Annotated in this window: 39 protein-coding genes, 2 pseudogenes and 1 riboswitch (2 of these 42 running past the window's edge); of the genes and pseudogenes, 25 read left to right on the plus strand and 16 right to left on the minus strand. The window is 46.9% G+C overall.

All coding sequences use genetic code 11. The features are described from left to right. The 3 genes and pseudogenes from CIK98_RS01865 to CIK98_RS01875 form a co-directional block, all read left to right on the plus strand. On the plus strand, window positions 1-108 hold the final stretch of the coding sequence (locus CIK98_RS01865) for an ATP-binding protein (RefSeq protein WP_094382584.1). It extends 1,023 nt beyond the left edge of the window; the window shows 108 of its 1,131 coding nt (coding positions 1,024-1,131); its start codon lies beyond the left edge, outside the window; its stop codon occupies window positions 106-108. A gap of 88 nt (window positions 109-196) precedes the next feature. Next, window positions 197-1,081 (plus strand): annotated as a pseudogene (locus CIK98_RS01870) (glycoside hydrolase family 127 protein); the annotation flags it as partial. Window positions 1,082-1,085: 4 nt separating this feature from the next. After that, a pseudogene (locus CIK98_RS01875) lies at window positions 1,086-1,593 on the plus strand (helix-turn-helix domain-containing protein); the annotation flags it as partial. Between the two features lie 147 nt (window positions 1,594-1,740). Here CIK98_RS01875 and CIK98_RS01880 read toward each other — a convergent pair. The 4 genes from CIK98_RS01880 to CIK98_RS01895 form a co-directional block, all read right to left on the minus strand. Next, window positions 1,741-2,865 carry a PAS domain-containing sensor histidine kinase gene (locus CIK98_RS01880; RefSeq protein WP_094382585.1) on the minus strand — a complete coding sequence of 375 codons (1,125 nt, stop codon included), beginning with the start codon at window positions 2,863-2,865 and terminating at the stop codon, window positions 1,741-1,743. Next, window positions 2,855-4,159 (minus strand): sigma-54 dependent transcriptional regulator, encoded by a 1,305-nt coding sequence (locus CIK98_RS01885; RefSeq protein ID WP_094382586.1) that lies wholly within the window; start codon window positions 4,157-4,159, stop codon window positions 2,855-2,857. The genes CIK98_RS01880 and CIK98_RS01885 overlap by 11 nt, the downstream gene beginning before the upstream one ends. Before the next feature lie 120 nt (window positions 4,160-4,279). Next, the gene (locus CIK98_RS01890; protein WP_094382587.1) at window positions 4,280-6,622 is read right to left on the minus strand and encodes an ABC transporter permease; all 2,343 of its coding nucleotides are present in this window, start codon (window positions 6,620-6,622) and stop codon (window positions 4,280-4,282) included. 23 nt (window positions 6,623-6,645) lie between these two features. After that, window positions 6,646-7,314, minus strand: coding sequence for an ABC transporter ATP-binding protein (locus tag CIK98_RS01895; RefSeq protein WP_094382588.1), 669 nt, complete (start codon window positions 7,312-7,314; stop codon window positions 6,646-6,648). Window positions 7,315-7,485: 171 nt separating this feature from the next. Between CIK98_RS01895 and CIK98_RS01900 the strand changes: the two genes are divergently transcribed. The 3 genes from CIK98_RS01900 (at window position 7,486) to CIK98_RS01910 (ending at window position 12,191) form a co-directional block, all read left to right on the plus strand. Then, complete coding sequence (locus tag CIK98_RS01900) at window positions 7,486-8,004, plus strand: response regulator (protein ID WP_094382589.1); 519 nt, start codon at window positions 7,486-7,488, stop codon at window positions 8,002-8,004. A 2-nt stretch (window positions 8,005-8,006) separates the two neighbouring features. Further along, on the plus strand, window positions 8,007-8,864 hold the full coding sequence (locus tag CIK98_RS01905; protein WP_094382590.1) for a PAS domain-containing sensor histidine kinase: 858 nt from the start codon (window positions 8,007-8,009) through the stop codon (window positions 8,862-8,864). 516 nt (window positions 8,865-9,380) lie between these two features. Beyond that, window positions 9,381-12,191, plus strand: coding sequence for a TonB-dependent receptor (locus tag CIK98_RS01910; protein ID WP_094382591.1), 2,811 nt, complete (start codon window positions 9,381-9,383; stop codon window positions 12,189-12,191). 55 nt (window positions 12,192-12,246) lie between these two features. On the opposite strand, the gene CIK98_RS01915 is transcribed toward CIK98_RS01910, so the two are convergent. The 7 genes from CIK98_RS01915 to dapF all read right to left on the minus strand — a co-directional run bounded on the left by CIK98_RS01915 (window position 12,247) and on the right by dapF (window position 20,589). Then, window positions 12,247-13,152, minus strand: coding sequence for a nucleoside recognition domain-containing protein (locus CIK98_RS01915; RefSeq protein WP_094382592.1), 906 nt, complete (start codon window positions 13,150-13,152; stop codon window positions 12,247-12,249). Beyond that, complete coding sequence (locus CIK98_RS01920) at window positions 13,149-13,904, minus strand: DNA alkylation repair protein (protein WP_094382593.1); 756 nt, start codon at window positions 13,902-13,904, stop codon at window positions 13,149-13,151. Before CIK98_RS01920 ends, CIK98_RS01915 begins: the two co-directional genes overlap by 4 nt. A 57-nt stretch (window positions 13,905-13,961) precedes the next feature. Continuing rightward, on the minus strand, window positions 13,962-15,179 hold the full coding sequence (locus CIK98_RS01925; protein ID WP_094382594.1) for a S9 family peptidase: 1,218 nt from the start codon (window positions 15,177-15,179) through the stop codon (window positions 13,962-13,964). A 292-nt stretch (window positions 15,180-15,471) separates the two neighbouring features. Then, a complete protein-coding gene (locus tag CIK98_RS01930) occupies window positions 15,472-17,661 on the minus strand; it encodes a glutamine synthetase III (protein ID WP_094382595.1) in 2,190 nt (729 codons plus the stop codon). 37 nt (window positions 17,662-17,698) lie between these two features. Further along, window positions 17,699-18,409 (minus strand): hypothetical protein, encoded by a 711-nt coding sequence (locus CIK98_RS01935; protein WP_094382596.1) that lies wholly within the window; start codon window positions 18,407-18,409, stop codon window positions 17,699-17,701. Between the two features lie 39 nt (window positions 18,410-18,448). After that, the gene (locus CIK98_RS01940; RefSeq protein WP_094382597.1) at window positions 18,449-19,678 is read right to left on the minus strand and encodes an LL-diaminopimelate aminotransferase; all 1,230 of its coding nucleotides are present in this window, start codon (window positions 19,676-19,678) and stop codon (window positions 18,449-18,451) included. 50 nt (window positions 19,679-19,728) lie between these two features. Further along, window positions 19,729-20,589: a diaminopimelate epimerase gene (gene dapF, locus CIK98_RS01945; RefSeq protein WP_094382598.1), complete on the minus strand. Its 861-nt coding sequence runs from the start codon at window positions 20,587-20,589 to the stop codon at window positions 19,729-19,731. 317 nt (window positions 20,590-20,906) lie between these two features. Here dapF and CIK98_RS01950 point away from each other — a divergent pair, with 317 nt between their 5' ends. The 4 genes from CIK98_RS01950 (at window position 20,907) to CIK98_RS01965 (ending at window position 25,957) form a co-directional block, all read left to right on the plus strand. Next, a complete protein-coding gene (locus tag CIK98_RS01950; RefSeq protein ID WP_094382599.1) occupies window positions 20,907-21,263 on the plus strand; it encodes a P-II family nitrogen regulator in 357 nt (118 codons plus the stop codon). A 172-nt stretch (window positions 21,264-21,435) separates the two neighbouring features. Next, window positions 21,436-22,719, plus strand: a complete 1,284-nt coding sequence (locus tag CIK98_RS01955; protein ID WP_094382600.1) for an ammonium transporter — start codon at window positions 21,436-21,438, stop codon at window positions 22,717-22,719. Between the two features lie 105 nt (window positions 22,720-22,824). After that, window positions 22,825-24,498 carry an asparagine synthase B gene (gene asnB, locus CIK98_RS01960; protein ID WP_094382601.1) on the plus strand — a complete coding sequence of 558 codons (1,674 nt, stop codon included), beginning with the start codon at window positions 22,825-22,827 and terminating at the stop codon, window positions 24,496-24,498. A gap of 76 nt (window positions 24,499-24,574) precedes the next feature. Next, window positions 24,575-25,957 (plus strand): ammonium transporter, encoded by a 1,383-nt coding sequence (locus CIK98_RS01965; RefSeq protein WP_094382602.1) that lies wholly within the window; start codon window positions 24,575-24,577, stop codon window positions 25,955-25,957. Window positions 25,958-26,481: 524 nt separating this feature from the next. Here the strand turns inward: CIK98_RS01965 and CIK98_RS01970 are convergent. After that, the gene (locus CIK98_RS01970; protein ID WP_094382603.1) at window positions 26,482-27,729 is read right to left on the minus strand and encodes an SGNH/GDSL hydrolase family protein; all 1,248 of its coding nucleotides are present in this window, start codon (window positions 27,727-27,729) and stop codon (window positions 26,482-26,484) included. 202 nt (window positions 27,730-27,931) lie between these two features. Between CIK98_RS01970 and CIK98_RS01975 the strand changes: the two genes are divergently transcribed. The 3 genes from CIK98_RS01975 (at window position 27,932) to CIK98_RS01985 (ending at window position 36,717) form a co-directional block, all read left to right on the plus strand. Further along, a complete protein-coding gene (locus CIK98_RS01975; RefSeq protein ID WP_094382604.1) occupies window positions 27,932-30,385 on the plus strand; it encodes a glycosyl hydrolase 115 family protein in 2,454 nt (817 codons plus the stop codon). Between the two features lie 327 nt (window positions 30,386-30,712). Continuing rightward, the gene (gene gltB / locus CIK98_RS01980) at window positions 30,713-35,182 is read left to right on the plus strand and encodes a glutamate synthase large subunit (RefSeq protein ID WP_253249609.1); all 4,470 of its coding nucleotides are present in this window, start codon (window positions 30,713-30,715) and stop codon (window positions 35,180-35,182) included. Between the two features lie 188 nt (window positions 35,183-35,370). After that, window positions 35,371-36,717 (plus strand): glutamate synthase subunit beta, encoded by a 1,347-nt coding sequence (locus CIK98_RS01985; protein ID WP_094382606.1) that lies wholly within the window; start codon window positions 35,371-35,373, stop codon window positions 36,715-36,717. 87 nt (window positions 36,718-36,804) lie between these two features. On the opposite strand, the gene CIK98_RS01990 is transcribed toward CIK98_RS01985, so the two are convergent. Then, entirely contained in the window at window positions 36,805-37,731 is a 927-nt protein-coding gene (locus CIK98_RS01990; RefSeq protein WP_172409778.1) for a glycosyltransferase, read from the minus strand. A gap of 87 nt (window positions 37,732-37,818) precedes the next feature. On the opposite strand from CIK98_RS01990, the gene CIK98_RS01995 reads away from it, so the two are divergent. The 3 genes from CIK98_RS01995 to CIK98_RS02005 all read left to right on the plus strand — a co-directional run bounded on the left by CIK98_RS01995 (window position 37,819) and on the right by CIK98_RS02005 (window position 40,830). Further along, on the plus strand, window positions 37,819-38,919 hold the full coding sequence (locus CIK98_RS01995; protein WP_253249610.1) for a glycosyltransferase: 1,101 nt from the start codon (window positions 37,819-37,821) through the stop codon (window positions 38,917-38,919). A gap of 18 nt (window positions 38,920-38,937) precedes the next feature. Continuing rightward, window positions 38,938-40,044 carry a glycosyltransferase family 4 protein gene (locus CIK98_RS02000; protein ID WP_094382608.1) on the plus strand — a complete coding sequence of 369 codons (1,107 nt, stop codon included), beginning with the start codon at window positions 38,938-38,940 and terminating at the stop codon, window positions 40,042-40,044. A 132-nt stretch (window positions 40,045-40,176) separates the two neighbouring features. After that, on the plus strand, window positions 40,177-40,830 hold the full coding sequence (locus tag CIK98_RS02005; protein WP_094382609.1) for a four helix bundle suffix domain-containing protein: 654 nt from the start codon (window positions 40,177-40,179) through the stop codon (window positions 40,828-40,830). A 6-nt stretch (window positions 40,831-40,836) separates the two neighbouring features. On the opposite strand, the gene CIK98_RS02010 is transcribed toward CIK98_RS02005, so the two are convergent. After that, window positions 40,837-42,279 carry a lipopolysaccharide biosynthesis protein gene (locus CIK98_RS02010; protein WP_094382610.1) on the minus strand — a complete coding sequence of 481 codons (1,443 nt, stop codon included), beginning with the start codon at window positions 42,277-42,279 and terminating at the stop codon, window positions 40,837-40,839. A 129-nt stretch (window positions 42,280-42,408) separates the two neighbouring features. Here CIK98_RS02010 and CIK98_RS02015 point away from each other — a divergent pair, with 129 nt between their 5' ends. The 3 genes from CIK98_RS02015 to CIK98_RS02025 are packed head-to-tail and all read left to right on the plus strand — an operon-like array spanning window position 42,409 to window position 45,112. Next, the gene (locus CIK98_RS02015; protein WP_094382611.1) at window positions 42,409-43,317 is read left to right on the plus strand and encodes a phosphorylcholine transferase LicD; all 909 of its coding nucleotides are present in this window, start codon (window positions 42,409-42,411) and stop codon (window positions 43,315-43,317) included. Then, window positions 43,314-44,030, plus strand: a complete 717-nt coding sequence (locus tag CIK98_RS02020) for a 2-C-methyl-D-erythritol 4-phosphate cytidylyltransferase (protein WP_094382612.1) — start codon at window positions 43,314-43,316, stop codon at window positions 44,028-44,030. Before CIK98_RS02015 ends, CIK98_RS02020 begins: the two co-directional genes overlap by 4 nt. Before the next feature lie 35 nt (window positions 44,031-44,065). Next, on the plus strand, window positions 44,066-45,112 hold the full coding sequence (locus CIK98_RS02025) for an NAD(P)-dependent oxidoreductase (protein ID WP_094382613.1): 1,047 nt from the start codon (window positions 44,066-44,068) through the stop codon (window positions 45,110-45,112). Here CIK98_RS02025 and metG read toward each other — a convergent pair. Together metG and CIK98_RS02035 are read right to left on the minus strand one after the other, a co-directional pair. After that, a complete protein-coding gene (gene metG, locus CIK98_RS02030) occupies window positions 45,071-47,137 on the minus strand; it encodes a methionine--tRNA ligase (RefSeq protein ID WP_094382614.1) in 2,067 nt (688 codons plus the stop codon). The two genes, CIK98_RS02025 and metG, sit on opposite strands and share 42 nt — an antisense overlap. 270 nt (window positions 47,138-47,407) lie before the next feature. Then, window positions 47,408-48,340, minus strand: a complete 933-nt coding sequence (locus CIK98_RS02035) for a hypothetical protein (RefSeq protein WP_094382615.1) — start codon at window positions 48,338-48,340, stop codon at window positions 47,408-47,410. Window positions 48,341-48,756: 416 nt separating this feature from the next. On the opposite strand from CIK98_RS02035, the gene CIK98_RS02040 reads away from it, so the two are divergent. The 6 genes from CIK98_RS02040 to cbiE all read left to right on the plus strand — a co-directional run. Next, the gene (locus tag CIK98_RS02040; RefSeq protein WP_094382616.1) at window positions 48,757-50,076 is read left to right on the plus strand and encodes a cobyrinate a,c-diamide synthase; all 1,320 of its coding nucleotides are present in this window, start codon (window positions 48,757-48,759) and stop codon (window positions 50,074-50,076) included. After that, window positions 50,067-50,257, plus strand: a riboswitch (cobalamin riboswitch). Its footprint overlaps the gene before it by 10 nt. 75 nt (window positions 50,258-50,332) lie before the next feature. Next, on the plus strand, window positions 50,333-52,468 hold the full coding sequence (locus CIK98_RS02045; protein WP_094382617.1) for a TonB-dependent siderophore receptor: 2,136 nt from the start codon (window positions 50,333-50,335) through the stop codon (window positions 52,466-52,468). After that, complete coding sequence (locus tag CIK98_RS02050; protein ID WP_094382618.1) at window positions 52,455-53,552, plus strand: sirohydrochlorin cobaltochelatase; 1,098 nt, start codon at window positions 52,455-52,457, stop codon at window positions 53,550-53,552. The genes CIK98_RS02045 and CIK98_RS02050 overlap by 14 nt, the downstream gene beginning before the upstream one ends. Window positions 53,553-53,568: 16 nt before the next feature. Then, entirely contained in the window at window positions 53,569-55,626 is a 2,058-nt protein-coding gene (locus tag CIK98_RS02055; protein ID WP_172409779.1) for a TonB-dependent siderophore receptor, read from the plus strand. Next, window positions 55,623-57,056 carry a precorrin-3B C(17)-methyltransferase gene (gene cobJ / locus CIK98_RS02060; RefSeq protein ID WP_094382620.1) on the plus strand — a complete coding sequence of 478 codons (1,434 nt, stop codon included), beginning with the start codon at window positions 55,623-55,625 and terminating at the stop codon, window positions 57,054-57,056. Before CIK98_RS02055 ends, cobJ begins: the two co-directional genes overlap by 4 nt. 29 nt (window positions 57,057-57,085) lie before the next feature. Next, a protein-coding gene (cbiE, locus tag CIK98_RS02065; RefSeq protein ID WP_094382621.1) for a precorrin-6y C5,15-methyltransferase (decarboxylating) subunit CbiE crosses the window boundary here: on the plus strand, window positions 57,086-57,671 show its 5' portion. It continues 605 nt past the right edge of the window; the window shows 586 of its 1,191 coding nt (coding positions 1-586); its start codon is at window positions 57,086-57,088; its stop codon lies off the right edge, out of view.

The following is a 57,671-nucleotide window of genomic DNA, read 5'->3' on the forward strand; positions in this document are numbered from 1 at the left end:
ACAGTACAGGCAGCAGTTAGAACTTTGCTCGATCGTGATTTCATTACTTTTGATGAGGGTGTTTATCAGCTTGGCGACCTTTTCTTAGCACAGTATCTCTTATTATAAATAAAAGGAGTATCTTTGCAAGCGAAATACAGTCATCGAAACAATAATTAAAAAACCGAATATGAAAAAAATCATTATCGCTACAATCATGGCGGCAGTAATGATGCCCGCCAATGCACAGAAGAAGGGTGGCCATGGCTATCCAATCACTCCTGTGGAGTTTACCAAAGTGAAAGTCACTGACTCATTCTGGGGGCAGAGACTAAAGGCAAGCCGCGAGGTAACTATACCACTCGCCTTCAGCAAATGTGAGGAAACTGGTAGATACACCAATTTTGAAAAGGCTGCCAAACCGAGTGAATCATATAAGGTGGAGGGATTGTCGTTTGATGACACCGATGTATATAAGACCATCGAGGGCGCAAGCTACTCACTGCAGACATATAGCGACAAGCGACTCGTGGAGTATATTGACAGTGTGCTCGACATCGTGGCAAAGGCACAGGAGCCCGACGGATACCTATATACATCGCGCACGATGAACCCGAAGCATCCTCATGAATGGGCTGGCGACAAGAGATGGTCGAAAGAGGAAGACCTCAGTCATGAACTATATAACCTCGGACACATGGTGGAGGGAGCTGTTGCCCACTATCAGGCCACGGGTTCAAGGAAATTCCTCGACATAGCATGCCGTTATGCCGATTGTGTGTGCCGTGAGGTAGGTCCGAACAGCGGCCAGGCTTGTGTTGTTCCGGGACATCAGATTGCCGAGATGGCACTGTGCAAACTATATGTGCTAACAGGTGAGAAGAAATACCTTGATGAAGCAAAGTTCTTGCTCGACTATCGCGGAAAGACGCAGTTTAAGAGCGAGTACAGTCAGAGTCACCTGCCAGTGCTTGAGCAGGATGAGGCTGTGGGACATGCCGTGCGTGCCGCATATATGTATGCAGGTATGGCTGATGTGGCTGCCCTTACTGGTGACAAGTCGTACATCGAGGCCATCGACCGTATATGGGAAAACATTGTGACTGTGCCGACGTGTGCGCAATGACGCTTCAACCAGCCATATTCCATTTGTTATGCTCACGGCAAAGACCGACACCGACTCCAAGGTGGAGGGAATGAATGTTGGAGCCGATGCATATATCGAAAAACCATTCTCGATGAGTTATCTTGAGGCCTGTTGCCTAAATATCATGCACGTGAGGAGATTGCTGCGCGAGAAATACTCCACAACCCCATCAGAACCAATCACCGAGATTGCATCCTTTTGCTAATCCAGACCTCAACGTTAACTTCCTCGCCGACAAGTTGTGCATCAGTCGCTCGCGACTTTTCGCCAAGATAAAGACACTTGCCGACGTGTCTCCCAACGAGATGATTCAAATAGTGCGCCTGAAGAAGGCGGCCCAAATGCTCTCAGAGGGGAATATGAAGGTGAGCGAGGTGTGCTATACCGTAGGATTCAGTAATCCGTCGTATTTCTTTAAGTGCTTCTACAAGCAGTTTGGGGTAAGTCCTTCGGAGATAAGAAAATAAAGTAAAACTTCAATAAGAAAGTAAGAGTATTCTCGCTGAACTTCTGTGTTAGCAGGTTCCAAACGCCATTTTTTTTGATGAGGGAGTATATCAGCTCGGTGACCTTTTCTTAGCACAGTATCTTGTGATGAACTCCAAGGTCTAGAATCAGAACTTCATTCGGAACAGAGTGGCGGTGGTGTCGGATGTAATCAGTTCGATACTGCCGCCATTTTGTTTCATTATCTGGCGCGAGATGCTCAGGCCGATGCCGCTGCCGGTGGGTTTGGTGGTGAAGAAGGGGACGAAGATCTGTTGTGCCTCGTCCGAGGAAATAGGTTGGCCGTTGTTACGGATGTCGATGAGGATAGAGTCGTCGGGAGTGGTGTAGGCTGATATGTATATTGAGGTTGCACCTGCCTCTATGGCATTTTTAAGCAGATTGGTGACGACATGGGCTATGAGGCTTTCATCGGCATAGAGGAGAAGGTCGGAAACGGGGATGTCGAGGTTGATGTTCGAGTCTTTAGAATACTCAGAACTTATGGTTGCCATCCTTTCAAGGAATGGTTTTACGTAGAAGAGTTTTGGTTGAGGTTTGGGAATGAGCGTCATACGGCGGTAGTTATCCACAAAATTGAGGAGTTGCCTGCCGGTGGAATTGATTACCGACAGACCTTCCTTTATATCGGCATCATCAGCCTTATTACCAAGTGTCTCGCTGAGCGAAGTTATTGGTGCCACATTATTCATTATCTCATGTGTCAACACACGGATGAGCTTTGTCCATGACTCAAGTTCGCGCGACGACAACTCATTGCGAATGTCACTGAAAGCGATGATACGCACTTTCTTGCCATTTAGCATTGCTGTGGTCTCGCGTACGGAGAAATCCTCAGATGCGAGTTTCCCCTTCACCTGACTCTCAAATGTCAGCACTTCCATATCGAGCAGTCGTAGTGCAGCCTCATTATGCTGAAGCACACTGCCCCGTTCGTCCACTACCATTATACCGGTCGATACCGCATTGATAATCTGTTCGTAGTATCTTTCCCGCTCCATAAGGTCGTGTCGCGCCTTCTCGATGATGCGCCGAATGCGGTTGAGCGACTCGTTGACAAGTCTGTCGTGGCCCTGCTCTGGGAAGTTGAAAGAGAAGTCGAGGTTGTCGATGGCATTAAAGAGGAACGTCACCTTGCCGATGGCGCGGCGGTATCGTCGGTGGAGCACAAGGCATACGATGCCGAATACGGCTGCCGTGCTGAGTATGGCGATGATGACGTTAGAGTCCATATTTCTTGATTTTATTGTAAAGAGTCTGGCGGGTGATTTCCAGTCGCTGAGCCACCTGGCTGAGGTTGCCTTCGCACTCGTGTATGGTTCTGGCGATGAGATCGCGTTCCATTGAGGCGAGGGACGCAGAGGGTGTAGAGGAGTGAGAAGAGGGTAAAGAGGAGTGAGGAATGCCTATTTCCCCTATTATCACGGCTCTCTCCATAGTATGCTCCAGTTCGCGAATGTTTCCAGGCCATGGATATTCGAGCAGTTGTTGACGGGTTTTATCGTCGATTGCTATTGGAGTCTTGTTGTAGAAATCGGAGAACTTCTTGATGAATTGTTGGGCGAGAGGTATTATCTCATCCTTACGTTCACGCAGTGGTGGCAGGTGTAGGCAGATGGTGTTCATGCGATAGAGCAGGTCCTCGCGGAATGTACCTTCCCTCACCATATCCTGCAGGTTGCGGTTGGTGGCTGAGATAAGGCGGATGTTGATGGGTATCTCCTTGGTGCCGCCGAGACGAGTGATTGTCCTGCGCTGAAGGGCAGTGAGCAGTTTGGCCTGGAGAGGGTAGGAGAGGTTGCCTATCTCGTCCAAGAAGAGAGTGCTTCCCTCTGCGAGTTCCATCTTTCCCGGTTTGTCGCTCTTGGCATCGGTGAATGCCCCTCGCACATATCCGAACAATTCGCTCTCAAACAGTGTTTCCGTGATGGCACCCATATCCACAGTCACCATTTGCTTTGCGTTACGTTTCGACAATCTGTGAATCTCGCGAGCCAGCACCTCCTTGCCAGTTCCGTTTTCGCCAGTGATAAGAATGTTGGCATCTGTTGGAGCCACTTTGCGAACAAGCTCCTGAAGAGCGTCCCCGCCACCTGGTGGTATGAGTGGTTGCGTATCATTATCGTGATGGCTCAACCTCCCATCGGAGGGCAGAAGGACCCTTAATTTCTCAATCAGCACCTCGTTCTCAAAAGGCTTGACGATGAAGTCGGCTGCTCCTTCCTTTATGCCTCTTACTGCGAGGTCGATGTCTGCGTAGGCAGTGAAGAGTACAACTGCTACATCTGGTTCAGTGTGCTTTATCTCCTTAAGCCAGAAGAGTCCCTCGTTGCCATTGTTGATGCCCCGTCCGAAGTTCATGTCGAGTAGCACCACGTCGGGTCTCTTCCTCCGCATCAGTGTAGGAATGGCGTTGGGGTTGGTGGATGTCTGTACATCCTCGCATACATTCTTCAATAGCATCCTCAGCGATACGAGCATTGCCTCGTTGTCGTCGATGATAAGTATATTGCCTTTTTTCTTCATTGTCTATTTTGGAGATAACGATGCAAAAGTACAAAAAAAAGACAAGGCAGACAAGAATGTAATCAGTAAACTTGTCTGCCTTATTTATTTTTAACAAACAGCTATGAATGCCAATTTATGTCATTCCGTCTTTATGCTCTCCACGGGATTGCTCGTCGCAACCTTCAGTGTGCGACTGATGATGGAGAGGAAGGCAATGACGAGGGTGAAGAGGGCGGCTGCCGCAAGCACCCACCACGGCATCGGAATCTGATAGACGAAGTCGCTGAGATAGTGACGCATTGCCTTGATGCTCAATGGAGTGGCTATGACTATTGCCACTGCCGACATAATCAGGAAGCGACGCGAGAGAGTCCATACGGCATTCGCCACTGTGGCTCCCATCACCTTGCGCAAGGCAATCTGCTTGCGCTGCTGCTCACCGTAATATACCGACATGGCAAACATGCCGAGGGCGGAGATGAGCACAGAGACGAGCATGAAGGCAAGGACGAGCGTCATCGTGTTGCGTTGTGACTTCAGTGAGTCGCTGAGTATGTTGTCTATATAGTCACATGGCATGTCAAGAGGAAGTCCAGTGAACTCCTTTGTCACCTCTGTAAAAACTTTCTTTACAGATGCAAGAGCCTTGTCCTTGTCGCCTTGCGTCTTTATCAGCATGCTGTTGTAATAGTAGTCTCGCGGGATGACCATTACGGCGTTGTAGGTTAATTCCCTTTTTTGTGGCAGGGCGTTGCCAGTGCGAAAGTCGGCAATCACTCCACAACACTCATATTCAGGTTTCGAGTCGGTGACACCAAAATAGGGCTTCTTCGCCGACACACCCCAAAAGCGTTTTCCGCTCTCCGTGACCCATATTTTCCCTTCTGTGGGTTCGCAATATCTCTCTAATACCTTGATACCGAGGAGGTTCATCGCAGTGGAGTCAAGTCGGCATATCCTCACCCACGACGTGGTTTCGCCTTGGTCGTTATGAACGCCGTTTGCGCCAGTGCTTGTAGGTAAACTACCGCAGGGAATGGCTTCCGCCACCTCTGGCAGTGCTTTCAGTTTATTTGCCAAAACCTGTTGGCGGTCAAGCCCCAAGCCTATTGCTTTGGTCATAGCCTCGATGATGCCATCCTTGTTGTAGCCATAGGGCAGGGTGTAAAGATGGTGCATCTGAAGGGTCATCGTCAGTCCTACGGCGATGAGCGTAGTGCTGACAACGCCCTGTGCCGTGATGAACATCTTGCTGAACCACATCTTGTTCTTTATCGTCAAGCTGCCCTTCACCACGTCGATGGGGGTATAGCGTGAGACGACTGTTGCGGGGACTATGCCGCAGACGAACGATATGGCGATGAGGGCTGCCGCAGTGGAAAGTAGCACCACGGGAGAAACATTGAAGGCGATTTTCGTGGAGAGAATGTCGTTGAACAATGGTATCAGGCATAGAGCCAGCAGCAAGCCGAAGAGGAAACTGGCAGACGTGAATAGTGTTGACTCTTTGAAATATCTCAACATTACACCCCAAATGCTCTCGCCCAGAAGACGTCGAGTGGCCATCTCCTTGGCACGTTTCCCAGATTGTGCCACGGTGAGGTTGATGTAGTTGAAGATAGCGCAGACGAGGAGTACGAGGGCTACAGCAAGCAGTATGTCAACCAGCTTCTTGTCGCCGTTGCGCATGTACCAGTTGTTTATGTCAGAGAAATAAAGCTTGTCCATGCGTGTCAACGTCGAGCCCCAAAGAAAGCTTTTTCCGTCGTTTTCCCTCTGATAATGGAATCTCTCCCAGTATTTCACGTACTTATCGAGCAGTTTTTCTGCCACTTTGTCAGGATTGGCACCCTTGGCAAGGCGCACGAAAGGAGTGGTCTCGCCGAAGCTGTCCATTCGCTGGTCTCTCGCCTCCTTGTGTTTCATTGATACCATCACCTCAAAGGGTTGGAAAATGTCGGACTTGCCAAAATCGGGCATCACTCCCGTGATCTTAAATGTCATGGTGTCGCACTTGATGGTCTTGCCTATGGGATTGTCGTTGCCGAAAGCCTTTGTGGCGAACGACTCGCTGATGATGGCCTCGTTGAGGTTGGCGACAGCGCGTCCCTTGTCGCCTCCTCTAACCTCATAGCCGAAAAACTCGAAGAAGTTGGGGTCGATGGCATATGCTTGGGTCGGGAAAAAGTTGTCGCCGACAGTAAAACCAGGAAAGCGGTCGGCAGTAGCCACTCTTGTCCACTCCTCAATTTCGGGTATGGACGGGAAAAACTCCTGTGCCGTGCCCCATGTCATGCCGAGGTAGTCGCCCCAGCCTACGGCATAAATCTCTTTTGTATTCTCGTTGCCCTTGCCCACACTGTATTCCATCGTGGCATAGGCTCCGAGGATTATCACAAAGCCGAGGGCAACCGACAGCCCGAATGCCTCGATTGCCGTATATAGCTTGTTGCGGGATAAAAACTTAAAATATGATTTCATTCTTAATTTTTAATTTTTAATTCTTAATTCCCCTCAACCACTTGTCCATCAAATAAATTAATGATTCTTCCGGCAAACGTCGCATCATGCAGCGAGTGGGTCACCATCACCACAGTCGTCCCCTCTTGATTCAGTTCGGAGAGAAGTTGCATCACCTCCTGACCGTTCTTAGAGTCGAGGTTACCCGTCGGTTCGTCGGCGAGGATGATTCTCGGTCTTCCCACCACGGCTCGGGCTATTGCCACACGTTGCTGCTGACCACCCGAAAGCTGGTGTGGATAATGCTTCATGCGATGGCTCAGTTTTACCTTGCGCAGTATGTCGAGCACTCGTTGCTTACGCTCTTTCTTTTCCACACCGAGATATTTCAGTTGTAGTTCGATGTTCTCCTCCACTGTGAGTTCATCGATGAGGTTGAACGACTGAAACACAAAACCGATGTGCCCCTTGCGGTATGCCGTGCGCTCGCGCTCTTTAAGATGTCCCACCTCCTCCTCGCCGAGCCAGTATTTTCCCTCGGTGGGACTGTCGAGCAGTCCTAGGATATTCAGCAATGTTGATTTGCCGCAACCCGATGGGCCCATGATGGCAACAAACTCGCCGTCGTTCACTTCGATACTCACCCCATTGAGTGCTACCGTCTCCACTTCCTCCGTGCGGAAGATTCTTGTGATGTTTTCTGTCTTGATCATATTATATTGTTTTCGTACCGCAAAATTACGGCATTGAAGCCAAAGAACCAAGACTTTTCTTATATGCAGACAACGATTGTATGAAAATCATACAGACTTCTGTGTGATAATCATACATTTCCATCAAAATATTTCGTCAAAACATGGGAAATGATTAATTTTGCACCAGATATGAAATACGGAACAATATTAATAGTGGATGACAACGCGTCAATACTTACGGCATTGAAGATTTGTCTCGCCGATGTGTTTGACCATATAATAACAGTGCCAAATCCCGATGGAGTGCTTGCCTTGCTCCAGCAGGAGAGGGTGGATGTGATATTGCTCGATATGAACTTCACCATCGGTATGAACAGCGGACAGGAAGGATTAATGTGGTTTCGCTCCATACATCGCCTGCATGCGGATATTCCCGTGGTGCTCGTCACTGCCTTTGCCGATGTGCAACTTGCAGTGAAAGGACTCAAGGCAGGTGCGGCTGACTTCATCACCAAACCGTGGGACAACGACGAACTCATCCGAACACTCAAGGATGCCATCGACAATAACAATCATATTGACACTCTCGAAACCGTTGAGACCCAGCATGTGCGCAAGGTATTGGACAAATGTCACGGAAATATATCGCGTGCCGCCGAACTCCTCGGCATCACCCGCCAAACACTCTATTCAAAAATAAAAAAATGATTATGATAGTCATAATAGCATTGTTGATAGCCGTGGTAATAACTCTGTTAATATACCTCTTTTATCACCATCAATGCCGCCTGCGTGATATGGCATTCCTCATGCGTGAGGCGGTTCTCAATGGCGACTTTACCTTCCGTGTGCCAAGCAAGCGGATGTTCTTCGGCGAAAAAGCCCTACTTGATGCCCTCAACGACATGGAGAATAACATCGGACGCCTGACTGCACAAAACGAGGTGGAGTCGTGGGAGAAACTCACCCGTGTGCTCACCCACGAAATCAACAATGCCACCACTCCAATACTCAGTATCTGCCAGTCGTATCTTGCCTCGCCATCAATCAATTCCTCGCCCTACCGTGAGGGCATCGAGGCAATTCGCGACACCACATCCGCCCTCAACGTCTTTGTGGATAGTTATCGCAAGATGACGCAGATACAAAAGCCCGCCCCAGTGGAGCTCAATCTCCTTGATTTCATCTCAGGCCTCACTTGTATGTATCCCTCCATACAATGGCATATCGACATCCCCGAATCTCTTACAATAACCATCGACCCCAACCTCCTTCGTCAGGCAATAATAAACATAGTGAAGAATGCCACCGATGCTGACGCCAAGAACATCTCTGCCAGATGGCTTAACCGCCGTCTCTACATCAGCAATGATGGTGCCCCGATCCTCCCTGATCATCACCGAGACCTCTTCGTTCCCTTCTACACAACAAAGCGCCATGGCTCTGGCATCGGTCTTCCTCTCTCCCGCCAGGTTCTGATGATGCAAGGTCGCGAACTTACCCTTGCTCCCGTTCCCCAAGCCGGATATCATGTCACCTTCGTCATCTCAGCGATGGACAATCATTAATTGTTTCTTAGTGCTGTCCTTAACTTCTTTATGCAGAACAGGTGGATTATTTGCTCTTCCCTGTTATCTTAAGTCCATCCTTTTTTATCTTTCCCGCACCGGCAACCGATAATACTGTTTTCTGGCATGCGGCATCAACATTGGCAATGTTGAGTCAAACTTCACATCTTCAGATTTTATGTCAGTGTTAGCGATAAATTCGCCACTACCCACGCAGCTCGCCTTGACCAACTCAGGTGATATCTTCAGGAATATAACATTTATCTGGTAGCAAAGATACGTATTATTTACGAATTAATCAATGTAGTTTATAACAAAATTATTAAATTAGTATAAATTGAAGATTATATTAATTCTAATGAAATAGCGTCCTTGTAATAAAAATGTCCGTTTTTATCAGTGTGAAAACATATTTGTAACATAAACTTATTAATGCCTTAAAACCCGTGTAATGCCATTGCAATGTAATAGCAGTACCTTTGCACCCGGAAAATAACACAAATTTTTAAAAGAAAAATGAAAACGGTAAAAAGAGTATTCGCCACAACAATAGTGGCAATTGCTACTGCCTCTGCCGCATGGGCAATGGAGGCAACTGAAGAGACCAGTTTTGGTATTGTAAGCGGACAGGTGACTGATGCAGAAAACCACTCCCTGCCTGGTGCTACTGTCCAGATTGAAAGCTTGCATACAGGCGTTACAGCAGACATTAACGGATTTTACAAGTTGCCAAATCTCAAGCCTGGCACTTACACTCTGAAAGTTTCATACGTGGGATACAATCCTATATATAAAAAGGTGACAATCACAAACAACAAAAAGTTGATTGTTGAGGATATCGTGATGAATGAAGGCGTGGAAATAGCCGAGGTGAATGTGAAGGGTGCATTCTCAGGACAGAGACGCGCACTGCAGATGCAGAAGGGTTCTATGGGTGTGACCAACGTGGTGAGTGCCGACCAGGTGGGCAAGTTCCCCGACTCAAACATTGGTGACGCGCTGAAGCGTATCAATGGTATCAATGTGCAGTATGACCAGGGTGAGGCCCGCTTCGGACAGGTGCGCGGAACAAGTGCCGACCTTACCTCTGTTACAGTAAACGGCAATCGTTTGCCTTCTGCAGAGGGTGATACACGTAATGTGCAGCTCGACCTTATTCCTGCAGATATGGTGCAGACTATTGAGGTATCAAAGGTTGTGACATCAGATATGGATGGTGATGCCATTGGCGGTGCAATCAACCTCGTTACAAAGAACACTCCGTTCCGACGTGTACTCAATTTTACAGGTTCAACGGGATATACATGGATTTCTGGTAAACCGCAGTGGAACATTGGTGGAACATGGGGAGACCGCTTCTTCGACAACAAGCTTGGTATCATGGCAAGTGCCTCATATCAGTATGCTCCCGGCGGTTCTGACAATACTGAGTTCGAATATGTAGAGAAGAAGGGCGAAGTGCAGCTCAAAGAAGCTCAGGTGCGTCAGTATTATGTAACCCGTGAGCGCCAGAGCTATTCACTCGCACTCGACTACCAGTTCAACCCATTGCACAAAATATCTTTCAAGGGTATATACAACCGTCGTAACGACTGGGAGAACCGCTATCGTATCAGCTATAAGAAACTCAACTCTGATGCAGGCGACCAGAGCGTGGTTATTCAGACAAAGGCCGGTTCTGACGACAATAAGAGTGCACGTCTTGAGAGACAGCAGACAATGGACTTCACTCTCGACGGTGAGCACAACTTCGGTAATCTCAAGGTGGACTGGGCTTCGAGCTACTCTCGTGCTACAGAGGACCGTCCCAATGAGCGCTATATCGGATTGAAACTCAAGGGCAGTGATGAACTCAACTTCGGCGATTCATTCAAGGATGTCGGTTTGAAGCAGCCTTATTCAACTCTTTCTATCCCTGCATTCAATGCTGCAAAATGGAAGATTGACGAGTTCACCAATTCAGATCAGGCTATCAAGGAGAATGAGTTCAAGGAGCGTATCAACTTCACTCTCCCCATCTCTAAGGGTCTTTATGGCAACACACTTAAGTTTGGTTACAAATACACTGTCAAGAAGAAGGAGCGCAACACTGAATACTACGACTATTCAGACGCTGCCGACAAATACATCCCCAATTGGCAGGATAATTTCGTGAGCGAAGTGCGCGACGGATTTATGCCAGGTAGCCAGTATCCTATCGGAACACAGTTTGTAAGCAAGGATTATATGGGCAAAATCGTATTCGACAAGGCTGATGGTGCTGAACTTTACGAAGAAGAGGCAGGAAACTACAAGGCCACTGAGCAGATACATGCAGGCTATATCCGCTTTGACCAGAAACTGGGCAAGCGCCTTGATGCCACACTCGGATTGAGAATAGAGAATACCCGTCTCAAGACAAGCGGTGTGAACTATATTATGGATGAGGAGGAGAACGAGTCACTCAAACCAACTGGCGAATATAAGAACGACTACACAAACCTCCTGCCAAGCCTCTTGCTGAAATACAAGACAAGCGAGGACGGAAGCATTAGAGCTTCTATCACAAAGACTCTCTCACGTCCCAAGTACTCAGCTCTCGTGGCTAACAAGAGTTTCAACCTCGCCGACCAGGAGGCAACTATCGGTGACCCGAACATCAAGCCCACCACATCTTGGAACCTCGACCTCTCTATCGACCACTACTTCAAGAGCATCGGTATGGTAAGCCTCGGTCTCTTCTATAAGGATGTAAAGAACGTGAATATCGAGACTCTCGGATATTACACAGGTGCAGAACTAGGACTGACCGGTAATGATGACACCTTCGAGGTGACACAGAACATGAATGCCTACGATGCTCGTGTATATGGTGTTGAGGCAGCTTACCAGCGTGACTTCGGTTTCATCACTCCTGCTCTCCGTTGCCTCGGTTTCTACGGCAACTACACCTACACTCACTCTACCACTCGCAACTACAACTCGCGTCTTGGTATTGAGGATGGTGACGATGTGAAGATGGCAGGATCTCCTGAGCATACAGCCAACGCATCTCTCTACTTTGAGAAGAACGGTATCAACATCCGTCTGTCTTACAACTTCGCTTCATCATTCATCGACCAGATGAATACAGGAAGCCGTGAGCTCGACCGCTACTACGACAAGGTGAACTACCTTGACCTCAACGCTTCATACACATGGGGCAAGAATACCAAGTTCACAATCTTTGCCGAGGCAAACAACCTGCTCAACCAGCCCTTGCGCTACTATCAAGGCAACAAGGACCGCACCATGCAGGTTGAATACTACGGTGTGAAGGTGAATGCCGGATTCAAGATCAATCTCTAAGTTATAAGTACATAACATTAGAAACTATACATCTGCGATATAGCGTAAATGAGCGCTATATCGCAGTTTTTGCAATTCTCCTTCCCCACACCAAAAGGAGAGCGAAACAGAGGCGTGTGGTAATAAGAAGTAGGGCGGAGATGCCGGTGGCAGCAAATACGATAGTGTCTTCGAGCATGGAGTGGTTCATGATGAGATGATAGTTGACATCGTTTGCCTCTTCACGTGTCACAAGGCCTTTCTCCTCCAGTTCGACCATCACAGCCGAGCCGTAGCTTATGCCCAATACGTTGCCTACGAGCCACATATATGAGGCATGTCGCGGCAAACCAAAGAGTTTCATCAGCGGTGATAGAAGCCTGGATAATGGGTCGAGCAGACGATAGGCCTCAAGCATCCGTTGTACGACCATCAGCGTGTAGATGATAAGAACCACCATGAGCGACATCTTTATCTGGGATACTCCCCATATTGTCATCACTTCCGCGAAACTGCTGTCATCCTCGGCACCAAGATAGATATACTTTCCCTGCATATCTGGCAAGATGATATTGAGACAGAAGGCACAGATGAGAGCCATGACGATACGTATGGCGCCCATCTTCCAAAACGAAGACCCCGTCTTCTTGTTCACGGCACATTCCATAGGCAAGGCATGACACAGGGCAATCATGAGAGCAAGTATAGAGGCCTGTTTCATTGTCAGTGGTATAGACATCATAGCGGCAATACCGGCGTATGTGCCAGCCGTGGCTCCCGAAATAAAAACCACAGCCGATTCACCCGGCAGACCGAAGTGAACGAACAGCGGGTTAATCCATGTCGCTATCCATGCAAGTATTCCGAAATGTTGCATCAGTGTGACTGCTAATGATATGGGAATCATCAGTTTGAGCAGCCATTTGGTGCTTTTCCATGAGGCAGGCAGAGCCAGACTGAAACATTCAATAATCCTATTCATTGCATATAATAAAGTCTTTTGTCCTTGTCCATTTTCTCTATGGCATATCTGAGTGTGGTGCGGTGCATCTCGTGAGCATGCTTATCAAGGTAGGCTTCAAGAGTTGGCATGTCTCGCTTGCCCACCTCGCGCAGCATCCATCCCACAGCCTTGTGGATGAGGTCGTGGGGATGGGAGAGGAGAAGGGTTGCAAGCCTTAGGGTGTCGTCGTATTGGTCGGCACGGATGAGCATCCAGCATGTCACCATGGCGATGCGCTGTTCCCATAGGTTGGTGCTTGCCGCAAGGCGATAGAGCACTTGTCGGTCGGGCATGTTGCCGTTGGTTTGTGGATAAAGCAGCCATTTGCCGAGAATCTTCGGGCACGACATATCCACAAGATCCCAGTTGTTGGCTCTTCGGGCATGACGCAGATAGAATCGAGCTATCTCCTCGCGTCGTTCGGCATTTGCCGTAGGCACTTGTCGCGCCTTTGGCAGGGCAGCCTTCATCTCCTCCACAAGAAGCAGAAAACCGCATAGTCTAACCTCGTGCCATTCGGATTTCAGCAGAATGTCAATCTCGGAGAGCGGAACCCTCAATTTCGCTTCCTTTACAACGATACGTGTGTCGGGCACCTTAATACCGATAAACCTGTCGCCTTCGCCGTATTCACCCTTTCCGGTCTTAAAGAAGCGCATGAGGTTTTCCCTCTGCCATTCATCGCCCATGGAGAGGAGTGTGGATATAATGTCATTAGCCGTTACAATCATAAATAATATATTACTGTTGAAAGTCAAATTGCAAAAGTAAGGAAAAATCTTACTGTGTTACCTAAGGTATTTATCGAAGAAGTCGAGGACATACAGTTGCGACTTTTTACCGCAATTGTGAGGCATCTCCCACAACTCAGTGACGAGACGGTCTCTGCAGCCCTGACTATCCCATGTGTCGTGCATTATCTGGAAAGCCTTCTTCACTCCTGCCACGGGGAAAAGCTTGTCTTGTGAGCCGTTGATGAAGAGCATGGGCTTTGGACAAGCTATACTTGCCACGTGAGGATAATCAAGCCAGCGGCGCAAGCCAGGAAAACAATTTGCGAACCCGCCGTTCTCTGTCCGGGCATATTTGAACGACATCTGCTCGTCAGTGGTCACCATCCAACATACAGCCGCCCCAGCCTTTATGCGATCACTGAGTGCGGAGAGCATCCATGCGCGATAGGCACCCATCGACCAACCTGTGCACCCAATCCTTCGACTGTCGACCTCAGGTATCGATGCAAGGTAGTCGGTTGCGGTAATGTCGTCGTATGTCATCCACGCACAGAGGTCGATGCCATACATCATCATGTTGCCGGCAATCATGTCGTATTTATCACGTCGTGGTCCTTCCTTTTGTCCACGTTCTCCCCACATGGGAGCATCTGTTGATAGCACTATATATCCGTGACGGGCGAGAAAGTCGCCGAAGAACTGTCCTTCGTATCCTCCTGCTGACCAGTTCACCGCATCTTTTATAACGACAGAGTCCTCACAGGCCAATGGGCGAATAGTTTTTTCTTTGCCAATGAAGAGATGTGCGCCATGGTCGTGAAGTAGATTGATGGCAGGAAAAGGTCCTTTGCCATCGGGAATGAGTATGTATGCCGGCACGGTGTAGTACCTTGACAGCTGGATTTCTATCTTTTTTGCCTTATATCCTTCACGTTGTTCCTCAAATAGTACTTTTGCCTTATAGCCGTCAACAGGTGGTGGAGGCGGCATGAGCATACAGTCAAACACCTTCTTGCGTGCCAAACGTTTCCATTTCTTGAAATTCTTCACTTTACTGTTTCCCCAAGCCATAGGATAGGTGAGGTCGGCTATGAGTGAGTCTGCATATACAGGCAAATTGCGCATGAACTCATATTTCTCTCGTTTCTGTACTGTTGCTTTTGTAGGGTTAGGTTGTTCTGCCAGCAGGGAGTTTATGTAGGTTAAGGGCTGCGCATATGCAAAACCTATTGTGAGCAAGTATCCCAAGAGTGTAGCAAATATTTTTTTCATATTCGATTTTGTTAGTTGTTGTCGTCAATTTTGGCTGCAAATATACAAACAAAAAATCACACATCCAAGTCTTTCAGCCAAAATATTGTTGCAGTGGCTTCTACAGATTGTACTGTAGTCATTTTCACAATCTAATCCATGTGTATAAATAAACGGAGGACAGCTTCACAGCCATCCCCCGTCGCAAACTTCAAACAACCAAAAAAAGAAATAGATTGTCTGCGTGTGTGTTATGTCTTGTCAACTTGTTAACTTGCAGATTCGTCAGCTCGTTAACTTGTCAACAATAATATTATCTTATGAATAAGAGTTCACGATACTTTGGAAGTGTCCAAAGGTCATCCTCAACGATGAGCTCGAGCTTGTCTATCTGATAGCGTATATCCTCCATCTTTGGAGCTACGGTGTCGTGATATGCAATAGCCTTATCGTGCTCACTCTCGATCTTGTTAGCAACTTTACGTGCATTTACCAGCTCCTCAACACCCCGTTCGATGGTCTGTGTGCGGTCTGCTATCTCCTCGATGAGTTTTATGTTTCGCTCAGAGAGTTTTTCTGCTTTTTCAGCCGAGAAGATGTTACGCATATTCAGTACGTTCTTCACAAGCATCGACTGGTAGTGGGTGGCTATTGGAATGATATGGTTCATAGAGAGATCGCCCATTACACGAGCCTCAATCTGAATCTTCTTGGTATATGTCTCCCATTTCACTTCGTTTCGGGCTTCAAGTTCCTTCTTTGACATGATGCCAAGGCTTTCAAACATCTTTACGCTTGACTCGTCCAGATAACGCTCGAAGATGATTGGGCAACTCTTCTCCACGTCGAGTCCACGTTTAGTAGCTTCTTCTACCCACTCGTCGCTATAACCATTGCCGTCGAAGCGGATAGGCTTGCAAGTCTTGATGTCTTCACGCAGGATGTCTACAATGGCCTTGTGCTTGTCTTTGCCAGCTGCAATCTCAGCGTCAACACGCTTCTTGAAGTCTACAAGAGCCTCTGCTACTGCTGCATTCAGTGCTGTCATAGCCGAAGCACAGTTAGCCTCAGAACCTACGGCGCGGAACTCGAAACGGTTACCTGTAAAGGCGAAGGGAGAGGTACGGTTGCGGTCGGTATTGTCGATGAGAAGGTCTGGAATTTCTGGAATGTCCATTGTCATACCCTGCTTGCCTGCAATGGCGAAGAGGTCATCGGTGTCGCTGGTCTCAATTTTGTCGAGCAGTTCGGTGAGCTGCTTGCCCAAGAATGAAGAGATGATGGCAGGAGGTGCCTCGTTGGCACCAAGACGATGAGCGTTGGTGGCACTCATGATGGACGCCTTGAGCAAACCATTGTGCTTGTAAACTCCCATAAGGGTCTCAACGATGAAGGTTACGAAACGGAGGTTGTCCTCAGGACTCTTGCCTGGTGCGTGGAGAAGTATTCCTGTATCTGTGGAAAGACTCCAGTTGTTGTGCTTACCAGAACCATTGATGCCGGCAAAAGGCTTTTCGTGGAGCAGTGCTCGGAATCCGTGCTTGCGAGCCACCTTCTTCATCAGCAGCATGAGCAACATGTTGTGGTCAACGGCAAGGTTTGTCTCCTCGAAGATTGGTGCCACCTCAAACTGGTTAGGTGCCACCTCGTTGTGACGAGTCTTGCAAGGAATGCCAAGTTCCAAGGCATGTATTTCAAGGTCTTTCATGAATGCCTGTACACGATCAGGAATTGCACCGAAATAGTGGTCTTCCATCTGCTGGTTCTTTGCGGAGTCGTGACCCATCAGTGTGCGGCCAGTGAGCAGCAAGTCTGGACGTGTAGAATAGAGACCTTCGTCAACGAGGAAGTATTCCTGTTCCCATCCAAGGTTGCTCTGAACCTTCTTAACATCGCTGTAGAAGTATTTGCATACATCGGTAGCGGCCACGTTGACAGCGTGTAGTGTTCGGAGCAGAGGAGCCTTGTAGTCAAGGGCCTCTCCTGTGTAAGAGATGAAGATTGTTGGGATGCACAGGGTGTCGTCCATGATGAATACTGGCGATGTGGGATCCCATGCAGAGTATCCGCGAGCCTCAAATGTATTGCGTATACCGCCAGAAGGGAATGATGATGCGTCTGGCTCCTGCTGAACGAGCAGCTTGCCGGAGAATTCCTCTACCATACCACCCTTGAAATCGTGCTCAATGAAAGAGTCGTGCTTTTCAGCAGTACCCTCGGTAAGAGGCTGGAACCAGTGTGTATAGTGTGTAACACCATTCTCCACTGCCCACTGCTTCATACCGGCTGCCACAGCGTCAGCAATGCTTCTGTCAAGGCGTGAGCCATTATCTATTACGTCGATAAGCTTTTCGTATACGTTCTTAGGCAAATATTTGTACATCTTCTCACGATTGAAGACATATTTGCCAAAATACTCATAGGGGCGTTCTGATGGAGCCTCTACAGCGAGTGCCTTCTTCTTGAAAGCCTCTTCTACAACCTGAAATCTTAAGTTTGCCATTGTTTAAAAGTTTTTATTGTTGATACTATTTCTTGTCTTAAGGAATTAAAGTGAAACCACATACAAAGTATGCTTTCTGGTCGTGTGGATTGCCAGTGACCTGTGCGAACACCGGAAGTGAGAATGAGTCGGTGATCTTTACGTCCTTTGTTGCCTTCAGCGTGACATTGGTGATTGCAAACTTGTCGCAAGCTCCATATAATCCAGCGTCTTCAAAGGGTACGGCTCCTACTGCGGCATTCCAGTCGAGACCGCCAAGTTTGAATGGTGCACTGAGCTCTACGTATGAAGAGTAGGCTCTGTCGCCATTGCCCTTATAGTCAGAACCGGCGAAATTGGTGAACCATTGTATGGCGAGAGGTCCGAAGTCGTAGCCGATGTTTGCCTCGAAAATGTGTGCTGTGGAGTGTGCACCATACTTAAAGTATTTTGTGTCGCCACCATCAAACCAGTAGTCGGTCACTCCAATGTTTAGTCCGCCTGTAGAATATGCGAGTGTAAGGTCAAACTCTTTTGACCCGCCGAAATTTGATATTTCAGTACTTCCCCACGCCGTAAGTGAGAGTCCTTTGTAACCTATGCCCAATGTAGGCTGGAAACTTGCTTCACCACATTTTGTTCCACGCCAGATATACTGGTTTACCACGTCTGCGCAGATTGTTGTCTCAACTTCTTCCTGTGCTGTCATCGCTGTTGCTCCTGCCATCATCATGAAGGCAGCCAAGCTCAATCTTTTCAAGTTCTTCATAATTTTCCTTTCTTTATAATGTGTTGTGTTGTATTGTATTTATGCTAGCCACTTTTTAAGCCTTTCCATGGCCTCCAAGCAGTCCTCGCGTTCTCCGAAAGCTGTAAGCCTGACGTAGCCTTCTCCAGAAGGTCCGAATCCTACTCCTGGTGTGCATACGACGTGTGCCTCATATAGCATTTGTTCAAAGAACTTCCAGCTTCCCATTCCATCGGGAGTCTTTATCCAAAGATAAGGAGCGTTCTTTCCGCCGTAGACATCAAGCCCCAGTTCGGTAAGAGTGCGGTGCATGATCTTCGCGTTGGTCATATAGTAGTCGATGGTCGCCTTTACCTGTGCCTTCCCTTCTGGTGTGTAAATAGCTTCGGCGGCCTTCTGGCTTATGTAGCTTGTACCATTGAACTTGGTGCACTGTCGTCTGTTCCACAAGTGGTTTAACTCTATGCGCTCGCCTTTGAGATTGGCAGCAGTGAGTTCTTTCGGTACAACGGTGTATCCGCATCTTATGCCAGTGAATCCTGCTGTTTTCGAATAGCTGTGAAACTCCACTGCCACCTTTCTTGCACCCTTTATCTCATATATTGAATGTGGTATGTCCGGATCCTGGATGTATGCCTCGTAGGCTGCATCGTAGAATATGAGGGTGTCGTTTTTGATAGCGTAATTCACCCATTTTCTCAACTCCTCCTTTGTGATAACTGTACCCGTAGGGTTGTTGGGATAGCAGAGATATATAATGTCAACTCGCTTGTCGGGCAACTGTGGGGTAAAATTATTCTCCGCTGAGCATGGCATATATACGACGTTGCTCCATTTGCCGTCTTCCAACACTCCTGCCCTTCCTATCATCACATTAGAGTCTATATAAACAGGATATATCGGATCTGTGACTCCGATGCTATTGTCCCATCTTACGAGCTCCTGTATGTTTCCAGTGTCGCTTTTTGCTCCGTCGTTGATGAATATCTCGTTTGGGTCGAGATGGATTCCTCGTGGCAAGAAGTCGTTTTTCACTATTGCCTCCCTAAGGAAAGCATAGCCCTGTTCTGGACCATAACCGCGAAAAGTGTCTTTGTTCGCCATTTCGTCCACGGCTTTGTGCATAGCCTCTATTACTGCAGGACAGAGAGGTTGTGTCACATCGCCTATACCAAGGCTTATGACGTTTGCCTTAGGGTGTGAAACCTTGAAGGCATTCACTTTTTTTGCAATGTCAGCGAACAAGTAATTGTTCGGCAGCTTGAGGAAATGTTCGTTTACTAATGCCATAATATTTTAAATTTCTTTTTATGTTGATTGTTGAAGTTTTGCCTTGTTTATTATTGCGGAAGAGCCACTTCTCCCTCGAAAGCGAAAGCAGCAGGACCGCTGAGATATACGTGGTTGTCGGCTTCGTTCCATTCGATGTGGAGTGTGCCTCCATCCATTACGATTTCGCTTTTTCTTGTCGCCCTGCCGGTGATGGCGGCCGCCACAGCCGTGGCACATGCACCAGTACCACAAGCCATTGTTATTCCGCTTCCACGTTCCCAAACCCTGGTACGTATTTTACCATTGTCGAGTATCTGTGCGAATTCTATGTTGCAACGTTCAGGAAACAGCGAGTCGAACTCCAATGCTTTTCCGTATCGAGCTACGTCGATTTCATCAACGTTATCGACGAAAATGACGAAATGCGGATTGCCCATTGATACAAATGTACCCCGAAATTCGCGGTCTATTACGTCAACCAGTCCGTCTTTCATCGAACCGTCCTCACTTGCCATCTGTTTTTTGTCGTTCAATACAGGTTCGAGCATGTCGACAGTTACGCTTTCCACCTTTTCGCCTTTGTCATCGAGTGTAAGCTTCAGGATTTTGATGCCCGAGAGAGTGAGAAGTTTTATCTCAGTCTTGTCTGTGATGCCTTTCTCAAAGAGATACTTACCTATGCAACGGGAAGCATTGCCACACATCATGGCTTCAGACCCGTCTGCATTGAATATTCTCATCGAAAAATCGGCCTCTGGTATCTTAGCCTTGTCAATCAACACCAAACCGTCACTGCCAATGCCTGTGTGCGGTGCACTCCATGCAATGGATGCCTTTGTAGGGTCGGGTATGTTATATAATAATGTATTTACATATATATAATCATTACCAGCGCCATGCATCTTGGTGAACTTGATGTTTGTTGTCATATTGATATCTATTTTGATGTTTTGTTATACTTTTGTTCTAATTCCGCTGCAAAGTTACAACAAAATGTAATATTGTACAAGTGTTTTAGGGGTTATTTATCCTACAAATCTTCATTAAATATCAATTTGTAATTAAATTGTATATTTATTATTTCAAATTATAAGCAATAGGATATTTTATTTGATAAAATGCTAAGAAATATGTAATTTGAATATCGTTTTGTTGGGAAATGCTTGTGTGTACTGACAAAAAGTAGTAATTTTGCACCCGAAAGATAACAAAATGTCATTATTTAATTAAAAAGAGGAGAGATAACATGAAAAAGATTGAAGCTATCATCCGTAAGACGAAATTCGAGGATGTAAAGGAAGCATTGCTTGCCGCCGACATCGAGTGGTTCTCTTATTATGATGTAAGAGGTGAAGGCAAGATGCGCCAGGCCAGGATTTACCGTGGCGTAATGTACGACACGAGCTGTATCGAGAGAGTTTTAATTAATGTAGTGGTACGCGACAAGAATGTGGAGAAGACTTTGTCCGCCATACAGCAGGCAGCCCAAACTGGTGAAGTGGGTGACGGAAGAATATTCGTAATTCCTATTGAGGATGCCATTCGCATAAGAACAGCCGAACGAGGCGACATCGCACTTTATAATGCGGAACAGGAAAAATAAGTGAGAATAAATATTTAGCCAGCACAAGTCTCAATATATTATTGGATCGACCAACACATTATTATATATATAAGAATACACACAACACAGACACACAACACTCGTAAGTTAGACATTGTGCAAGGCAAGAGGGATAATTACAACACAAATAAACATATTAAAGGATAAAATTATGACGAACATATTTTTAGCAACAGATCCTGTGGCAGATTTGTCACTTTCTGTAGATACCGTATGGATGTTGCTTGCAGCAATGTTGGTATTCTTCATGCAGCCAGGCTTTGCTCTTTGTGAGGCTGGCTTTACACGTGGTAAGAACACGGCGAACATTCTGTTTAAGAACTTCGTTGACTTCTGTTTCGGTTCTATTCTGTTCTGGCTGATTGGTTTCGGCTTTATGTTTGGAAGCAACGGTGAGGGCTTTATTGGTATGCCTCATTTTGGCGACATCTCGTTTTATGAGAGTGACCTTCCGGTAGAGGGATTCCTGATTTTCCAGACTGTTTTCTGTGCAACCGCTGCCACTATCGTGTCGGGAGCTATGGCTGAACGCACTAAGTTTTCGATGTATTGCATTTATTCGGTTTTCATCTCATTGTTGATATATCCGATTTCTGGTCACTGGACATGGGGTGGCGGATGGTTGATGAATGGCGACGAGACCTCGTTTATGATGACTACCTTTGGTGCCACATTCCATGATTTTGCCGGTTCGGCAATTGTACACTCAGTTGGTGGTGTCTTGGCTTTCGTGGGTGCCATTGCCCTTGGCCCACGTTTGGGTAAGTATGGCAAGGATGGAAAGAGTCGCGCCATTCCCGGTCACAACCTTATGGCTGCCGCTCTTGGCGTGTTCATACTTTGGTTCGGATGGTTCGGCTTCAACCCTGGTTCTCAGCTCGCCGCTTCCGGAGAAGTCAATCGTATTGCCATCTCGCATGTGTTCTTGACCACCAACCTTGCCGCTGCTGCAGGTGCTATCGGTACAATGTTCACGTCTTGGATAAAGTATGGCAAACCATCATTCTCGCTCACCCTCAACGGTGTGCTTGCAGGTCTGGTAGCCATAACAGCAGGTTGTGACCTGGTAAGTCCTCTCGGTGCAAGCATCATCGGTCTTGTGGCTGGTATAGTATTGGTATTCTCTATTGAATTTATCGATACCAAACTGCATATTGACGACCCTGTCGGCGCAAGTTCTGTACACGGTGTCTGCGGTATTCTTGGTACACTGATGACTGGCTTGCTTGCCCTTGACGGCGGAGCTCTCTATGGCGGTGGCTGGGGCTTTTTCGGAGCACAGTGTCTTGGTGTTCTCGCCATCGACGCTTGGGCAGCCGTTGCCGGTGTGGTATTGTTCTTCAGCATCAAGAAGATTGCAGGTCTGAGAGTTGACAAGAGAATAGAGGAAGAGGGTCTCGACATCTATGAGCATGGCGAGAGCTGCTTCAACTAAGTTGAATATTGAAAGTTGAAAATTGAAAGTTGAATATTCAACCTTCAATTTTCAACTTTCAACATACAAAGCAAACGACAAATAACAAAAAAAAGAATAACAACTATGTGTGGAATTGTAGCAATTTTTAACATCCAGGAGCAAACTCCTGAACTGAGACAGAAGGCATTGCGTATGAGTCAAAAAATCCGTCACCGTGGTCCGGACTGGAGCGGAATCTACAACGGCGGGTCAGCCATACTCAGCCACGAGCGCCTCTCTATAGTCGATCCTGAATCAGGCAAGCAGCCACTATTCAGCCCCGACATGAAACAAATATTGGCTGTTAATGGTGAGATATACAATCACCAAGATATTCGCCGGCAGTATGCTGAAAAATATCAGTTTCAGACTGGTAGTGACTGTGAGGTGATTCTCGCCCTGTACCGTGAAAAAGGTATAGACTTTTTGGAAGATTTAAGTGGTATTTTCGCCTTCGCACTTTATGATGCAGAGAAAGATGAATTTCTTATTGCACGTGACCCGATAGGCGTTATACCTCTATATATAGGATACGACAACGACGGAAAGGTCTATGTCGCAAGCGAAATGAAAGCTCTCGAAGGTAACTGCGACCGATATGAGGTGTTCTTGCCGGGACACTATTATTCAAGTCGCGAAGGAAAGATGACTCGCTATTATAAACGTGACTGGATGGAGTATGATGCAGTCAAGGACAATGGTGCGAGTGTTCAGGATATACACGATGCACTTGAGGCTGCTGTGAAGCGCCAGCTGATGAGCGATGTGCCATACGGAGTGCTTTTGTCCGGTGGGCTCGACTCATCAGTAATAAGTGCTATTGCAGAGAAGTTCTCAGAGCATCGTATTGAGGACGATTCCGCTACTAAGGCTTGGTGGCCTCGACTCCACTCTTTTGCCGTAGGTCTGAAAGGTGCACCTGACCTCGCAAAGGCAAAGATGGTGGCAGACCATATTGGAACTGTTCACCATGAAATCAACTATACAATTCAGGAAGGTCTTGATGCCATTCGTGACGTAATATATTTCATTGAGACCTATGACGTGACTACCGTGCGTGCTTCTACGCCAATGTATCTCTTGGCACGCGTCATAAAGTCGATGGGTATTAAGATGGTACTCTCGGGAGAGGGTGCTGACGAGGTATTCGGAGGCTACCTCTATTTCCACAAGGCGCCAAATGCAAAGGCATTCCACGAGGAGACCGTGAGAAAACTATCAAAACTCTATCTCTACGACTGCCTTCGTGCAAACAAGAGCCTTTCAGCTTGGGGTGTTGAAGGCCGTGTGCCATTCCTCGACAAAGAGTTCCTCGACGTTGCGATGCGCACCAATCCCGAGGCAAAGATGTGTCCGGGCAAGACGATAGAGAAGAAGATCGTGCGCGAAGCTTTTGCCGACATGTTGCCAGAGGCAGTGGCTTGGCGACAGAAGGAGCAGTTCAGCGATGGCGTTGGATACTCGTGGATTGACACACTGAAGCAGATCACAGCCGACCAAGTGAGCGACGAACAGATGGCACACGCAGCTGAACGATTCCCCATCAATCCTCCACGCAACAAGGAGGAATACTACTATCGTTCCATTTTCGCCGAGCATTTCCCAAGCGACTCTGCCGCAAAGACCGTACCGAGTGTTCCTTCAGTGGCTTGTTCCACCGCGGAAGCATTGGCGTGGGACGAATCTTTCAAGAACCTCAACGACCCAAGTGGACGTGCAGTAGCAGGAGTTCACGACGATGCTTACGTGAAAGAGTAGTGAAACTCCTTTATTCCAAGAAAGTTGATTGAATTTGAAACTTAAATAATAAATTTAAAAGATTGTGCTTTTTCCTATGAAAAAACGCTGGATAATACTCATGACCGCTATGGTAATCATAGCCATCGCAGGTCTGTTCGCACCAGAACCAACGTTTGAGTGCGACTTTTCAAAGATAGATGCCGCTGATGTGGCATGGTTGATAACGGCTACCATCTTCGTGCTGATGATGACACCAGGTCTCTCCTTTTTCTATGGAGGTATGGTTGGAGCTAAGAATGTCATCTCGACAATGCTCCAAAGTTTCATTGCCATGGGTATAATCTCCGTCTTGTGGGTGGTTTTTGGTTTCTCACTCTGCTTTGGCGACGATATTGGTGGTATTATAGGCGACCCGACTACATTCCTTATGTTCAACAATGTAGGAGGTGATGTCTATACCACTCCTACAGGCAAGATTCTCGGTGGAGCGACAATTCCTTTAGCACTCTATGCCTTGTTCCAGATGAAGTTTGCCATTATCACACCATCGCTTATCACGGGTTCTTTTGCTGAGCGTGTGCGTTTCTCGGGCTATATGTTCTTTATGATTTTCTTCTTTGTGTTCATATATTGCCCTCTTGCACACATGACTTGGCATCCCGACGGATTGTTCCTACAGTGGGGTGTTGTCGATTTCGCCGGAGGTATCGTGGTTCACGCATCTTCGGGTGTGGCAGCTCTTGCAGGAGCCATTTTCCTTGGTCGCCGCAAGACTTCTACACGCAACAGTGAGCCAGCGAACATCCCGTTTGTGCTTCTCGGTGCCGCAATGCTTTGGCTTGGCTGGTTCGGTTTCAACGCAGGAAGTTCCCTGCATGCCGACGGAATAGCAGTAAAGGCATTCCTGAACACCAACACAGCATCGGCAACAGCAATGATGGCATGGATATTCTTCGACTGTCTGCGTGGTCGCAAGCCTTCTGCAATGGGAGCTGCCGTAGGTTGTGTGGTAGGTCTTGTAGCCATAACACCATCTGCTGGTTACGTGACAGTTGGCGAGAGTATCTTCATCTCCTTTGTCATCACGCTCATTTGCAACACAGCGGTATATTGGCGCAGTCACTCAAGGATAGACGATGCCCTCGACGTTTTCCCGACCCACGGAACAGGTGGTATCTTCGGTACTGTCCTCACGGGTATCTTCATTCAGGAAGGTCTTGTAGCTGGCACACCGGAGGGTTTCGTAGTATTCCTCTATCATTTGGTTGCCGTGGCAATAGTAATTGTCTATACATTTACAGTCAGCTACTTCGGCTACTGGCTCATCGACAAGTTTATACCAATGCGAGTTTCTGAGTACAGCGAGCGTGTCGGTCTCGACTATAGCCAGCACGACGAGCACTATGGTCTTGCCCACGTCGGCGAACGCGAGATTGCCGAATATGAGCAGTACATCGAAAAGAAACATGGTAAGTAAATAACTCAACTTCCTTAACTTCTTAGAGTTGAGCAATCATAACTCTTGGATCTTCACTCTTAATTGTTCTTGCTGATTATAGCCCTCACACCAGTCAACGTAGCCTTATGTTACACCGACTGTCACCTTACGAAAGTTGTCTGTCATAACTGTGGCAGCCGACTGTCATAACTGTGACAGAGTGGCTGAAGCCATTTGGCTTTGTGGCTTATGAAGTTTCTGTTCGCTCGTATATAAGCCTGCTTCGCTATAACCCTACACCCTACTTTATTGGGCAATTTCGCACTGACAATCAATGGGTTAGGGAATGTAGGGTGCATCTCAGCCCTACATCATCCCTACATTCACCCTACATCAAGCCGAAAAAGCGCCGAAAAAGCAATAATGTAGGGCGAATGTAGGGTGAATGTAGGGCTGGGAGGTACCCTACATCGTATAACTGCTTGAAAACAAGTTGGTTATTCCCCAATAATGTAGGGTGTAAGGTTATAGCGAAGCAGGCTTCTATTGGAAGCTTCACTTTTCTATTTACTACGACCTTTAACAAACTCCTTTCCTGCAAACTCTCCCATTGCCCTGTAGCCTTCCGGGTTAGGATGCAGCCAGTCTCCACAGTGATATTCTTCTTTCATTTTTGTCGGGTCGGAAGGGTTACGGATGATTCTGTCGAAATCAATCACGCCATCAAACTCACCACTCTCACGAATCCATTTGTTTATTGTCTGGCGTGCTGCTTCGCGGAAAAAGCCTCCGTCGTCATAAAAACTGCCGAGGAACGGAGTGATGGTGCAACCGTAAATCTTCATTCCACGATCATGCGCCTTGCGTATGAACTCCTTGTAACATTCGATGATTTTTGCCGCCCTTGCCTCTGCATCGCCATTGATGCCGCCAAGGTCATTAACTCCCTCAAACACTATCACCGTCTTCACGCCGGCTTGTTCAAGGCAGTCGCGGTCGTAGCGTTTTACTGCAGGGTCGCTAAGACCTCCGTAAAACACACTGTTACCGCCAATGCCGAGGTTGAGAACTGCAAGATTCTTTGTAGACTCATTAGATTGTAGAGACTCTGCGAAGAAATCAGTCCAACGGTTTTGTAGGTTTGTCGTTGTACCGCGTCCGTCGGTTATGGAGTTGCCGATACAGGCGATGGCACTGCTGTTTTCTGCCTTTACGTCTATGGTGGCAATGTTGTACCAGTGATCCTCACGCTCTATGTCTGTAAACTTTGTCTTCGGTTGAGCTTCACCTTTTATAATATAAGATGTGGTGCGCGAACCGCGGTGACTAGTTGCGTTTACGGGAGTCTCTCCATAGCTTATTGTGATGGCCAAGCGTTGGAGAGGCTTAAGGTCATATGCCAATGGGTCGCTTACGGCTGTTTCACCAGCAGCAATGGTTAGTTGCTTTTTGCCGCCAAACTTTAGATATCGTGCTGTCTTCGGCAAGATGTCGATACCTATATCTTCCACCTTTGGAGAACAACTCTCGTCGATGTCGGCAATAAATATTGACTTTATTTCCACCGGTTCTTTACTGTATTCGTTCGAAAGGTGTAGCCGTAGAGTCTTTCCTCCTATCGAAACATGTACAATCTGTCTTATAGACTTTCCTGTTAGCGTTCCGCTTTTTGGCATGTCGCCTTTTCCTGTGTACTCGGTGGCGGTTGCCCATGTTGCAATCCACTCACCATTGTCTTTCTCCGTTTTTGCTTGTAGGTTTGTAGCCGCCATTAGCAACACTAACCCCATTACCATTTGTTTTATTGACATATTCTTAAATATTTATTATTGTCTGAATTTCTAAATATTATCAATCATAGTGCAAAGATAAATATTTTTTTGTAGTAGTAATGTGTGCAAATGTATCTAAAAGATTTGAATTCGTTTCATTCATACATTTTTTATATGATTATTCATGTTTTTGTTGAATTAAAATGGTAATTTTGCATCACTAATCAAATAAATATAAAAAATGGTGACTTTAAAAAAACGCATTCTTACAGCACTTCTTGGACTTTTGGCAGTGATATTTACCAATGCCGCAGACAACTTCGTAAGCTTCTCTGGAGGCGACCTGTTACTTAATAAAGACAATACTATTGGCGTCTTCGTTGATGCCAACGATTGCCGTGGCGTAATGCGTGCGGCAAAGACATTACTGCACGACATAGAGATGTCTACAACTAATACCAAGGCCATGCTGGCGGGTGAAAACAAAGCAAATGTAGTTGTTGGAACCTTGGGACATTCCAAGGCCATCGATGATATGGTCAAGGCTGGAAAGATAGACGCAAGACTGCTTAAGGGAAAGACAGAAAAATACATCATTACTGTAGTGGACAACAAATTAGTCATTGCAGGTAGCGACCGACGTGGTGCTATTTATGGTATATATGAGTTCTCGCGCCAGTTGGGCGTGTCTCCATGGTATTGGTGGGCCGACGTGCCTACTGCAAAACACGACAAGATATTTGTTAGCAAAGGAACATATACTGACGGAGAGCCTGCTGTACGCTACCGTGGCCTGTTCTTGAACGATGAGGCCCCATGTCTCACCACTTGGGTGAAAAACACATATGGAACCAATTATGGCGATCATCGCTTCTATGAAAGAGTATTTGAACTTATACTGCGTCTAAAGGGAAATATGCTTTGGCCAGCTATGTGGTCATGGGCTTTCTATGCAGATGACCCTATGAACGGGAAAACCGCTGACGATATGGGTGTTATAATAGGTACGTCACATCACGAGCCCATGGCGCGCAATCATCAGGAATATGCACGGAAGAGAACCGAATGGGGACCATGGAATTATAATACCAACAAAGAAAACTTGCAACGCTTCTTCCGTGAAGGAATTGAACGTGCAAAAGGTACTGATGACCTTATAACAATAGGTATGCGTGGAGACGGCGACGAGGCCATGAGCGAAGATGCTGATACTCGACTGTTGGAACAGGTAGTGAAAGACCAACGCAAAATAATTGCAGATGTCACTGGAAAAAAAGCGAGTGAAACACCGCAAGTGTGGGCTCTATATAAAGAGGTGCTCGACTACTACGACAAGGGAATGCGAGTGCCAGATGATGTGATAATGCTGTTATGTGATGACAACTGGGGAAATGTGCGCCGTGTGCCAACTGAAAAGGAACTGAAGCATAAGGGCGGATGGGGACTTTATTATCATGTGGACTATGTAGGTGCTCCACGAAACACCAAGTTCCTAAATGTCACTCCAACACAAAACATGTGGGAACAGCTTACGCTTGCCTATGAACACGGCATCGACCGCCTTTGGATACTCAACGTCGGCGACCTTAAGCCAATGGAATATCCAATACAGATGTTCCTTGACATGGCTTGGAATCCGCGTGAATACACTGTAAATAACATTACCGACCATACTCTCAAGTTTTGCCGCGAGTCGTTCGGCCTTGCCAATGCCGAAGAGGCTGCCTGCATCCTCAACACATGCTGCAAGTATGCCGGACGCTGTACGGCAGAGATGCTTGATGCCAACACATACGACCTTGAAAGCGGAGAGTGGCAACAAGTCTGCAACCAGTATAATGCCTTGGAAACACGGGCCTTGGAGCAGTTTGCAACATTGCCGTCCGACGTGCGCGATGCCTATCGCCAGATTATCCTCTTCCCAATACAAGCCATGTCCAACCTTCATCGTATGTATTACGCACAGGCCATGAACCGCAAAACCCATCAAGAGAAGAGTCAGATGCAGGATTATTGGGCAGAAGAATGTGAAAAGGCTTTCCGACGCGACTCTGTCCTCTGTGCTCAATATAACTTGGAGATGTCTGGTGGAAAATGGAACGGAATGATGATACAGAAGCATATAGGATACAAGATATGGAATGACGACTTCCCAAAGGATATTTGTCCGCAATTGTATCGTACCACTGCCAACGACAGTTTTGACGTAATAAACATTCAAGCTCCAGACTACACCGCCAAGCAGGATGCCGCTGAGGCGCAGTGGACTCTCATTCCTGATATGGGCAAGGGCAAAGGAGCCATGACGCTTATGCCTTATAAAAAACCAGTGACAGGAGCATCTATCTCATATACTTTTAAAGGTAAGGCGGGAAAGGCCATTGTTCACATAGTGACAAAGTCCACCCTCGACTATCTCAATAAGGGAGGATTGACTTACGGTGTGTCGGTTGACGGTGCATCACCAATAGTCGTCAACTTCAACGACAACCTCAATGAAAAACCAGAAAATATATACGACATCTACTATCCGACAATTGCCCGTAGAGTAGTGGACAAAACCATTGTTGTTGACGTACAACCCACAGCCGATGGAAATCATACGATTACTCTCACACCCAACGATCCAGCAATAGTCTTTGAGAAAATTATTATCGACTATCGCCCCAACGGCGGCAGAGTCTCACATCTTTGATTATACAATCTTAATTACCATACTAAATTCTAAATGGAAGCCGTTGCAGGTCGACTGCAGCGGCTTTACTATATTGTGACTTCTTGAAAAGAATGTCAATAGATACAAGATTCATAAAAATTATGCCTATGTTGCATTTTGACTTAATTATCCTTGTTTATGTTGCAGATTGGAAGAATATTAGATAATTTTGTTTTAGATTGACAATAACTTAAAAAATGTTGATTGAAAGGTGTCGTATCATTGTGTCATTTTGAAAGAAAAGTAGTAATTTTGCACGCAGAATGTAAGAAAAGAACGATTTTTATAAACTTAATGCAACTAAATATGGCAAATGGATTGTATAATGCCGAATACGAACACGATGCGTGTGGAGTCGGCATGGTGGTAAATATCCACGGTAACAAAAGCCACGAGCTGGTTGACAATGCACTGAAGGTACTTGAGAATATGCGCCACCGAGGCGCGGAGGGTGCCGATGGACGTACCGGCGATGGCGCGGGTATCATGCTTCAGATACCTCATGAGTTTATTCTGCTTCAGGGTATTCCTGTGCCTGAAAAGGGAAAATATGGTACAGGTCTTGTATTTCTTCCTAAAGATGAAAAGGCACAGAGTGAGATTTTGTCTGTAATGATTGAGGAGATTGAGCGCGAAGGATTGTCGCTCATGCACTTGCGTAATGTGCCTACAAACCCAGAATGTCTTGGTGAGTCGGCTCATGCCACAGAACCTGCTATCAAACAGTTGTTTGTAACTGGAGTGACCGACGACAAGGTGCCGTTTTTTGAACGTACATTATATATAATAAGGAAGAAGATAGAGAAGCGAATAAAGCATAAGGATTTCTATATCTGCTCTCTTTCGTCGAAGAATATTGTCTATAAGGGAATGCTTACCTCACTGCAGGTAAGACAGTATTATCCCGACCTGACAAATAACTACTTCACAAGTGGTCTGGCTTTGGTACATAGCCGTTTCTCTACCAACACGTTCCCAACATGGAGTCTAGCACAGCCTTTCCGCCTTCTTGCACACAATGGTGAGATAAACACTATTCGCGGTAACCGCGGTTGGATGCAAGCACGAGAAAGCGTACTTAATTCACAGGCCTTGGGTGACATCAGGCAGATTTCGCCTATAGTACAGCCTGGAATGTCTGACTCGGCTTCACTGGATAACGTTTTCGAATTCTTCGTAATGAGCGGTCTGTCGCTGCCACACGCCATGAGCGTTATGGTGCCGGAGAGCTTTAACGACAAAAATCCAATATCGGAAGACCTAAAGGCGTTCTTCGAATATCATTCCATTCTCATGGAACCATGGGACGGACCTGCTGCTCTTCTCTTCAGCGACGGACGCTTTGCAGGAGGTATGCTCGACCGCAACGGACTGCGTCCAGCACGATACACCATAACCAAAAACGATATGATGGTGGTGGCAAGTGAAGTGGGAGTAATGGATTTCGACCCGACAGAGATAGCAGAGAAGGGACGTCTGCAGCCAGGAAAGATACTGCTCATCGACACTCAGGAAGGAAAAATATATTATGATGGAGAGATCAAGGAACAACTCGCAGCCGCTCATCCTTATCGCCAGTGGCTGTCTACCAACCGAATACAGCTCGAGAAATTGAAGAGCGGACGTAAGGTTGACAATAGCGTGAAAGACCTCTTGCGCCATGAGATAATCTTTGGATATGGAGAAGAGGATGTGGACGGTACAATTGCTCCTATGGCCACAAAGGGACAAGAGCCTACTGCCGCCATGGGTAACGATACACCGCTTGCTGTGCTCTCCGACAAACCACAGATATTCTTCAATTACTTCCGCCAGCAGTTTGCACAGGTAACCAATCCTGCCATCGACTCCATACGCGAGGAACTTGTCATGTCGCTCACAGAATACATCGGACGTGTGGGCTCAGGCATCCTCTCGCCCGACGAGTCTAACTGTAAAATGGTGCGCCTGCCGCATCCTATTCTCAACAATACTCAGCTCGACATACTCTGTAACATACGCTACAAGGGCTTCAACACGGTCAAGTTGCCCATTCTCTTCGAATGTAGCAAGGGAGAGGAAGGACTGCGCGAGGCTCTCGACCAGCTCTGCAAAGATGCAGAACATAGTGTAGACGAAGGATATAACTATATTATACTTTCCGACCGAGACGTGGACGAGACACATGCCGCCATACCATCACTACTCGCTGTATCGGCTGTACACCACTACCTTATCTCTGTAGGAAAGCGAGTGCAGACGGCGCTAATTGTTGAGAGTGGTGAGATACGCGAGACAATGCATGCAGCTCTGCTCCTTGGCTATGGAGCATCAGCTCTCTGTCCGTATATGACGTTTGCCATACTCGACGACCTTGTAAAGCATGGCAAGATACAGGAAGATTATGCTACGGCAGAGGCAAACTATATAAAGGCAGTGAAGAAAGGACTCTTCAAAATCATGGCAAAGATGGGAATCTCCACTATACGATCTTATCGTGGTGCGAAGATATTCGAGAGCATCGGTCTATCTGAGAGTCTGCTCAAAAACTATTTTGGTACTAATGTGTCTACCATCGGCGGTATCGGTCTCGCAACAATCGCAAAGGACGCAATAGCACTGCACGACGCTGCGTTTTCAAAGACGGCCAACAATGATTTCCTGCCTAATCTCGGACAGTTCCACTACCGAAAGGACGGAATAAAGCATGCCTGGAACCCTGAGACCATCGCAACCCTCCAGCTTGCCACACGCACTGGCAACTATGAGAAGTTCAAGCAATACTCGAAACTTGTTGACGAGAAAGACGCTCCAATATTCATCCGCGACTTCCTTGACTTCAAACGCAATCCTATACCTCTCGACATGGTGGAACCTGTTGAGAACATCGTGAAGCATTTCGTTGTGGGAGCCATGAGCTTCGGAGCTCTTTCTATCGAGGCACATGAAGCTATCTGTTTGGCAATGAACAAGATAGGCGGACGCTCTAACACGGGAGAAGGTGGTGAGGACAATGCTCGTTTCCATGCTACTGTAGACGGAGTGTCGCTCTCTTCAAAGACAAAACAGATAGCCTCGGGACGTTTCGGTGTCACCACGGAGTATCTTGTCAATGCTGAGGAAATTCAGATAAAGGTGGCACAGGGTGCTAAACCTGGTGAAGGCGGTCAGCTTCCAGGCTTCAAGGTGAACGAGATCATTGCAAAGACACGTCATTCCATACCAGGCATCTCGCTCATCTCGCCTCCACCACACCACGACATCTACTCAATAGAAGACCTTGCACAGCTCATCTTCGACTTGAAGAATGTAAACCCGAAGGCTGCCGTAAGCGTAAAACTCGTGGCAGAAAGCGGAGTGGGTACAATCGCGGCTGGTGTAGCTAAGGCAAAAGCCGACCTCATAGTCATATCGGGTGCGGAAGGCGGTACGGGTGCCAGCCCGGCGTCGAGCATGCGATTTGCGGGTATTTCGCCTGAAATAGGTCTGTCGGAAACACAGCAAACTCTTGTGAAAAACGGACTCCGCGGACTTGTTCGTGTGCAGGTGGACGGACAGCTGAAGACTGGTCGAGACATAGTGCTCATGGCTTTGCTCGGTGCAGAGGAGTATGGTTTCGGTACTGCCGCCCTTATCGTGCTCGGATGTGTGATGATGCGTAAATGTAACCTCAACACCTGTCCGCTTGGCGTCACTTCGCAAGATCCGGAACTGCGCAAGCATTTCATTGGCAAGTCTGACTATCTCGTCAATTACTTCACATTCCTTGCTCAGGAAGTGCGTGAATATTTGGCTGAGATGGGATTCCGTAAACTCGACGAAATAGTAGGTCATACAGAACTTATTATAAAGAAGCAGCCTATTAATGAAAAGACTGCCACTCTCGATTTCACCCGATTGCTTAACAAGGAAGAGAATGCATGCTCGCTTTACCATACCGTGAGTCAGAAACATGAACTTGATAACATCCTCGACCAGCAGCTTATACGTTCTGCACAGCGTGCCATAGCAGACAAGGAAGAGGTAAACCTCGACTATGCGATAAAGAACACCGACCGTGCTTGCGGTACGATGCTGAGCGGTATGATAGCTGAGAAATATGGAGAAGAAGGTTTGCCGGAGAATACCATCAATGTGAAATTTAAGGGATCGGCAGGACAGAGCTTCGGAGCATTCCTCGTGAAGGGCGTGAACTTCAAACTGGAAGGCGAAGCCAACGACTATTTCGGAAAGGGACTTAGCGGTGGACGCATTGCCATCCTGCCTCCTACAAGAAGCAACTTCTCTGCCGAAGATAATATCATCGCAGGAAACACAGGACTTTACGGTGCCACCAGCGGTGAACTCTATATCAATGGTAAGGTGGGTGAACGCTTCGGAGTGCGCAACTCAGGTGCCATTGCCGTGATAGAAGGTGCAGGCGACCACTGTTGCGAATACATGACTGGAGGTCGTGTAGTGGTTCTTGGCGAAACAGGACGTAATTTTGCCGCAGGTATGTCTGGCGGTGTAGCTTACGTATGGGACAAGAAACACAACTTCGACTATTTCTGCAACATGGATATGGTTGAGATTAATCTTGTGGAGGATAGCAACTATCGTAAGGAACTTCACGAGCTCATCCGTCAGCACTATCTATATACTGGCTCAAAGCTGGCACGCACTATGCTCGACGACTGGAATCGTTATGTAGAAGATTTCATACAGGTTGTGCCTATCGAGTACAAACGTGTGCTACAAGAAGAGCAGGTGAAGAAACTGCAGCAGAAGATTGCCGATATGCAGAGAGACTATTAATCGCGTGTACGCGATTAAATTAAAGAATTAAAAGATTAAAAGATTAAAGTTCGTTTGGACGCTGATGTTCGACGAATTGACGCGCCAACGGACTTTATTCGACTTAGTCGATTCTTTAACCCTTTATCCCTTTATCCCTTTAACCCTTTAACCCTTTAATATAAAAAATTTGCATAAAATTTTGACTTATGGGAAATCCGAAAGCATTTTTGACCATACCACGACAGGAAGCCGGGTATAGGCCAGTTCACGATAGAATACACGACTTCGGCGAAGTCGAACAGACTCTAAACAGTAAAGACCGCCGCACACAGGCAAGCCGATGCATGGATTGTGGCGTGCCATTCTGCCATTGGGCTTGCCCGCTTGGTAATAAACCGCCAGAGTGGAACGATGCTCTTTATAAGGGCGACTATGAATTGGCATACCGATTGCTCAACTCCACCAACGACTTCCCGGAGTTCACCGGACGTATCTGTCCGGCACTCTGCGAGAAGGCTTGCGTGCTCAACCTTACAATACACGAGCCTACCACAAACCGTGAGGATGAGGCTGCCATAACAGAAATGGCCTTCCAGGAGAATTTCGTTCGTATTGCACAACCTGAAAGAAATGGTAAGCGTGTGGCTGTGATTGGTGCAGGACCTGCTGGACTCGTTACTGCCAACCAGCTTAATCTCAAAGGCTATACCGTAACTGTGTTTGAGAAAAACGAGGCTCCAGGTGGATTGTTGCGATATGGCATTCCAAACTTCAAACTCAACAAGGCCATTATCGACCGCCGTATTAACGTGCTTGAGAAAGAAGGTATAGAATTCCGTTACAACCAGAATGTGGATGTCACTAAACTGCCCGAAGGATACGACGCTTATGTGGTTTGTACTGGTACACCAACTGCCCGCGACCTTAAAATACCTGGACGTGACCTAAAGGGTGTTTACTTCGCTCTTGAGATGCTTTCACAGCAAAACCGAGTATTGGCTGGAATGGAGTTCAAAAAAGATGAACTCGTGAACGCAAAGGGAAAAGACGTACTTGTAATCGGTGGTGGCGACACTGGCTCAGACTGTATTGGTACTGCTCACCGTCAAGGTTGTAAGAGCGTTACACAGATTGAAATCATGCCACGTCCCGTAGAAGGACCTTGTGATCCGAAGAATCCTTGGCCGGAATACCCGCGCACTCTCAAGACTACGTCGAGTCATGAGGAGGGTTGTACACGCCGTTGGAACATCAATTCTCTTGAGTTCCTTGGTAAGGACGGACGTCTTACAGGTGTGAAGGTTCAGGAGATAGACTGGAAGCCAAATCCTGAAGGTGGTCGCCCGCTGATGGTTGAGAAAGGTAAGCCTGAGGTTATAAAGTGCGAGATGGTCCTTCTTGCCATGGGCTTCTTGAAGCCCGAACAACCCAAGTTTGCCGACAATGTGTTTGTAGCAGGAGATGCCGCTACGGGAGCTTCTCTCGTTGTACGTGCCATGGCCGGAGGCCACAAGGCTGCCGAAGCCGTTGACAAATATCTTTCGACAAAATAATCCATCATATTTAAAGTTGAATTAATGTGCGGAGGGGTCGGACGTGAGTCCGTACCTCTCCTTTTTCGATGCATGCCTGTCTGGGCGTTATGACGAGAAACATCCCAATTTCCTGAGCTTGATTGGGATGTAAGCAAGGCAGGGAGGGAGGAGAATGGCTATCCTGTCGGCAAGGGGTATTCGGGAAGACAACTGAAGGCGAAGAGGACGGAAATAGTCGTCGAGGACGTGGAAGTCGCCTGCTGCAATAAAGTTCTCGTATTGTTTTATCTGACGAAGAAGGTAGTAGTCTTTCATCTCGTTCCAAACAGGAGCGAGACCTTCGCGGAGATGAATGTCGTAGGCTCGCTGTTCGTCGAGATTTTGGCGGCGGTTGTTGGGAAGGCCTGCGGTGTATTCATAAACGACATCGTCGATGAATACTACCTTCGGACGTTTCACAAGACACAGTATTTGCATAAGTATGTCCTCGCCCGAACGAATAGTGCTGGGCGCAGTGAGACAACCCTCGAGAAGCTCTTTTTTGAATATTACAGCCCATAGCACACAGAAGCGGGCCTTGCTCGCAAGAAGTTGCCTTATCATCCAGGTGGTGTCTGCCTCGCCGGTGATGCCTGTGCTTACCGTTATTCCGTGTTGCGTGCGGTAAGTGCCTATCACTTCGTCGGCGTCGGTAGATACAATGGCGTTATAGAGTTTGTCCAATCCATGTTCCACTACCTTGTCGTCGGGGTCTACAAACGTGACATACCTGCCTCTTGCCGCTTCAACGCCTATTCTTCTTGCTGCAGTCACACCGCCGTTGGTGGTGTGGATTACTCGTAGCGATGGATAAGAGCTTGTCAAGTGGTCGAGGATAACCCCAGAACCATCGGTGCTGCCATCGTCTACGGCTATGGCCTCAATGCAATTAAGGTCTTGGGCGAACACACTCTTCATGCACACCTCAAGATACTCCTGCTTATTGTAAACGGGTATCACTACCGAGAGTTTTATGTCCTGTTCTTGTTTCATGGCGCAAAAATAGTGAAAAAAAACGTGATTGTCAAATGTTTCCCGTTTTTTTTTATTACTTTTGCAAAGTAAACGTATATAATGAAAATGAAGAGTAACGAAAATAATCTGGGAAAAAGTCGTGTGAAGGCTTATTTCTATCATACTGAGAATATTCAGTATATGTATGACGGTTGGTCGCGAGGCACTTTCCCCGGGCATCTGCTCTATGGCGCCACTCATCTTGCCGATTATGGAGTGGACATCGTGCAGCACAAGTTCCGGGAGTTTGGTGTGAGGCGCCTTCCCATGATGTTGTATGTGGCTTTCAGGGTGTTGACCTGTAGTGAGCGTTTCGATGTAATATATGCTACACATTACAAAGGGTTGGAGATAATCATTCTCCTCCGTGCCCTTCACCTTTTTCGAAAGCCTATAGTAATATGGCATCATCAGCCTGTCATCACCCCGAGCAAGCGTTGGAGAGAGTGGTTGGGAAAACTGTTTTATCGAGGTATCGACGAGATGTTTTTCTTCTCACGTAAACTCGTCAACGACTCTATGAAGTCGAAAAAGGTAAAGCCTGAAAGGATGCATGTGGGCCACTGGGGACCCGACAATGCCTTTTACGACAGGATTATGGACAAATTCAGAGGTATTGCCCATGAGGGCTTCGTGTCTACAGGGCGTGAGCGTCGTGATATGCCTACATTAGTAAAGGCTTTTAACGCTACTGGACAGACATTGGACATATATCTTAATAAGCAGAATTGTGGAATTGACTATGAGGCTATGTTCCGTGAGATGGAAGTTGAACCGAATGTCAAGGTTCACTTCACGTCGGGATATAAGCAGGATGAGCTCAGCGCTGTGGTCTTTCGGTCGAAATGTGTGTGTATATGTTGCATGGAGACGAAATACACTGTAGGTTTGACCACCATCGTAGAGGCCTTGGCTTTGGGCATGCCCATGATTTGCAGTCGCAACCCGCAAATTCCCATAGACATAGAGAAAGAAGGCTGTGGCATCTTTGTTGACTACTATGACCTGGAAGGATGGAAACGTGCTATAGACTATATGACGGCACACCCAGACGAAGTTAGAATAATGGGTGAGCGATCAAAACAGTTAGCACGTGAGCGTTTCAATGTCGAGATATGTGCGAGGGAAGCGGCTGAAGTATTGAAGCAAGTAGTAAAAGGTGTTTGAAAAGAGTAAACTTTAGTTATGAAAAGAACACGAGTGTTTCATTTCATCTCTCATTTTGACCTTGGTGGTGCTGAACGTGTGGCGGCAAACATTGCTAAGTCGGGAAATGGGAAGATAGAATACCATGTGGTGGAGATGATGCGTGGCAGATCGGACTATTCACGACAGTTTATCGACGAACTGAGACAGGCGGGAGTGGTGTGCCATAGGGCATGGATGCCTGATATACGGTGGCACTTTGTCTTGGAACGCATCACGGCACTGTTGTTTCCACTGAGATTTCTTTGGCTGTGGCTGCGTTGGCATCCCGACGTGGTACATACGCATACCGAACTTCCCGACCTCTGTACAGTTGCAGCCTTTTCTCTTTTCCCTTGGATGAGTAAAAGCTGCAAGGTGGTGCGAACTATCCACAACAACTGTCTTTGGACCGGACAGTCTCGACTTGGGGCAGTCTGTGAGAGGTTTTTCATAGGTCGAAAGGCCAATGTTGCCATATCACAGTCGGTGAGAAAGAGTTACAAGAGCAGGTTTGGTGACGATACACCTATTATATATAATGGAGTGGGGGAGATACGACAGAAATGTTACGACGCTCTTGTTGAAGACAAGGTGAATGTGGTGTTTGCAGGGCGTTTTGAGAAACAGAAGGGCATAAGCGTGATGATAGAGGTGGTGGAGACGTTGGCTACCGATGGCCGTTACCATTTCCATGTTTTTGGTGATGGAAGTATGCGCGAAGAAGTGGAAGGCAGGCTTGGTGGGCTACCGAATGTGAGCGTAAGGCCGCCTTTGTTCAGTTTGTCATCATATCTCTCATCGTTTGACTTCATGTTCATGCCGTCGGAGTTTGAAGGCTTGAGCATAGTGGCCATAGAGGCGTCCATGTCTTGCCTTCCCAACATCATCAACTCTTGTCCTGGATTAGAGGAAACCCTTCCCTACGACTGGCCTCTGAAAGTTGCGGGGAACGACAAAGCGGCCTATCTTCACCTTTTCCGCGAGTTCATTCCCAGTTGTCGGAGGGAGGAACTCGGCAATATGGCGCGAGACTTTGTCCGTAGCAATTTCTCAATAGAGAAGATGCAGCAAGGCTATGAGAAGAGATATTTAGCAAAGCTATAGAAACTCTAGTAATTCTAGATGTTCTAGTAATTCTAGATGTTCTAGTAATTCTAGATGTTCTAGTAATTCTAGTAATTCTAGAAATTCTAGAAAAAAATAAAAAAAAAGTATAACCCTAAAAAATAAAAAAAGATGGAAAAAGACAATGAAAAAAAGTATGGCTTCCTTCGCAAACAGACAAAATGGGAAGACCTCTATTTCTACCAAAAGTCAGTCACCCTTTACCAGTTGTCGTTTATCTTTGCACATAGATACTATACAAACTCCGACCGTACACGTGACCAACTTATACAAGCAGCAAGGTCTGGAAAACAAAATATTGTGGAAGGCTCTGCCGATGGGGTTACCTCAATGGAAATGGAAATCAAACTGCTGAATGTCGCACGTTCAAGCATAAAGGAAGCACGTGAGGATTTTGAGGATTATCTTACAGCACATCAACTCGCAAAATGGTCGCCTGGTCATGCTAGATATAATGGGATGCTTGATTTTTGCAGAAAACACAATAAATGGGAAGAGTATGAGCGCTACGTCAATAAATGGAATGATGAGGAAATGGCTAATGTCGGGCTGACCCTATGTCATATGATTGACAAAATGATGATAACCTACCAAAACAAACTGGAAAAAGAATTTGTCTCTGAGGGTGGAATAAAAGAACGCATGACAGCCGCCAGGCTTGGTTTCAGAACCAACCAGAAAGACGAAATAGACAGACTAAAGGCCGAAATCCAACAACTGAAAAAGGAAAATGACATTCTAAAGAACACTAACCTGAACTTGTAGAAAAAGCTAATGCCTTTTCTTCTTTATAAAAGCCATACACTCGTCGAGAATCTTTACCTTTGCAATTTTCATTACTGCGAAATATAAAATTGACGCAATAACTATCCTTGAAGGAAGCAAGATAATGGGACTTTCTATGAACGACGTGACATAATATGTTGCCGCCATGACTGCCGCTGCGGAGAGCATGAAAGGCACAGTGTCGGAAAGCACCTCGTGGAAAGTGACTCCAATAAGCCGCCGCGCGTTTAATTGCCAAACCGTAAGCCACAAAATGGTAAAGGCTGTATAAATAGCCACCATCGTGTTGATGCCATAACTGTGGAAGAGGAGGATAAGGGCTATCTGTATCACTATCTGTCCGATGTTACACCAAAGGTAGATGTCTGAGCGGCCTGAGGCTATGATAAGATGCTGGTAAAGGGTGTAGAACGAAAGAAATGCTCCTCCTATGCAGAGCGTCTGTAGCAGTGGCACGCTGTCTATCCAGGTGTCGGTAATGGTAACCAGTATAAACTCCTTGGCTACAAGTGCCATGCCGAACAGGGCAGGGAAAGAGAGGAAAGCCGTGAAACGCAACATCTTTCTGAATACACGACGCTCGCGGTCGCGGTCGTCATTAATCTCGGCAAGCACAGGCTGCGCAACTTGTTCAATGGTGCCTGATATGGTGGTATATGCCATCGTGTCCCATTTCATGGCCTGACTGAAGTTTCCCACGGTTTTCATCGGGAAGAGATTGCCGAAAATAAATGTCAACACGTTGTTATTGATGGTGTTGATAATGGTGGTGATAAGTATTTTTACACTGAAGGGGAACATCTTTTTCACTGGCGTGAAGTCTACTTTCAGCGAGGGGCGCCATAGCCGGCGGGTGTAGTAGTAGCGGCAGACGTTTTGCACGAAGACAAATACTACCGACTGCCATGCAAGACTCCAGTATGCCATCCCGTTCCATGCCAGCACAAGTCCGCAACAGCCCGATACCAATAGAGAGATGAAACCGGTGATGGCACGTTCCCTTGCCATAATGTTTTTGAACATGATGGCGTTGCGGGTGATGCCGAATGATGATATGAGAAAGCCGAGAAACACAAACCTTGACAACCCTACGAGCTTCGGACTATGGAAAAACCACGCTATCATCGGTGCGGAAAAAAACAACACCACATAGCACAATGTGCCAATGGAAATGTTGAACCAAAACACGGAGTTGTAGTCGTTGGCAGTAGGGTGCTTAATGTTTGTGAGCCCCTGGGTAAAACCGCTACTCTGCAGGTTGCCTGCTATGAGCGAGAAAATTGTAAGCACACCCACAATGCCATAGTCGTCGGGTGACAACATTCTGGCTAGGAAGATGCCGAACACGAGATTCAGCACTTGCATAGTGCCGCTGTTCAGTGCTCCCCAAAACAGTCCTTTCGCGGTCTTTTCCTTTAGTGATTCCATGCGATGCTATATTTTTGGCTGCAAAATTACCATATTTTCGTGACATTTGGAAAAAAGAAAGAGAATATTTTGTATATAGAGAAAAAAACGCTATCTTTGCCGTGCGATAATTTGCTAATATATTGAATAATGAATAACAGAAAATCATTGGACATAAGAAATATAAAAGATAATTGGAACAACACCATACTCGACATTCTAAAGGCATTTATGGACATTTGCCGTAAGCACAATCTTAGATTCTACTGCTGTGCGGGAACAGCAATAGGTGCAGTGCGACATCATGGCATCATACCATGGGATGACGACATTGACGTGATAATGCCACGCCCTGACTACGACCGACTGATAGAAATAGCGAAGACCGCAGATTTCGGGAAGTATGAGCTTATAACGCCATATAACGACGAAAGCTATCCTCTCTATTTCTCAAAACTTTCCGACAAGACCACTACCTTGGTTGAAGACCGAGAGATACCTTGTGTCATAGGATTATATGTCGACATTTTCCCTCTTGACCCTACCGACGACGATATGGAGAAGGCTAAACGCCTGAAAGCGAAGTACACGAAGATAATCAATCGTCTCAACGCTGTTTCTACTCATAATAGTTTCGGTAATTATATCACACTGTTATGCGACCCGAAAGAGTGGGGGCGTTTCGTAATAAAGACAGTTGCTTTCTTCTTCCGCTCTGCCATTCGTCGCCATTTGATAAGGCAGATGGACCGTATGAGCCATCTATATGACTACGACAAAGCGAAGAATGTGCAAGTTTACACCGGTTCATACGGTTATAAGGAAGTATTTCCCAAAGAGTGGCTTGGCAAAGGGCGGATGTTTAAGTTTGAGGACACCGAGGTGCCCTTGCCCGAGGAATATGACAAATACCTCCGCCACTTCTTCGGTGACTATATGCAACTGCCTCCAGTAGAGCAACGCATCGAAAAGCATTCAAGGGCTTATCTCAATATGGAGGCCAAGGAGAGTAAAGAGGAGGTGATGAGAAAAATGAAATCTAACAAGATATTGAAATGAATTACGCATTGATTATTGCCGGAGGCTCTGGCAACAGAATGGGACAAGACATACCGAAGCAGTTTATGCATGTGGACAATTGTCCGATAATCATACATACTCTACTGGCTTTTCAACGCCATCCCGACATCGACGGAATAGCGGTCGTATGCCTTGACGGATGGCAGACCGTGCTTCAGTCTTATGCTAACCAGTTTATGGTTACGAAACTGAAATGGATATTCAAGGGCGGCGACAATGGACAGCAGTCTATTCATAACGGCATTTACGGCCTGAAGGAAGCCGGAATAGGCGACGACGACCTCGTGCTGGTTCACGACGCAGTGCGCCCTCTCCTTTCTCAAGACATCATTTCCTCGAATATTGCTATCTGCCAGAAATATGGCTATGCCATCACTGGTATAAAGTGTCGTGAAGCAATACTTGAGAGTGACGATGGGTTTAGTACTTCCACAAGCATTCCTCGCGATAAACTCATCAGGACACAGACTCCACAGACTTTCCGTCTGCGTAACCTTATTGCTGCTCACGAGGAGGCAGCGAAGAAGGGAATAACCAATTCTGTGGCTTCATGCACTCTGATGGCTGAACTTGGAAACAGAGAAATGCACATTGTGCCAGGCTCGGAAAAGAATATTAAGGTCACCACCGTCGAGGACCTTGAAATCTTAAAGGCCTTGATGCATGTGGAGAAAGAAAGTTGGTTGAAGTAAATGAAGAGTGAAGAATGAAGAGTGAAGAATTAAGAATGGGAAACTACAATGAAGATATAAGAATGGCGGCAAGCGAGGCGTTGCCTTGGGAACGGCTGGAGGGAAAGAATATTCTTATCACAGGAGCTACAGGACTTATTGGCGGTTGCCTGGTGGAAGTGCTGATGGAACGCGCTGGAAACTTTAATGTCTATGCGGCCGGACGCAACGAAGAAAGGGCGATGAGCCGGTTTAAGGCCTATGAAGCCGACGGGCGCTTCCATTTCTTCCATTATGACGTAAGCCAGCCTCTACAGTCAGATGTGGTATTCCATTTTGTAGTGCATGCAGCCAGTGGAGCTGCGCCTGCCGCTTTTGCCTCGCAGCCTGTTGAAGTGGTGAAGGCAAACATTCTTGGTGTGGCAAACCTTATGGATTATGGTTTGGAACACGGCATGGAACGAATGTTGTATGTCTCTACAGGAGAGGTGTATGGAGAAGGCGGGGCAACGCTTGATACTGCCGACGGCAAGGCCTTTGTGGAAACTGACAGCGGCTATGTGAACTGTGCCACTCCGAGAGCCTGCTACCCGTCGTCGAAGCGTGCTGCCGAAACCTTGTGCATTTCCTATATGGCGGAATATGGGGCCGATGTGGTCATCGCACGCCCGTGTCATGTCTATGGACCAAATTTCACAGAGAGCGACAACCGCGTATACGCCCAGTTTTTCAGGAATATTCAACGAGGTGAAGATATCGTGATGAAGAGCGACGGAAGTCAGTTCAGGTCGTGGTGTTATGTGGTCGACTGCGTGCGGGCCTTGCTCTATATCTTGTTTAAAGGTCAGACTGGTGAGGCATATAACGTTGCCGACGAGAGCTCAAACATATCCATTCGTCAGTTGGCTGAAAAGATAGCTCAAGTCGGAGGCAGGCAAGTAGTCATAAAAAAGCCCGACAACCAAGAGTCATCGGGCTATAATGTTGTTACAAAGTCAATATTCTCAACGCTCAAGATCCGTGGTCTTGGCTGGACCGTAAGCGGTACTATGGACGAGAAGCTATCCCACCTGGCTTCCAGGCTTTACATCACGAAGCAGTGATGTGACGCAAAGCGAGCCGTCGTAGTCTACTGCAGAGAGTATCATGCCTTGGCTTTCTATGCCCATCATCTTGCGTGGAGCAAAGTTTGCCACAAAGAGTACGTTCTTGCCAATCAGGTCTTCCGGTTCCCAATATGCAGCTATGCCGCTGAGTATGGTGCGTTCAGTGCCCGAACCGTCATCTATGGTGAACTGCAGCAACTTCTTCGACTTCTTCACCTTTTCGCAGTTAATAACCTTACCCACGCGGATGTCGAGTTTCTCGAAGTCCTCGAACGACACTTCCGGTTTTATTGGCTCAGCCTTGTATGAGGCAGCCTCATTGGCTTTTTTCGTTGCCTCGAGTTTGTCGAGTTGCTTTTGTATTGTCTCGTCGTCAATCTTGTCAAACAGTAATACTGGCTCACCCAACTGGTGTCCGGCCTTTAGCAGGTCGGTGCTTCCGAGTAGTTCCCACTCATAGTGGTCTACGTTAAGCATCTTCAGCAGTTTCTCGCTGCTGAACGGCAGGAATGGTTCGAAGGCAATGGCGAGGTTGGCGCAGAGTTGTAGTGAGATGTTAAGGATGGTCTCCACACGCTTCATGTCGGTCTTTGCCACCTTCCATGGCTCGCAGTCGGCAATGTACTTGTTGCCTATTCGGGCGAGGTTCATGGCCTCTTTTTGTGCGTCGCGGAACTTAAACTGGTCGAGTAGTCTCTCCACGTCTTTCTTTACGTCCTTGAATTCCTCAAGTGCCTTGCGGTCTATCTCCTCAAGTTCGCCGCATGCAGGAACGATGCCGTTCCAGTATTTCTTTGTGAGCTGCAGTGCACGGTTTACGAAGTTGCCATATACAGCCACGAGCTCATTGTTGTTGCGGTCCTGGAAGTCTTTCCATGTGAAGTTGTTGTCTTTCGTTTCGGGAGCGTTGGCAGTAAGCACATATCGGAGCACATCTTGCTTGCCGGGGAAGTCCACGAGATACTCATGGAGCCAAACGGCCCAGTTGCGTGATGTGGATATCTTGTCGTTCTCGAGGTTGAGGAATTCGTTTGAAGGCACATTGTCTGGCATGATATATCCTCCGTGAGCCTTCATCATCACAGGGAAGATGAGGCAATGGAAGACGATGTTGTCTTTTCCGATGAAATGCACAAGTCGTGTCTCGGGGTCTTGCCACCATTTCTGCCATGTTCCCCAACGCTCCGGGTTTTTGTCGCAGAGTTCCTTTGTGTTGGAGATGTAGCCGATAGGAGCGTCAAACCACACGTAGAGCACCTTTCCCTCTGCTCCTTCCACTGGCACTGGAATGCCCCAGTCAAGGTCGCGTGTCATGGCGCGTGGCTGTAGGTCCATGTCGAGCCACGACTTACATTGTCCGTAAACGTTTGGTCTCCACTCCTTGTGACCTTCCAGAATCCATTGCTTCAGCCAGTCCTGGTATTTTCCGAGAGGCAGGTACCAGTTCTTAGTAGGCTTCTTCACGAGGCCATGGCCCGGGTTGTTTTTGTTTGTGGGGTTGATAAGCTCGTCTGGAGAGAGTGTGGCGCCGCATTTCTCGCACTGGTCGCCGTAAGCACCATCAGCTCCGCATCGTGGACATGTGCCTACGATATTTCTGTCGGTAAGGAACTCGCCGGTCACTTCGTCGCAGTACTGAAGTTCGGTAATCTCCTCCAGTTCGCCCTTGTCATAAAGCGTGCGGAAGAAGTCTGCTGCAAACTTATGGTGAATGTCTGATGTTGTACGGCTATATATGTCGAATGAGATACCGAAGTCCTCAAACGATTTTTTTATGAGCGAATGGTAGCGGTCTACCACTTCCTGTGTTGTGATTCCCTCTTGTCGTGCCCTTATCGTCACTGGCACTCCGTGTTCGTCGCTTCCGCCGATGAACACCACTTCCTGCTTCTTCAGTCTGAGGTAGCGGGCGTAGATGTCTGCCGGGACATACACTCCAGCCAGATGACCTATATGCACTCCTCCGTTGGCGTATGGGAGTGCCGCTGTGATGGTTGTACGTTTAAAATTCTTGTCTTCCATTTCGTCGTTAATTATAATTTCGGTGCAAAGTTAGTATAAAAAATCGATTGGGCGAAGTAAAAGAGAATATATTTTCTTTTCTGAGCGTGAGATTTTATCTAAAAGAGCGAAATGACAAAAGAAAATCTTGTTTTCCTTCAATACCTCTTTAATTACAACACTGTGAATCTGATAGCAGTAAACAAAGCTGGACCATAATCGTTGGGTCACCACACAAAAAAGGTGCGCAGTTGTCTGCACGCCTTTTTGTTTAAGAGTTTTGCCCTCAAATTAGTTTCCGAGGTCGCCATCATTACTTGTATCGCCTGACGGGCTATCGGTTTCGCTGCCGTTGTCATTTGCTGATCCCGTTGCATCTTCTGTTTCAGGGCGGAGGAAGATATCCTTTTCGCCTCCGTAGGTTGCTACGGCACGCTTGTAAGCATCCTTTCCTGTGTAGTCGGCAAGAAGGGGATTGCTTACGATAAGTACCTGTGGACTAACCTTTACCATGCCGTTTGATGCCTTGGAGTGAACCCAACAGAAACCTCCGTCACCTTCATCATCGCCGTGGGCGAGAAAACCGTTTTTGATGTTGAAACCAGCCATGTTTACCACGTCAGCCAACTTGGCAGAATTGAATTTGTCAAGCACGATGCTGCTGGCATTGAACGAAACGTAGGGGATGCCTGTCACAGGATCAATCTTCTGCAGGAGAGAGAAGAAAGACACCTGCTCGCCAAAGTTGTAGTCGGCATTGTTGAGCACAATTGCCTTTGAAAGGTCTGCCACGGTTGTGTTCTCGTCGATGGTCAAGCCGCCGGTCTTGATGTCTGTCACGGTGTCGGCACCTTCACCACTTGTTATGATACGTGGCAATGAACCGTTGGTTATGACATAAGGAGCAACGACACAAGCGTTTGCTTCAACCTCAGCCTTGGTCAGGTAAACCGGGTTTGTGTTAAGGTTACGCTTTACGAACATGTTGAAGTCGCTGCTATTGGCAGGCTTTTTCTCGAAGGCGCTCTGAAGGTATGGTGACACACCTTTGTACACCTGTACGGGATTTGCCCACTTCATGCGCTGCTTCTGCTGTGCGCTGGTGCGAGAGTTTTTCACTGTGGTAGCTTTCTGTGAAACTACGGTGCTACCGTTTCTTTGTGAGAAGGTTGCGGCTCCTACCGAACCTACCATCTTTGTAAAAAGGCCGTTTACTATTGCCATAATACTAAATGATTTAATTAATAAAAAAGTTCTGCAGTCCTTCTACCACGATTGCTCATGTCCAGACTTGCCAGGTTTTTCCTCAAGTTACGGAAACTAGTCCCGTTGTTCTTTCGGTGAACCTTCACTTATAGATAGCCGACTTGCATTTTTTGTCAGATTTCTGACGCTGAAATCTGACAATCCTTTTCATCTGACAAAAATAAAAATCGGAAACGTCTGTAAATCAAGGCGTTTCCGATAAAAATAAAAATTAAAAAATCTTTGTTTTTCTAACATCACATCTTACAAGTCTGACAAAAACTTTGGGGGGGCTTGAGTAGTTACTAAAATCAATCGAATGAGTTAAAGACCTTGAATTTCTTTTAGATTACGAGGAAAAGATGTATCTTTGCAAAACCATTGATACGCTTGATATGAATAAAGGATTTATGATAGCGGCTCCTACATCTGGAGCCGGCAAGACAACAATAGCTGTCGGACTGATGGCATTGCTGACAAAGAATGGATATAAGGTGCAGCCATTCAAGTGCGGTCCGGATTATATAGATACAATGTTTCACGGATTGGTGTGCGGCAGACCTTCAGTAAACCTTGACCTGTTCATGGCTTCGAGTGAGCATGTCAGGGAACTTTATAGTCATTATTCGGCTGATGCCGACATCACTGTTGTAGAAGGTATGATGGGTATGTATGACGGATATGAAAGACATAAGGGTAGTCCGGCAGACATAGCCATAAACCTTGGTTTGCCTGTAGTGTTGGTGGTTGACGCGAGTCATACCGGATATTCCATTGCCCCGTTACTTTATGGATTCAAGAATTTCTGCGGGGAAGCAAACGTTATGGGTGTTATATATAATAAGGTTAGTTCGGAAAGACACAAGCAACTGCTCCGCGAGGCATGTGATAATGTAGGATTGGAATGTTTTGGTTTTATTCCCAAGCGTAATGAAGCGGTTAACGGAGAGAGATATCTTGGACTGGACTTCAGCAGTAAGGTAGATGTATCGGTATTGGCAGATATGGTGGATGATAATGTGGATTGGAGGAGGATTGTCAAGAGATGTGATAGTGTGGATATGGCTATTGACAATATTGAAGATTCTGTTGGCAGTGAAAAGATTCTTGTAGCACGTAATGCGGAGTCGTTCTCTTTTTTATATCAAGAGCATATTGACATATTAAAGAGCATGGGGTCAGTGGAGTTTTTCGATCCCGAACAGAATAAGGAGATACCACAGGACACGACATTGCTGTATCTCCCCGGTGGCTATCCCGAAAAGCACCTGGATAGCCTGCAACGTGCAGAAAGATGCAGGATGTCCATTAAGGAATATGCGGAAAGAGGAGGACGTATCATAGCAGAATGTGGTGGTATGATGTATCTTTGCGAGAGTATTCTTTCTGATGATAGTGAATCGAAGATGTGCGGAGTGTTGCCATATAAAATCACGGCAAAAAAGTCTGACCGCAAACTGTCGTTGGGTTATCGGCGTGTAGTGATGGACGGTAAGGAATGGCGGGGTCATGAGTTTCATTATACCCGGTTTGTAGATCCCAAACCCCATTCGTCCGCCCTTGTATATGATGCCCGAGGAAATATTGTCGATTCGCCAGTGATAAGGCAAGGCAATGTCGTGGCAAGTTATACCCATTTATATTGGGGAAAAGAAAAAATGTTCTTTTTATTTGGTAGAATCAAAATAAAGAACTACCTTTGCACCCGAAATTGAAGGCAATTGGCGGCAGATGCCGTCCAACGTAAGGGAATCCGAGTGAAAGACCGGAGCTGTTCCTGCAGCTGTAATCCCCCGAAGACAATGCCTGTCAGTATAATGCCACTGCACCGATGGTGCGGGAAGGTATGACAGACTGGGGAAAGCCAGAAGACCTGCCTCAAATGCTATAACCTCGGCATACGCCAAGATTTGGCATCGCGCCCTCAGGAATAAGGGAAGGCGAAATCAACATTATTTTTATTTTATTGGTATGAATAACAGAGTTGTTGTGGGCTTACTGGCTCTTGCCGGTTCGTGCCCGCTTGCTTTGGCGCAACATGCTATCGAGAGCAAGGAGAAATTGCAGGAGGTAGTGGTGACAGGTACTGGTACACAGCACCTACTGAAAGATGCGCCCGTACAGACGGAGGTTATCAGCCGTCAGGCATTGAAGAATTTCGCAGGACGTTCCATTGAGGATATCCTGTCGCAACTGTCGTCGTCGTTTGACTTCGAGCAGGGCGACATGGGTTCGCAAATGCAGATGAACGGATTGGGCAATTCGTATATCCTTATTCTCATCGACGGGAAAAGAATACATGGAGATGTGGGAGGTCAGAACGATCTCGGACTCATAGACCCGAACAATATCGAACGAATAGAGATTGTAAAGGGAGCCTCGTCGGCACTCTATGGTAGTGACGCCATTGCTGGAGTGATAAACATCATAACGCGAAAGCACGACGAAGGACTGATGGTAGAGAACAAGACTCAATATGGCACACATAACGACGTGAGGCAGCATAACGGTGTGGCTTTGAGATGGGGAAAGATAAGTTCATACACCAATTTCCAATTGCAGCACAACGATGGCTGGCAGAACACAGCCACTGAATATACACCATCATCGGCAGCACCCATCACCGACTCCAAGAGTAAGACAGCCAACGAGTTTACCAACTGGCAGATAGCCGAGCGACTTGCCTGGAATCCCACTAAGGCGATGGAATTGTATGCCGAAGGTTCGTGGTATCAGAAAGGTATATACCGCGAGAGCGGCAAATATCCAAAGTATGACGTGTATAACTACGACCTGAAATACAAAAACGCGTCAGCAACGGCAGGAATGAAGTGGACTACGGTCAGGGGCGACCTCGTGACTGCAGACATCAGTTGGAACAAGCACGCCTATTATCATGCCTTTACTTCCACAACCCTTGCAGAAGGATTTGACGAAAAGGGCAATTTCATTCTCGACTATCCATATTTTGCAGGTCAGAAACTGCTGATGAGCAACCAGGAGCGCACAATGCTGAATGTGAAGGGAATATTTGCACTTACCACTACGAATAAGCTCAGTGCGGGACTCGAGGCGAGATACGATTATCTCGAAGCGCCGGCAAGCATTAAGGGACAGACGGCAAGCGACAATACCGAGGCCATATACTTGCAGGACGAGCTGCAGCTGATAAAGTTGTTGCACATAACGGCAGGATTGCGCCTCAATCGCAATGAGAATTTCGGTTGGCGACTGACCCCAAAACTCTCGGCAATGCTTAAGGTGAGAGACCTACGTATAAGGGCATCATGGAGTCAAGGTTTTAAGACACCTACATTGAAGGAGCTCAACTACCAATATGCCCGCGATATGAACGGCATGATTCTCTTTCTCGGCAATCCCGACCTCAAACCTCAGACATCCAACTATTACTCGCTCAATGCAGAATATACCATAGGTCATTTCAATATCTCCGCAACGGGGTATTATAACAAGTTGGGCGACATGATAACTCTCGTAACCATCCCTAATTCGGAAGCTCCCGATGTATATCGCGAGCAGTATGGAGAGATGTTGAGTAAGGTGCGTAGATATATGAATATGGACAATGCGAAGACCTTTGGAGCTGACGTGACATTGAGATACACCACCGACAACCTGTCGTTGGGAACAGGATACAGTTATCTTGACACCGATGCCAACATCTTCGACACCACCCACGACAAGATGATTAATGTGGTAATTGACGGTATGGCACACCATAAGGGTAACATCTTTGCCACATGGAATCACAATATATCACCGTCATACAATCTCGGTATTGGACTATATGGCAAATTCTCGACAAAAAGATACTATCAAACCAATGGAGACGGTAAGGGCTATCAGATATGGCGACTGACTACGACACACGATATTGGGAAGTCGCATGGAATGGCATATAGGATAGAGGCTGGCATAGATAACATCTTTAACTATGTTGACCGTACTCCCCACGGACTTCATCTTGGCACCAATACATCAGGCACTACACTGTTTGCCTCGCTTACAATAAGATTTTCACAGGGAAAGAAGATAAACAACATTATTAATAAAAATAAAAAATATAAAGACAATGAAGAAGATTAAGTTTTTTGCAATGTTGATTGCAGCCGCAATGATGAGCATATCATTTACGGCATGTAGTGACGATGACGACAACAGTGATAGTATTTCAAACACAGAGCGTTATCAGCAAGAAGTGGATGCCACTGTTAAGGCACAGAAGCAGAACACCAAGGCAATCCTGCTCGTTGCTTTTGGTTCCACATGGCAACAGGCCTATGATGCCTTCGATCTCACCGTTAGCGAATACAAGAAGGAATTCCCTGGCTACGACGTGTATCTCTCTTTCTCGTCTGCCATCTGTATCAACCGTGCCATGGCAGCCGAAAACACCGAGGCACGTTCTTTTTATGAACCAAAATACTGGCTCGAAGCCTTCGGACGTGTAAAGTATGACGAGATTGTCGTTCAGTCGATGCAGGTGATACCTGGCGAGGAATACACTCGCGTTATCAATGCCATGAAGGACTTCGCCAATAATTCCAACGGCGACCTCGACGACGACTATCTTGCCAATATGACCCTCAAGCTCGGCTATCCCTTGTTGGCTGAATATCCTGCCGACGTGAACGCCCTGGCAAAGGTGATTGATACCAACTTCTCCAGCTATGCCCAAAAGGGAGCTATGCTGCTGATGGGACATGGAAATCCCGATACCTACGACACCTACAAGGCAAATGTGCGCTATACCCAATTGGAGGAAGCCTTACAGGTTATCAATCCCAACTATTATGTTGGAACAGTAGATATGAAGGAGAATTTCAAGACCCACGTATATGAGCGTATGCAGGCTAATGGCCTCACTTCGGGCAATGTCTATTGTGCCCCTTTGATGTCAATTGCCGGTGACCATGCCCACAATGACATGGCAGGCGATGATGATGCTTGGAACAACGGATATGAGTATAACGACGAGGGTGAGGTGGAAGACACAAGTTGGAAGAATTATTTCCAACACATGGGCTACACAATAGATGCCAACAGCTATACCGACACCAACGGAACAGTGAAGGGCCTACTTGAGTTTGCCAATGTGCGTGCGCTCTATAAGGCACATACAAGAAATGCCGAGACTGTGGATTACTATCACTCGAAGAATCCGGAATGATGTAAAGATTGAAAAATTGAAAAGGAAAAGTTTTATTTGGATAATCGCCCTCGCCATGCCGTTGACTGCACAGGCACAGATACATAAAAAGGGCGACACGACAAATGTTTATAAGACAATGAGCCTCAATCCCGTCGTAGTGACGGGATCGGGGCATCATCAGCGTTTGGGAAATGCAGTGACTCCCGTACACGTAATCACGGCAAAGGAAATAAGCGAACTGGGTATATCGACCTTTGCTGATGCCCTTACACGCACAATGCCTCAGATTTCAATGGCTCCAAACTCGATGGGTTCGCAATTGAGGCTCAACGGTTTGGGTGGCAAGTATATACTTGTGCTCATCAACGGAAGAAAACTGAGCGGTGAGATATCCAACAATGCCGACCTGCAGCGCATCAACATGTCGAGAGTGAAACGAATAGAGGTGCTCGACGGAGCTGCCAGTTCGCTCTATGGTAGCGATGCTATCGCCGGAGTAATCAACATCATCACCGAACAACCCACGAGTGAACTTGTAAGCGTCACTTCAGACACAAGGGTTAGTGGAGAGGGCCAGTTGACGGAGAGTGTAAACCTTGACATCTTCTCCAACGGCTTCGGTTCATACACCTCGTTCAGTCATGACCGTGCCGACAGCTACCGGGTGAACGACTACGAATATGTAAGCGGTGAGGAAGGCGAGACGCAACGATCCATCTCACCGTTGTTCACGGGCTATCGTAGCAATATATTCGGACAGAAGTTCACGTGGCAACCCATCAGGAAACTTGCTCTGAATGCGGGACTTGAATACGGCAGAAAGATAACCGATCGTCCTAACACCAATCCGGATCTCAGTGGAGGTCTTGACTATGAGATGCGCTACAAGTCTTTGCGCTGGAATCTCGGCGGTATATACAAGTTTACAAATCGCAACTCATTACAGGCAGATTTTACCGTTGACCGCTACCGCTATGGTAAGGAATATGACGTGGAGACATCCACATACAAAGTGGGCGACTATATTCAGTCGAAGAAACAGCGCATGATGGAAGGAGAACTGAAGGCTGTGTTAGGATTAACAGAAAAATCCACAACAATCTTTGGTGCCGACTGGCGTCAGGATAATCTTGTCACCTCAACGGGTAATATCGACGCAAGCGTATATACCCTTGCGGGATATGCTCAGCACGAGATGCTTCTTGCGCAAGGAATGAAAGCCATGCTTGGCTTGAGATACACCTATCATCGTGAGTTCGGCAGTCATCTTACGCCCAAGGTGGCAATGATGTATTCCGTCGGAAACATTAATGTCCGGGCAACATACAGTAATGGATTCCGTGCCCCGGGAATGGACGAACTTTACTATCGCTATTTCTCCGTGAACAGGGGTAAGGCGCAAGTGTCGTTCGGCAACAAAGACCTCAATCCCGAGAAGAGCCACTACGTGTCGCTCAGTGCAGAATACCGCGCCGACCGCTTTGCTGTTTCGGTTATGGGTTACATGAACTTCATCAACGACATGATAGTCAAGGACAACATACAGCTCGATGATGAATCAAGGAAGATGCTCATGGACGAGTTTCCCGAAATGACCGATGCCCAGGCTCAGTCTATGTCCACATACGCCAACTATGTCAACAGCGACAAGGGAGAGGTGAAGGGAGTGCAAGTGAATGTTAATGCCAACCCCATTGACGGTCTTAATCTCAATGTCAACTATGCATATACGTATGCAAAATCGAAGACCGGCGAGGAATGGTCACTTCTCGACCGTAGCATCAAGAACACGCTTACCATGTCGGTGGCCTATTCCCACGCTTGGGGCAAATACAGACTTGTGGCAGACTTCAACTGTCGTATGCAATCAAAGACATATTACTCTGCATACAACGATGCACCGGGATATGGTGTGTGGAATTTCAACACCTCCCATGTGTTCAACGTCAACCGCAGGATAGTAATAGAACCAAAGCTCGGAATAGACAATATATTTAATAAGGTAGATAATCGTATCGACAGTTCGAAGACATCATACGCATTGTATTCTCCCGGTAGAATGTTGGTTGCCGGATTAAAGATTAAGATATGAAATCAATAATAGTTGTCGGGATAGGTCCCGGCAGTATCGAAGATATGACGGCAGCAGTAAGGGAAACACTCCGTACTGCTGACATCGTCATAGGCTATAAATACTATTTCCAGTTTATCAGCTATTTCATATCCTCGCACACAAAATGTATCGACACAGGTATGAAAAAAGAGCGCGAGAGGGCTGAGAAGGCTTTCGAAATGGCTGAACAGGGGCATCAGGTGGTCGTTATATCTTCGGGAGATGCAGGAATCTACGGTATGGCATCGCTGATATATGAGATGAAATATCAACGAGGGTCGGATATTGACATCATCGTGCATCCCGGAATATCAGCATTCCAAAAAGCCGCTTCGTTATTAGGAGCGCCCATCAGTCATGACTTCTGCGTATTGTCACTCTCAGACCTCATGACTCCATGGGCACTCATAGAGCGGCGAATAAAGGCGGCGGCGGAAGCGGACTTCGTCACTGCCGTATATAACCCACGGTCGAACGAGCGTTATTGGCAGTTGGACAGACTGCGCGAGATATTCCTAAACGAGGGACATCACCCCGACACTCCTGTGGGATATGTGCGACAGGCTGGACGCGACGGAGAGACTGTAAAAATAACCACACTTGCCGCCCTCGATACCAAGGATATCGATATGTTGACAGTGATTATTATAGGGAATAGCCAGACTACGGCTCCACAGTGCATTGACAGGACAAACAAAAGGGTGATGATAACACCCCGTGGCTACTATGCGAATGATAATCATCATGACGAGAGTTTAGGCGGGACCGGTGCTGCTATTATGACCCAGAGTTTCCGCACAATTCTCTCGGAGATGAAGAATCCTGACATACCCACCGACAAGAGATGGCTTATGCTTCATGCCATTCACACCACAGCCGACTTCGACATGGAGGATATACTGCATATCGATGATGAAGCGCCTGAAAGGATATTCAAGAATATAACTAAAGGCAAACTGAAAACTATCGTCACTGATGTAACTATGGTGGTGAGCGGAATACGCAAGGCTGCTCTCTCACGCCTTGGTATTGAGGCCAAATGTTATCTGCATGATCCTCGGGTGGCGGAAATGTCAGAGAAATATGGAATAACACGAACCCAAGCCGGTATAAGGCTTGGTGTAGAGGAGCATCCAGACGCTCTCTTTGTCTTTGGCAATGCGCCAACGGCATTATTGGAGCTTTGCGAACTGATGCGCCATGGCAAGGCACATCCAGTTGGTGTAATTGCCGCTCCCGTGGGTTTCGTGCATGTCAAGGAGTCGAAATATGCTGTAAAGAGTTTCTCTGATGTCCCAAAGATAATTGTCGAAGGGCGTAAGGGTGGCAGTAATATTGCCGCAACGCTATGCAATGCCATAATGACCCTCGATGATGCGGAACAGATAAAGCCAGGGAGAGACTTTTGAATAAATAAAGTATAAGGATTTAGGGATTGATGCTTAGTTTTTTGGTAATAGGAATTAACGATAGTCCGCAGCCTGCCTTTACTGACGAAGTGAAGAGGGTGATAGATGGCGGGAAGGTGTTCTCGGGTGGCTTGCGTCATCATGAGATAGTGGGCGATTTATTGCCCGACGGAGCGCAGTGGATAGATATCACGGTGCCCCTTTCCGATGTATATCGAGAGTATCGTGATGTGGATGACAAGATAATCATTTTTGCTTCGGGTGACCCATTGTTCTTTGGTTTTGCCACAACCTTACAGAGGGAGTTTCCTGATGTGGATATCAAGGTATATCCTACGTTCAATTCGTTGCAAACACTTGCCCATCGTATTGTGATGTCATATCATGACATGACAATTGTATCGCTCACCGGTCGCCCGTGGAATGCCTTTGATGCCGCTCTTATTGAAGGACGTGACAAGATAGGCATACTCACCGACCGCCAACACACTCCATCTGCAATAGCCGAAAGGATGTTGCACTATGGATATGTGGAATATGAGATGTACGTAGGTGAGCATCTTGGAAACACCGACGCGGAGCGCGTTGCGCGGTATTCGATCGAAGACGCTGCTA

Origin of the sequence: Prevotella sp. P2-180, assembly GCF_002251435.1 — a bacterium.
GTDB lineage: Bacteria > Bacteroidota > Bacteroidia > Bacteroidales > Bacteroidaceae > Prevotella.

Bases quoted from the DNA above. Each gene is read 5' to 3' on its own strand.
- gltB (WP_253249609.1), top strand. From the start codon at position 30,713: ATGGCAAATGGATTGTATAATGCCGAATACGAACACGATGCGTGTGGA.
- CIK98_RS01905 (WP_094382590.1), top strand. From the start codon at position 8,007: ATGATAGTCATAATAGCATTGTTGATAGCCGTGGTAATAACTCTGTTA.
- CIK98_RS01910 (WP_094382591.1), top strand. From the start codon at position 9,381: ATGAAAACGGTAAAAAGAGTATTCGCCACAACAATAGTGGCAATTGCT.
- CIK98_RS02015 (WP_094382611.1), top strand. From the start codon at position 42,409: ATGAATAACAGAAAATCATTGGACATAAGAAATATAAAAGATAATTGG.
- dapF (WP_094382598.1), bottom strand. From the start codon at position 20,589: ATGACAACAAACATCAAGTTCACCAAGATGCATGGCGCTGGTAATGAT.
- CIK98_RS01900 (WP_094382589.1), top strand. From the start codon at position 7,486: ATGAAATACGGAACAATATTAATAGTGGATGACAACGCGTCAATACTT.
- CIK98_RS01940 (WP_094382597.1), bottom strand. From the start codon at position 19,678: ATGGCATTAGTAAACGAACATTTCCTCAAGCTGCCGAACAATTACTTG.
- CIK98_RS01895 (WP_094382588.1), bottom strand. From the start codon at position 7,314: ATGATCAAGACAGAAAACATCACAAGAATCTTCCGCACGGAGGAAGTG.
- CIK98_RS02005 (WP_094382609.1), top strand. From the start codon at position 40,177: ATGGAAAAAGACAATGAAAAAAAGTATGGCTTCCTTCGCAAACAGACA.
- CIK98_RS02035 (WP_094382615.1), bottom strand. From the start codon at position 48,340: ATGGCAATAGTAAACGGCCTTTTTACAAAGATGGTAGGTTCGGTAGGA.
- CIK98_RS02040 (WP_094382616.1), top strand. From the start codon at position 48,757: ATGAATAAAGGATTTATGATAGCGGCTCCTACATCTGGAGCCGGCAAG.
- CIK98_RS01935 (WP_094382596.1), bottom strand. From the start codon at position 18,409: ATGAAGAACTTGAAAAGATTGAGCTTGGCTGCCTTCATGATGATGGCA.
- CIK98_RS01920 (WP_094382593.1), bottom strand. From the start codon at position 13,904: ATGATTGTAACGGCTAATGACATTATATCCACACTCCTCTCCATGGGC.
- CIK98_RS01950 (WP_094382599.1), top strand. From the start codon at position 20,907: ATGAAAAAGATTGAAGCTATCATCCGTAAGACGAAATTCGAGGATGTA.
- CIK98_RS01975 (WP_094382604.1), top strand. From the start codon at position 27,932: ATGGTGACTTTAAAAAAACGCATTCTTACAGCACTTCTTGGACTTTTG.
- CIK98_RS02000 (WP_094382608.1), top strand. From the start codon at position 38,938: ATGAAAAGAACACGAGTGTTTCATTTCATCTCTCATTTTGACCTTGGT.
- CIK98_RS01995 (WP_253249610.1), top strand. From the start codon at position 37,819: ATGAAGAGTAACGAAAATAATCTGGGAAAAAGTCGTGTGAAGGCTTAT.
- CIK98_RS02025 (WP_094382613.1), top strand. From the start codon at position 44,066: ATGGGAAACTACAATGAAGATATAAGAATGGCGGCAAGCGAGGCGTTG.
- CIK98_RS02020 (WP_094382612.1), top strand. From the start codon at position 43,314: ATGAATTACGCATTGATTATTGCCGGAGGCTCTGGCAACAGAATGGGA.
- CIK98_RS01965 (WP_094382602.1), top strand. From the start codon at position 24,575: ATGAAAAAACGCTGGATAATACTCATGACCGCTATGGTAATCATAGCC.
- CIK98_RS02045 (WP_094382617.1), top strand. From the start codon at position 50,333: ATGAATAACAGAGTTGTTGTGGGCTTACTGGCTCTTGCCGGTTCGTGC.
- CIK98_RS01955 (WP_094382600.1), top strand. From the start codon at position 21,436: ATGACGAACATATTTTTAGCAACAGATCCTGTGGCAGATTTGTCACTT.
- CIK98_RS01970 (WP_094382603.1), bottom strand. From the start codon at position 27,729: ATGTCAATAAAACAAATGGTAATGGGGTTAGTGTTGCTAATGGCGGCT.
- metG (WP_094382614.1), bottom strand. From the start codon at position 47,137: ATGGAAGACAAGAATTTTAAACGTACAACCATCACAGCGGCACTCCCA.
- CIK98_RS01985 (WP_094382606.1), top strand. From the start codon at position 35,371: ATGGGAAATCCGAAAGCATTTTTGACCATACCACGACAGGAAGCCGGG.
- CIK98_RS01890 (WP_094382587.1), bottom strand. From the start codon at position 6,622: ATGAAATCATATTTTAAGTTTTTATCCCGCAACAAGCTATATACGGCA.
- CIK98_RS01915 (WP_094382592.1), bottom strand. From the start codon at position 13,152: ATGAATAGGATTATTGAATGTTTCAGTCTGGCTCTGCCTGCCTCATGG.
- CIK98_RS01880 (WP_094382585.1), bottom strand. From the start codon at position 2,865: ATGGACTCTAACGTCATCATCGCCATACTCAGCACGGCAGCCGTATTC.
- CIK98_RS02050 (WP_094382618.1), top strand. From the start codon at position 52,455: ATGAAGAAGATTAAGTTTTTTGCAATGTTGATTGCAGCCGCAATGATG.
- cobJ (WP_094382620.1), top strand. From the start codon at position 55,623: ATGAAATCAATAATAGTTGTCGGGATAGGTCCCGGCAGTATCGAAGAT.
- CIK98_RS01930 (WP_094382595.1), bottom strand. From the start codon at position 17,661: ATGGCAAACTTAAGATTTCAGGTTGTAGAAGAGGCTTTCAAGAAGAAG.
- CIK98_RS01885 (WP_094382586.1), bottom strand. From the start codon at position 4,159: ATGAAGAAAAAAGGCAATATACTTATCATCGACGACAACGAGGCAATG.
- CIK98_RS01990 (WP_172409778.1), bottom strand. From the start codon at position 37,731: ATGAAACAAGAACAGGACATAAAACTCTCGGTAGTGATACCCGTTTAC.
- CIK98_RS01925 (WP_094382594.1), bottom strand. From the start codon at position 15,179: ATGAAAAAAATATTTGCTACACTCTTGGGATACTTGCTCACAATAGGT.
- CIK98_RS02010 (WP_094382610.1), bottom strand. From the start codon at position 42,279: ATGGAATCACTAAAGGAAAAGACCGCGAAAGGACTGTTTTGGGGAGCA.
- asnB (WP_094382601.1), top strand. From the start codon at position 22,825: ATGTGTGGAATTGTAGCAATTTTTAACATCCAGGAGCAAACTCCTGAA.